Source organism: Amycolatopsis acidicola (assembly GCF_007713735.2).
Classification (GTDB): domain Bacteria; phylum Actinomycetota; class Actinomycetes; order Mycobacteriales; family Pseudonocardiaceae; genus Amycolatopsis_E; species Amycolatopsis_E acidicola.
This window is the reverse complement of record NZ_VMNW02000002.1, coordinates 1-55,659: the sequence shown is the minus strand read 5'-3', so window position 1 is coordinate 55,659 and position 55,659 is coordinate 1. Positions and strand designations below refer to the sequence as shown.

Below are 55,659 nucleotides of genomic sequence, written 5' to 3'. Positions count from 1 at the left end.
ACGCTCGCGGCGGCGATCGGCGAACGCACGTCGAGCCTGCGGATCGGGACGAACCTGATCGTCGCCCCCCTGCACAACCCCGTCCGCCTCGCCGAAGACGCCGCGACGGTGTCGCTGCTGACCGGCGGCCGCTTCGACCTCGGCGTCGGACAGGGCTACTGGGCCCCCGAGTTCGCCGCCTTCGACCGGGATCTGCGGCACCGGCCGAGCCTGCTCGAAGAGAGCGTCGGGCTGATCCGCCGCGCGTGGTCCGGGTCCGCGGAACCCTTCGAGGGCAAGAGGTTCCGGCTGCCCGCCCTGCAGATCACGCCTCAGCCCGAGCGGCCGCCGAAACTGCTCGTCGGCGCGATGGCGGACAAGGCGATCGAGCGCGCCGCCCGCATCGGCGACGGGTTCCTCAGCACCCAGAACGCCCACCACCAGTCCTATGTGGACGCTCTGGAGCGAGCCGGGAAGTCCGCCGCGGACGGGGAGATCTACGCCGGCCAGTGGGCCGTGATCGCCGAGGACCCCGAACGCGAATGGGCCCGCATCGGCGAACACGCCCTCTACCAGCTCAACAACTACATCTCCTGGGGCGCCTTCGGCCCGCCCGATGACGTGCCGCGGTTCACCGACCCCGGCCAGATCCTGGAGGCCGGCGCCTTCCAGCTGTGGGACCCGGCCACCGCCGTCGACGAGCTGACCGCGCTGCTGCGGAACCGGCCGCAGATCAAGGACGTGCACTTCTGGGCACAGCTGCCCGGCGAACCCGTGGACAGCGGGTCCGCGCGCGTGGAACTGCTCGCGACCAAGGTGGTGCCCCAGGTACGGCAGCGGCTGGACGTGACAGGGTGAACACCCCGCTGCTGCTCACCGACCTGCTCGCCCGCGCGCGGGAAACGTTCCCCGGCAAGGAGATCGTGCAGTACGAGCACGGCGGGCGGACGTCACGCCGGACCTACCGCGAGTACTACGAGCGCGTCACGCGGCTCGCGGGCGCGCTGCGCGAGCTGGGTGTCCGGCCCGGTGATCGGGTCGCCACCCTCGCCTGGAACCACCATCGCCACCTGGAGCTGTACTACGCCGTGCCGTTGGCGGGGGCGGTGCTGCACACGGTCAACCTGCGGCTGGAACCCGCCGAGATCGCCTACATCCTCGACCACGCCGACGACCGCGTCGTCTTCGCCGACACGTCCCTGCTGCCCGCGCTCGAGAAGGCGCGCCCGACCGTGATCGCCACGGACGGGCCCGGTTACGAAGACCTGATCGCCTCCGCCACACCGCTGTCCGGTCCCCCGCCCGTCGGCGAGAACGATCTCGCCGCGCTCTGCTACACCTCCGGCACCACCGGCCCACCCAAAGGCGTCGGCTACTCCCACCGTTCCCTGTATCTCCACACGCTCGCCGCGTGCCTCGCCGACGGGCACGCGATCAGCGAGCGCGACACCGTGCTGCACGTGGTGCCGATGTTCCACGCCAACGCCTGGGGTATCCCGTTCGCGGCGCTGATGACGGGCGCGAACCAGGTGCTGCCCGGTCCCCACCCGGCACCGGCCGAGATCGCCGCGATCATCGAGGCCGAACGGGTCACCTACACCGGCATGGTGCCGACCGTCGCCGTCGACCTCGTCCGCCACGCCCAGTCCGCGGGCACCGACCTCAGCAGCCTCCGCGCCCTCGTCCTCGGCGGCTCCCCGCCCGGCGACGACCTCGTGCGCACCCTCGAAGAAGACCTCGGCGTCCCGGTGTTCCAGGGCTGGGGCATGACCGAGATCAGCCCGATGGGCACGTTCTCCCGCCCCCTGCCCTCGGCCGAAGGCGACCCGCCGGCCCGCAGGCGGTACATCCGCAAACAGGGCAGGCTGCTGCCCGGGCTGCGCTGGCGCCTCGTCGACGACGAGGGCCGCGACCAGCCGCACGACGGCAAGACCCCCGGCGAGCTCCTGATCCGCGGGCCGTGGGTCGCGACCGCGTACTTCCGCGACGAGCACCCCGAAAGCTTCCCCGGCGGCTGGCTGCGCACCGGGGACATCGCCACCATCGACCCCGACGGCTACCTCGAAATCGTCGACCGCGCCAAGGACCTCATCAAGAGCGGCGGCGAATGGATCAGCTCCGTCGCGCTGGAACAAGCGCTGCTGGCGCACCCCGCCGTGGCCGAGGCCGCCGTGATCGCGGTCCCGCACGAACGCTGGCAGGAACGCCCGCTCGCGGTCGTCGTACTGGATCGCCCCCTCGGCGAGGACGAGCTGCTCGCCGATCTCCACGAACGGGTGCCCCGCTGGTGGCTGCCCGAGCAGATCCTCGTCACCGACGCCCTGCCCCGCACGAGCGTCGGCAAGATCGACAAGCGCGCGCTGCGGGAGAAGACCCGGGGGCCGTCATGAGGTTCGGGATCTTCTACGTGCTGGAGTGCCCCGACCACGACTTCCGGCGCGCCTACCGCGAAATGCTCGCGCAGGTCAGCTACGCCGAGCACCTCGGGTTCGACGAAGTGTGGCTGGCCGAGCACCACGGCAGCGACTACGGCTCGATGCCCTCCCCGCAGGTCGCCGCCGCGGCCATCGCCGAACGCACCGAGCGGATGCGGATCGGCATCGCGGTCAGCAACCTGACCTTCGACTGGCCGGTGCGCGTGGCCGAGGACTACGCCATGGTCGACGTCCTCTCCGGCGGGCGGCTCGACTTCGGGGCCGGGCGCGGGTACCAGCCCGGCGAGTTCCACAACATGGGCGTCGGCGATCGCCAGGACGTCAGCCGCGAGGTGTTCGGCGAAGCGCTGGAGATCATCCGCGGGCTCTGGAGCCGTCCCGCCGGTGAGCCGTTCTCCTTCCACGGCAAGCATTTCCAGCTCGACGGCGTCCAATGCAGACCCACCCCGCTGCAACGCCCGACCCCGCCGATGTACGTCGCGTCGATCAGCCCGGAGACCTTCGGCCTCGTCGCCTCGCAGGGCTACGACATGCTCGTCACCCCGACCCTGATGACGCTGCCCGAGCTGAACCGTCTCGTCGTGGACATCAAGCGCGGGCTCATCGCGAGCGGCCGCGACCCGCTCTCCCTCGACTTCCCGATGAACTGGCAGATCCACCTCGCCACGACCACCGAACAGGCCGTCGAGAACGCCGCCGGCCCGCTTTCCTGGTACTACCGCAACGTTCTCGACCTCGTGCCCAGCGGCCCCGGCGTGCCCCGCACCTACGAACGCTACGCGGAGCTGGTCGCCGCGTCGGACGAAGCGGGCGGGCTGACGCTCGACGGGCTTCGCGAAAGCGGCGTCGTCTACGTCGGCGACCCGGACGGGCTCGTCGCCGAAATCGAGACGCTGTACGAGGAAACCGGCCTGCAGCACCTGATCTGCTGGATGCGCTTCGGTGGCCTGGCGCACGAGAAGGTGCTCAGCTCACTGGAACTGTTCGCCGAACACGTCATCCCGCGCTTCCGCGACCGGCCGCCGGTCGTGCCGCGAGCGCTGCGGGACGAGGTCGCCGCGATTCGCTGAACCCGAGGAAGAAAGGCGGAAACCATGGCATATCTCGAGGTCGAGGGAAGCAGGCGGATCTACTTCGAGCACCATTCGGGCGCCGGCCGCCCGGTGGTGCTGGTGCACGGCTGGGGCGCCACCGGGCGCTGCTGGGACACCGTGGCACCGGCGCTGATCGCGCGGGGCCACGAAGTCGTCCTGCTGGACCAGCGCACGTGCGGGCGCTCGGACAACGACTTCGACGACGTCTCGATCGAAGCACTCGGCGCCGACGTGGCGTTGCTGTGCGAACGGCTCAACCTGCGCCGGCCGGTGATCAACGGCTGGTCGCTCGGCGGCACGGTCGCCGTGGATGCCGTGGCGCGCCTGGGTTCCCAGGCCGGAGGGCTGGTGCTGACCGGCGGCGCGACGCCGCGCTACACCTCCGCGCCGGGCTGGCCGCACGGCGGCACGCTCGACGACGTCCAGGGCGTACTCGACGGCCTCGCCACCGACCGCGCCACCACCTTGAAGGGCGTCGCCGACGCGGTCTGCGTGGCACCCGTCAGCGAGCAGGTCGTCGCCTGGATGTGGGGCATGTTCCTCGAAATGGGGCCCCGCGGCGACGACTCGCTGCGGTCACTGGCCGAGATCGACCAGCGGAAAACGCTGGGCGCGCTGGAAATCCCGGTGCTGTCTCTGCACGGCACCGACGACGGGTTCGTGCCCTTCTCCGGCGCCAAGGCCGCGCGCGAACTGTGCTCGGACGCGACGCTCGTGGAGTTCCCCGGCTGCGGGCACGCGCCGTTCCTCGAATTCCGCGAGCGCTACCTCGCCGAGCTCACCGGGTTTCTCGCCCGATGACCACGTGGCTGGTCACCGGCGGTTCCCGCGGCATCGGCCGCGCGGTCGTCGAACAGGTCGCGGCCGAGGGCGGGCAGGTGGCCACCTTCGCCAGATCCCCGGCGGCCGCGGAATCCGGGCTGCCGCCGCGGGTGCTCGAGGTGAAGACCGACGTCACCGACCCGGACTCGATCCGCCGCGGACTCGACACCGTCCACGAACAACTCGGCGAGATCGACGTCGTCGTCAACGGCGCCGGCGTGCACCGGGGCGGGCGGATCGACACCATCGACCGGTCCGCCTGGGACGACGTCCTGGCCACCAACCTCACCGGCGCGTTCGAGGTGTGCCGCGCGCTGACACCCCGGCTGCGGCCGGGCGCGGCCATCGTCAACGTCGGCGCGGTCGTCGGGTTCCGCGGCTTCCCCGGCGACGTCGCCTACGGCTCGGCCAAAGCGGGACTGTCCGGGCTGACCCAGGTGCTGGCCGTCGAGCTCGCGCCGCGCGGGATCAGGGTGAACCTCGTCGTGCCCGGCTTTGTGGACACCGACATGACCGCCGGGCTCAGCGACCGCGCGCGCGAGCGCATCGTCGGCACCATCCCCTTCGGGCGCACCGGGACCGCGCCCGAAATCGCCGAGGTGATCGTCGCGGTGGCCAGGTCCACCTACATGACCGGGGCGACCGTGCCCGTGGACGGCGGCCTGCTCGCCACCTTCGGGGGACACCGGTGACCGCGGGTGTTTGTGCCTGCCTCCAACGGCGGCCGCGAGAACCCGTTCGCACGGCCGGAAACCCTGGCTAACGTCCGAACCCGGCATCCACCGTTCAACGAGGAGCGATCCGCTGATGACTGCCGGCACCGAACCCAAGACCGCCGAGGAACTCAACAAGGACACCGTCGCCGCCTTCATGGAGGTCTTCTCCACCGGAGACGTCCCGGCCATCCTGTCCTACCTCGACGACAGCGCCACCTGGTGGGTGGCCGGGAACCTGGAGGGCATCTCCGGGACCAAGAACAAGCAGGAGTTCGGGGAGATGCTCTCCGGGCTCTCCGCGCTGACCGTCTCCGGCGCCATCCGGCTGACCCCGAAGGCCTGGACCGCGGAAGGCGCGCGCGTCGCCGTGGAAACCGAGTCCTATTCGGAACTGCGCAACGGCCGTGTCTACAACAACCTCTACCACTTCGTGTTCGAGGTCCGCGACGGGAAGATCCTGAGCATCAAGGAGTTCCTGGACACCGAGCACACCCGCGCGATCTTCCTGGCGCCCTGAACCACCTACTACCGAAGGGAAATCCGATGGACGTCGGCATGCTGCTGGTCTTCCAGAACTGGTTCGAGAACATCACCGACGAGGAGGTGTTCACCCGCGAGCTGAACATGGGCGTGCTCGCCGAGAAGTACGGCTTCGACTCGGTCTGGTCCGCCGAACACCATTTCGACGACTACTCGATGTGCCCGGACAACCTCCAGATCATGGCCTACCTCGCCGGGCAGACCTCGCGGATCAAACTCGGCACCGGCGCGGTGATCCTGCCCTGGAACGACCCGCTGCGCGTGGTCGAGAAGGTCACCATGCTCGACCACATGTCCGGCGGCCGCGTGCTGTTCGGTATGGGCCGCGGCCTGGCCAAAATGGAGTACGAGGGTTTCCGGGTCGACATGAACGAGTCCCGCGGCCGGTTCGACGAAGCCGCCGCCATGATCATCCGCGGGCTCGAGAACGGCTACGTGGAGAACGACGGCCCCTTCTACCCGCAGCCGCGCGTCAACGTACGCCCGCGCGGCGATCGGTCCTGGGACGGCAGGCTGTTCGGCGTCGCGATGTCGCCCGACTCCATCCCGGCCGTCGCCGATCTCGGCGCCCAGATGATGACCTTCATGCAGTACGACTTCCCCACGCACGTCGAGGCTTTGGAACGCTGGCGCGGCCTGCACCGCGAGAAGCACGGCACCGAGCCGGGGCCGGCGCTGATCCAGGACTTCGTGTACTGCCACGAAGATCCCGAGGAGGCGAAGCGGCTCGCGCACGAGCACATCTCGCAGTACTTCCTCTCGGTCATCAAGCACTACGACTTCGCCGGTTCCCACTGGCGCGAGACCAAGGGCTACGAGGCGTACCAGGTCGGCGCGGACATGATCCGCGAGGCCGGCATGGAGAACGCGGCCAGCGCCTACGTCGAGGCCAACGTGTACGGCACCCCCGAGCAGATCGTGGAGAAGTACGCCGAGCGCGCCGAAATCGGCGGGAACTTCATGGCCAACGCGGCGTTCTGCTTCGGCGGCCTGCCGCTGGACAAGGCCGAGGCGAGCATGAAGCTCTTCGGCGAGAAGGTCGTTCCCGAACTGCACAAGATGAAGGCCAAGGCCCCGGCCGGGGTCTGAGGCGGACGAGCGCGTCGTGGCCCCGGACCGCCGGGGCCACGACGAGGCTGGAGCGTGGCGATGGAAACGACGAGCCCACCCGCGGCGGAGTTCCGCGACGTGATGGCCGGGGTCTGCACCCCGGTGTCCGTGGTGACCACAATGGACGGACGACGGCCGCACGGCACGACGGTGAGCGCCTTCACCTCGCTGTCCATGGAGCCACCGATGATCCTGGTCGCGCTCGACCGCGGCTCCGAACTGCTGGCGCTGGTCCGCGCGCACGGCCGGTTCGGGCTGAACGTGCTCGCGAGCGGGCAGGAAGCGCTGGCCACCCGGTTCGCGCGCAAGGGAGCCGACAAGTTCGACGGCGTCCCGTGGCTGGATTCCCATGGCCTGCCCCGGATGCCCGGTGCCGCGGGCTGGCTCGCCTGTGAAGTCCACGAACTGGTGGAGGGCGGCGATCACGTCGTCGCGCTCGGTCTGGTGACGGCCGCGGAACGGCTCGCGGTCCCGCCGCTGACCTACCACTCGCGGGAGTTCGGCACCCACGTGGCGGGCGCGCGATGAGCGCCGAGGAGCGGGTGCGCGCCGCCGTCGCGGCGCTCGCCGAGGGCGGCATGGCCGTCGTGCTCGACGACGCCGACCGTGAGGACGAGGGCGACCTCATCGCGGCCGCGGGCACGATGACCGTGGAGAGCATGGCGTTCCTCGTCCGGCACAGCACCGGGATCGTGTGCGCGCCGATGACCGGCGCCCGGGCGGACGCCTTGCACCTGCCACCGATGGTCGCCGACAACACCGACCCGCACGCCACGGCGTTCACCGTCAGCGTCGACCACGCGAGCACCGGCACCGGCGTGTCCGCGCACGACAGGGCCGCCACGGTCCGCGCGCTCGCGTCACACGACACCGATCCCGGCGACCTTCGCAGGCCAGGACACATCTTCCCGCTGCGAGCACGCGAAGGCGGAGTCCTCGTCCGCGCCGGGCACACCGAAGCCGCCGTCGACCTCGTCCGCATGGCGGGCGCGGGCGACACCGGCGTGATCTCCGAACTCGTCGCCGACGACGGCTCGATGTTGCGCGGCCCGGCGCTCACCGAATTCGCGCGGCGCCACGGCCTGCCGATGCTGCGGATCGCCGACCTCGTCCGCCACCGCAGGGCCACCGAACCCCTCGTCGACGCCGTCGCCGAAGCCGCCATGCCCACCGTGTTCGGCGACTTCCGTTCGGTGGCCTATCGCTCGGTGGACGGCACCGAACACCTCGCACTCGTCCTCGGCGACGTGGCCGCCGCCGGCCGCACCGAAGCCGGGGCCCTCGTCCGCGTGCACAGCGAATGCCTCACCGGCGACATCCTCGGCTCCCTGCGCTGCGACTGCGGAGCCCAGCTCGAACAAGCCCTGCGGGCGATCGCCGACGAAGGCCGCGGCGTCGTGGTCTACCTGCGCGGACACGAAGGACGCGGCATCGGTCTCGCGCACAAGATCCGCGCCTACGCGCTGCAGGAACAGGGCCTCGACACCGTCGACGCCAACCTCGCCCAGGGCCTGCCCGTGGACTCCCGCAGCTACGGCATCGGCGCCCAGATCCTCAGCCACCTCGGCGTACGCAGGCTGCGACTGATCACCAACAACCCCGCCAAGTACGGCGGCCTCGACGGCTACCCGCTCGAGATCGTCGGCCGCGTCCGGCTCCCGGTCACCCCGACCCCACACAACGTGCGCTACCTGCGCACGAAGCGTGACCGGATGGAGCACGAGCTGGAGCACACCGCCCTCTGGGGTAATGGTGCGCAGCCGCACGGTAAGGCACAGTGACGACTGGCCCGCACTCAACGGTGAAGGCGGTTTCGATGCGCGAGTCGACGATGTCAGCCCTCGCCCGGCCCGTGGCGTCCCACCGCGAACGCGAGGTGATCGCCGCCTTCAGCGAGATCACCACCGAAGCCATCACCACCACCCGGCTGGAAGATCTGCTGTCCCTGCTCGGCAAACAGCTGTGCCACCTGCTCGGCGTCACCCGCTGTTCGGTCTACCTGCGCGGCGACGGCGACAGGTTCCGCGGCGCGGCGGGCTACTGCGAACACGAGGGCGACATCTCCCCGGCCGTGCAGACCCAGGAAGCCGGGATCCGCGGCGACCGGTTCAGCCGCGAGGTCATCGAGTCCGCGGCCCCGGTCCTGATCGCCGACGTGCCCCACGACCCGCGCCCGCACCGCCCCACCATGGAGCACTGGCACGTGCGGGCCATGCTCGGCGTGCCGCTCGTGTTCGACGGCAAGGTCATCGGGCTGATCTTCGTGGACAACGTCGAACAGGACCACGTCTACACCGACGAGGACGTCGCGCTCGCCGAGCTGTTCGCCCGCCTCGGCGCGCTGTTCCTGCGCCAGGCCATGCTCAACGCGCACCTCAAGCGCAAGGCCGCCGAAGTGGTGCGGCAGAAGAACACCCTCGCCTACCTCGCCGACGTGCACCAGAAGCTCACCAACGCCGTGCTCGACGGCGCGAGCATCCAGGCCGTGGTGACCCTGCTCGCCGAGCTGTCGGCGAAACCTGTGGTCCTCTACAACGAGGACTTCCAGGTGCTCGCCTGGTCGGCGCCCCCGGCGTTGAAAATGACGGAACCACCGGTGCTCGCGCCCCGCGTGCGGGAGCTGCCCTCGGTGCGCCGCACGATCGCGAGCCTCAACGCGAGCTGCCCGTCCGCGGTCGTCCCGCAGACACTCGCCGTCGGGCTGGGCCGCCGCCACCTGGTGTGCCGGCTGGTCATCGAAGGCCAGCCCAGCGGGTACGTCGGCATCGTCGAAGTCGGGCGCAGCCTCGAACACCGCGACAGCAAACTCGCCGAACACGGCGCGACCGTGCTGTCACTGCAGATCCTGTCCGAACGCAGGCAGGCCGAAGCCGAGGGACAGGCCCGCGAGGACTACCTGTCCGACCTGCTGCACAACACGCGCGACGCCGAGCAGCTCGTGCGGCGCAGCCCCCAGTTCGGCATCGACCTGACCCGCCCGCACGTGCTGGTGCGGTTCTCCCGCGGCGACGCCCGCCAGAACGTCAGCGTGTCCGAAGGCCGGAAACTCGTGATCCGCCAGCTCGCCGCGGCACTCGGCGAAGCAGGCCCCGCCGCGGTGAGCCTGCCGGGCGCGGTGATCGCGCTCGTGCCGCTCCCCCGCGACGGCGGCGTGCCCGAATCGCTGCGCGCGACCATCGACGACGTGCGGACCGCGGTGGCGCCGCATCTGGACATCCGCACCGCCGTGATCTCCGCCGTCTGCCGCACCCCGGACGATTTCTCCATGGCGCACAAGGAACTTCGCGAGATCGACGAGCTCGCGAAATCGTTCGGCTGGGCCGGGGGCGTACTCACCGCGGACGAGCTGGGACTGTTCCGCATCGTGGCGGCGAGCGGGCGCGTCAAGGAGGCCGTCCACTTCGCGCACACCTTCGTCGGCCCCCTGCGGGGCGACGACGACAACACGCTGCTGGAGACGTGGCGCGCGTTCGTCCGCGCCGAGGGCCGGACACAGGCCACGGCCGCGGAACTCGGCGTGCACGAGAACACCATCCGCTACCGGCTGGGCAAGATCCGCAAGCTCGTGCACCGCGACCCCGCGACGCTCGACTGCCTCCTGCAAGCCCGCGTGGCCTTCCAGATCCTGGACCTCGCCGGCTGGTGAAACCGTTGTGGCGCACCACAATCCGCGCCCCGGGAGAGTCTGTACCTCCGCCGCGCCCTCGCTGACGCTGGGGACATCACCCCAACGCCCAACCGGAGGCCACAGATGTCCTTGGAGAACACGACCGCACTCGTCACCGGAGCCACGCAGGGAATCGGCCGCGCCACCGCGGAACGGCTCGCCGCGGACGGCGCGCACGTCGCCTGCGCCGACATCCAGGACACCGCGGACACCGTCAAAGCCATCGAAGAAGCCGGTGGTTCCGCCGAGGTGATCGCGCTGGACATCCGCTCCGCCGGCGACTGGTCCGCCGCCGTCGAACACCTCGGCCGCGTCGACTACCTCGCCAACGTCGCGGGCGTGGTGAACATGATCAGCGAGGATTCCGTTGTGGGACTCACCGAAGAGGCGTGGGACCACGTACTCGGCACAGACCTGAAGGGCCCGTGGCTGGGCATGCGCGCGGTGATCCCCGGCATGATCACCCGCGGCGGCGGCCGCATCGTGAACATCTCCTCGCTCGCCGCGCTGCGCGGACTGCCCAACCTCGCCTCCTACAGCGCGGCCAAGGGCGGCGTCGCCGCGCTGACCCGCCAGGCGGCTTTCGAGTACGCCGAACACAACATCCTCATCAACGCGATCGCGCCCGGCACCATCGACACCCCGATCCTCGGCGACATCACCCCGGAAATGAAGCAGGCCAACGCGAACTCGCACCTGATCCGCAGGCTCGGCCGGGCCGCGGAGATCGCGTCCATGGTGGCCTACTTCTTCCGCGAGGGCTCCTTCCTGACCGGCCTGACCTACCCGGTCGACGGCGGCTGGTCCGCGAAGGGCAACTTCTGAGCCCGCCTGCGGTCGGCGGTCTTGCGCGGCGGGCCGAACCACCGTCGCAGCTCCGCGTCCAGGCCCGGCCCGCCTGCCCACACCACGTAGCCATCGGGGCGGACGAGCTGAGGCTCCGCGCCGTCACGGGTCTCGACGCGATCGGCCCAGCCTGCGGGCGGTGACGCGCCGACGAGCACGGCACGGCCGTCCGGCGCGACCGGGACATCGGTGGCGCGACCGAGGATGCCGGGGTAGGTGATCCCGATGCCCGACAGTTCCCACGCGATGGAGCGGCGGGCTTCGGGGACGGCCAGCAGTCCGGCGACGACCTCCCGGGCAGCCGCGGCGTACGGGTCGGGCATGCCGAGCCCTCCCTGCGCACGGGTGCTGAGCAGCGCGCGGGCGGCGACCGGGTGCCGCTCGTCGTGGTAGCTGTCGAGCAGTCCGTCCGGGGCGTGCCCGCGGACCTGCGCGGCCAGCTTCCAGCCGAGGTTCACCGAGTCCTGCAGGCCCAGGTTGAGCCCTTGGCCGCCGACCGGGAGGTGGATGTGCGCGGCGTCGCCCGCGAACACCACGCGGCCATGGCGGTAGCGCTCCAGCTGCCGTGCCGCGTCGCCGAACCGCGAGGCCCAGAGCACCTCGCCCACCTCGATCCCCGGCCCATGCGCGTCGGTCAGCGCCCGCTGCAGCTCGCCGGCCGTGACCGGCGCGTCGCGGGCAAGCCGTTGCTGCTCCTCGCCGCCGACAATCGCGCGGTAGCGCCCGCCGGAGAGCGGCAGCAAAAAACCCGATGTGCCCGCTGGGAGCTGCCAGCCGTCGGCGAGCCCGGCGGGCTTCCTGGCGAGCGTGACATCGGCGACGACCAGCGAGATCCGCGTCGGGGTGCCCGGAAACGCGGCCCCCAACAGCTTGCGGATCGTGCTGTGCCCGCCATCGGCCGCGACGAGCCACCCCGCGCGGTGGTCACGCCCACCCGCGGTGACGGTGACGCCTTCGCCGTCCTGCTTCACGGCGGTGACGGCCGCGCCGCGCAGTACCGGTGTGCGCAGCCGCGCCTCGATCGCCGCGGCCACGTGCGCCTGCTCGACACCGAGCTGGTACGGGAAACGCGTTGGCAGGTCGGCATAGTCGATCGGGATGCCCGAGAAATGCCCGGCGGGCAGCCGGGCTTCGATGTGCGGCTCGACCGCGGCGAGCAGGCCGCGGTCCTGAAGCACCTCGATCGACCGGGGCTGCAGGGCGAGAGCTTTCGACTGGGTGGTCGGCCGGACATCGCGTTCCAGGACGAGTACGTCGAGCCCGGCCCGCTCCAACTCGAACGCGGCCAGCAGGCCCGTCGGGCCGCCGCCCGCCACCAGGACGTCAGGCATCGAGTTGCTCCTTGCGGATGTACCAGACGTGCCAGGCGATCAGGCAGCCCAGCGCTGCCAACCACACCACGGTGGTGACCAGGGAAATGAGGTCGATCGGCAGCGTGTAGACGAGCACGACATGCGCTATCGCGTTGGCCAGCAGCACTGCACCCCAGGCGGCCGTGTTGATACGCAGTCCGCGCCGGAACCGGGAGTCGGTGTCCCAGCGGGCCGCCCACGCGGCCGCGCCCTCGGCGCCGCGCTTGACCTCGGCGATGGTGCGGCCCAATGTCAGTTGCGCCGGCCTGCCGACGACAACCGTGACCAGCATCCACGCGCCGAACAGACCACCCAGCGCGGCGGTCCACCCCTCCCGGATCACGAGGGTGCGCGGGTCGTCCGACAGCAGGCCGAGCACGACCGACAGCACCAGGACGCTCAACGTGACCAGCGCGACGAGGTCGACCCGGCGATGGCGGACGATGGTCCAGACCATATACGGCGCGGCCACCAGGACGCCGGCCATCAGGGACCACCACTGGCTCACGCCCGCGGCACGCAGGCCGTAGAACAGCGCCATCGGCACGACCACCTCGAACACGACGGTGAGCACGTTGGCGCGAACCACCCGGCGCAGGCCCGCGTCGGGCACGGGCTTCTCGTCGATCATCATGCGGGGTCCCCCTCGGGATCGGGTGCGGTCGCCCGCACGTACAGGCCGGCCAGCTCGCGGCCGAGGCGGGCGAGCTCGGTGGGGTCAGGCGGAGCGGCGGCAGCGGTGGCGACAACGGCGTCAAGGCCGGTCATCAGGGCGAGCGCCGCGGTCCGCGCGTCGAAGGGGCCGAAGACGCCCGCCGCCTGCCCTGCGCGGAAGTGTTCTTCGACCAGGGCGAGACGCCCATTGACGGCGGCGCTCTGGGCGGCGCCGTTCTTTACGATGTCGATCAGCGCCCGGACGGCGGCGGGGTGCTCGCCGACGAGCGCGACGTTCGACTCGACGTAGGCGCGCAGCTGGGCGACGTGCCCCTCGGCGGCGTCGATGCGCGGCCCCATGAACGCCCCGGTGACCTCCTCGATTTCGGCGACACATGCCGCGAGCAGGTCATCCTTCCCGGCGAAGTGGTAGCTGATCATGCCGGTACTCGACAGGCCCGCGTGCTTCGCGATCCGGGTGAAGGACGCCTTGGCGAAGCCGACCTCGGCGATCACCTCGATCGCCGCCTTCACGATCTGGGCGCGCCTGCCCGACTCCGTGAACGTTTTTGCTCGCATGAGCAAACTTTAGCTTGCTCAAGCAAGGTCGGGCAAGCCGCACGGCCTGAGGACGTGAATGGTGAGGACTGGAAGTCGCTCGCCCGAAGGGATGGACGAGAGAGGAGGCCCGCGAGCGCAATCGCACGGCCCGCCTCGGCAGGCTTACCGCTCTCGCGCGGCATCCTCCCCAGGCGGCGGTGCCGTGGCGGCCAGATGTTCGCGGAGCCGCTCGCCCCATCGTGGTGTCGATGGGCTTACCGCTCCGGCCCGACATGCTCCCCAAGCGGCGGCGCCGTGGCGGCCAGATGTTCGCGGCTCTGGTCGCCACGGCGTGGTGTCGATGGGCTTACCGCTCCGGCCCGACATGCTCCCCAAGCGGCGGCGCTGTGGCCGCCGGAAGACCGCGGCTCGCGTGGCCCGTCGTGGCGCCCGCGGGCTTACCGCTCTGGCCCGGCATCCACCTGAGGCACCGGCGCCGTGGCGGCCAGAAGATCGCGGAGCTGCTCGTGCGTCTCGTCGTTCGCTGGGGTGGCGAGCACCGTCAGCACGCCCTCCCGCAGAGCCGCGAGGTGCCTCGCGGTGGCGTCGGCCGCTAGGGCGGCGGCGCGGGCCGCTTCGGCGGAGGCTTCGGCTCGTGCTCGGGCTGTGGCTTCCTCCGCGGCGCGGGCACGCCCGGCCTCGATGTCCTGCCGGAGCGCGGAAACGGTGGCCTCATGCTCGTCGCGTAGGGCTGCCACTCGTCGTTCGTGGTCGGCCTGCAGATCGCGGTGCAACCGGTCGCGCTCCTGACGGTCCTGATCGCGCAACTCGGCCAGTTCGCGCCGGTGCGTCTCGGCGAGCTGGCGCAGATCGGTTTCGAGCGCGCGGGCTCGGGCGTGAGCGGCCTCCGCTTCGGTGCCGCGGGCGGTGACGTCGCGCGCGAGTTCTTCGATGCGCTCGGCGGCCTGACGTTGTTCCGTACCGAGTTGCTCGACCTGCGCCTGCAGGGCCTCGGCTTTTCCTTGTGCGGCAATACGATCCGCCGTCGCCTGCTGAGCCGACGCCCGGTCGCGCGCAGCTTGCTGCACCGCTTCGGACGCCGTCGCCTCCGCCTTGCGGGCTGACTCTTCGGCGGACACGGCGCGCTCGTCAGCGTCGGCGGCGTGTGCTTCCGCCGCGGCGGTGCGCTTCTCCGCGGCCTCGCGGGCGGATTCGGCCTCGGCGACCGCCTCCCGTGCCGCGGCCACCTCTTCGTCGAGCCGGGTGTCGAGGGTGGCCAGACCGTGTTGCAGGGGCGTGATCGCGGCGAGCGCGGCCGACACGTCACGCCCGAACCCGGCGAGATCGAGCCCCGGGAACGCCGCGCCGTAGGTGGCGTGGATGACCTGATCAGCTTCGTCGAGCCGGGCGCAGGTGACCTCCCGCCCCTTCTCGTCGACGGCCCACACGTGATCACACGTGTCCGCCGTCCGGCCGCGCCCGCCGAGACCCTTGCGCGGGTACCTCCGGCAGAACCGGCACACGTCCGGATCCCCCGGCGCCTCCCGCTGCCCGTCCGCGTCCCGGCGCGGTGGCGCGGGCGGCTTCTCGCCCGATTCGGGGCTCTGACCGGCGGTTTCTTCGTCCACTTCCAGCACTCCGCCAGCCTAGCACTATCTCATTCCTGATTAAGATTGACTCTTTCACAATCACTAATAGATAAGAGACAAACCCTCGATAATCACGGTTATCGCGGCCAGCCTGCGCTAGGATCGACCGAACGACCCCCGAGACGCGATCCGCGAACGAGGGGGCCGAGAGTGGATCCGTACAGCCGTGATCGTCACGGTGACGAATAGGCGCCGAGGGGTTGGTCGGGATCGAAGAGTCCACGGGAGTCGAACTGGCGCCCTACGAACCACGCGCCCTCCCCGCCCGGGCGCCCGACGCCGCCGCCCTCGCGAGCCTGCTCGCCGAACTCGTCGACGAACTGCCCGCGCTCCCGCCCGAAACCCCGGGTGATCGCTACGGCGTCCGCCCCATCACGCGGGCCTGGCTGCGCCACATGAAAAGCCACCAGACCCGCCGCTCGTACTGGCGCGGGCTGTCGCTGTGGCTGTCCTACTGCGGCTGGCACCGCGTCGACCCGCTCGGCGCGCGCCTCGCCGACGTCAAGGACTGGATCGCCGACCTCGAACCGGGCAGTCCCGCCACCTACAACGCGCGGCTGGCCGCCGTGTCCGCCTGGTACGGCGAGCTGATCGACAACCGCGTGCACGACGACAACCCCGCCCGCCTTGTCGCCCGCAACAAACGCGATCCCACCGAATCACTGACGCGCGCCCTCACCCGGGACGAACTCGTCGCGCTCCTCGGCTACGTCCGCGCCCGCGCCGCCCGCCTGAACAGCGAAGCCGCGCTCCGCGATCGCGCGATCCTGGAGATCATGGCGACCACCGGGGTGCGCTCGGGCGCGATCCTGCACGCCCGGCTCGGTCACGACGGCGACCTCGGCATCGACCAGGGCCACCGGATTCTCCGCTACGTCAACAAAGGCGGACGGCGCAAGAAAGCCGACATCCTCGGCGAAGCCCAGACCGCTCTCGACAACTACCTGCGCGCGCGATCCGACCGCGAACGACTCCCGGCCGGGGAACTCGACGGCTGGCTGTTCGCCACCGGCACCGGAAAGCCGCTGACACAACGGGATCTGGCCAACCTCCTGCACAATGCGGCCCGCGGCGCCGGCCTCGACGCGCCCGAAGACGTCGTGCCGCACTCCCTGCGCCACAGCGTCGGGTTCCTCGGCTACGAAAACGGGGTGGCGCTGGAGGATCTGTCCGACCTGCTCGGTCACGAAAGCGTTGCCACCACGCTCATCTACGTGCGCCGCACGAGGCGCCGCCAGACCACCCAGCTCCTCGCGGACCTCACCAGCGGCGAAACCCCACAAACGCCCGCACCCCAGGAAACCGGCCGGCACCTCCGGATCGTGCAGGAAGGCTAAGCAAGCTCCCTGGAGACGTCCCAGCCGAGGTCCGTCAGGCGGGCGAACGCGGCCTCCACCCCGGCGCGTCCGGGCCCGTCCGCGTCGGCCCAGGTCGACCAGTTCAGCGAAAGGTCCAGCGACAGGAACCCGCCCTCGTTGCCGATCTCGACCTCCATCGGCGCGGTCTCGGAGTTCGTGGCGAGCGGACCCGCCACCCACAGAGCCTCAGCGGCGTCCTCGACCGGATACCGGATCGTGCCGTTCCCATAGGACACAACGAGTTCCCCGTCGTGCACGCTGTCGGCGACGCCGGCAGGCAGGCGGACGCGCGTGGCTTGGACGAAGAGCTGAGACCAGCCCGGCAACAAGTCCTCACCCGCGCACCGCTGCGCGGCCAGAAGCCCGCCGATCCACCCGAGGACCGATTCGCGGTCGAAGCGTTCGCACCGCTCCTCCCTGGTCCCGGTCCAGAGCTCCCGCGTCGCCACCAGCGGCGGCAGGTCGGCGACCCGCAACTGGTGATACCCGGCGGGTTCCAGGGGATAGCCCGTCGCGGCATCACAACACGCGAGAACCACATCGGCCGACAACGGCGCGAAAACGCCGTCCGCCAAGGTAAACAGCGCGCCAATGGCCGTCGCCGCGGCGCCCAGCTGATCAGTGCCGGACCGGTCGAGTTCAGCGTGCAGCACCGGCCGTCCCCCGGTCCTGATCCGCACCTCGCTCATCGCCGCCCTCACTGCCTCGTCCACGTCGTCCCCTGCCGGTTGTACACAACCAGCCGCCCGGTCGCCTCGTCGACCAGCGTCACGCGATCGAGCAGCAGGTGAGTCGCCACGGACGGCAGGCGCGCGGCGAACTCGTCGTAGAAGTTCGAAGACCTGATCGGTGTCCCGTCCGGGCGCAGGAGCCGGGTCGTGCCGTCCGGATCGATCTCGAGCACCGTTCCCTTGGTCTGCCTCGTCCCGACGTCGAGGGTGAAGTGGATGACGACCTGCGGGCTTCCCGGCACCGGCAGGCCGTCCCGCTGACGCGAGGCCACCTTTTCGGACGCGTGCCGCACCTTCCCGCTCAGATCACTGGGCTGGGTCGCCTTCTTCAGCAGCGCCCCGACCTCCACCTGCGCAACGACCGTGCCGTCCGGCGCTTTCACGGCGAAGTCGAACTCCTGCGCCGGTTGGTCCGTGCCCGGGCGCTTCGGCGCGGTGGCTTCGAGTCCGATTTGGACGGTCTTCCCCGGGTTCTCGTCCACGGTCCGCCGCGCGTCACCCAGCTCGTTGCCCGCGTCCGCCAGTTCCGCGTCCGATTTCGTCCCGTTGAACTCGAGCCAGTCCTTCACGCCGGTGAGGCGCCCGGTTTCCTGCAGAGCCAGGGCCTTCTCGAGCTCGTCCAGCAAAGCGGGAGTGGCGAACCGCGCGAGCTGCGCCGCCGTGAGCCCGCCGGCCTGGGTCGCCTCGGGCCACCCCGCCCGGGAGAACACGTCCGCGAGGCGTTCGAGCGCGACCCCATCAGCGACGCTTCCCTTGCCCAGCAACGCGTTCAACTCGGCACCGGACTGGTACCGCGACAGCAGCCTCCCCAGCTGCGCCGCGTCGGTGATCTTGATGTTGTTGAGCAGGGAGGACAGCTCCCCGACGTTCCCGATCTTCGGGTTCGTCCGGAGCGCGTCCAGCGAAGCGAGGTCTTCGGTCTTGCCCTGGCTCGCGGCCGGCGCGGAGTCGGCCAACCGTTGTTGCAGGGCCGGGGCATCCGGGACCTGACTCGCGGGCTGGGTCAGCGCGCTGCCGGTGCCGGGCTGGTCCGGCAGCGCGTCCACCTGGTCGATGACGATCTTTTCGCCACCCCGCGCGGCGATCGCCTGGCCACCGCGGTTGATGGCCGAGGTGAACGGATTGCTGACGTCTCCCGAGGTCAACGCCGTGTAGCCACCGTCCGGCCTGGCCGCCAGCGCCGGAAATTCCTGGCGCAGCGGCAAGCTGGTCAGCTCGTCGTCGGAGAGGCCGGCGATCGAGTCCGGCGCCAGCACCGCCGTCACCGGCGTCGTGTCCACCTGGACCCCGTGGGCTTGCGCGTAGGCCTCGGCGGCGGAGTCGTGGGTGGCGGGCGACGCCTGGTCGCCGGCATTCGCCTGCGCAGCCGCGTCCTGCATGCTCTGGCCCGCGGGGCGTGTGTCGGCGGGCAGCTGCTGGACGGACGGCTGCGCGGTGGATGACTGGATGAGTGCTTCGATCTGCTCTTGCAGCGCCGTGATCGCCTGCGTGAGCAGTTCCCGGTACTGGGCCAGCGCCGACGTCCGCTCGGAGTCCAGTTCGCTCTTTCGCGCGTCGAGAGCGTCCTGGTCCGCTTTGATGGAATCGCCCTCGTCGGCGATCTCGTTGGCTTCCTGCTGCAGCTGTTGTTTCCGCCCGTTGAGCTCCGCGGCTTCGGCGTTGAGGGCGTCCGCGATCGCCGGCGGCGCGCCGCCGGGATAGGCGGCCACCCGCGCGTTGTGCGCGTTGATCTGCTGTTCGTTGGCGTCCAGCTCGGCGAGCACGGCCTGCGACCGCTGGTTGTAGGCGGCGGTCCGCTGGTCCACTGTGGACTGTTGCGCGTCGAGTTCCGCCTTGCGCTGCGGCAGCGCGTCCAGCGTTGTCTTCACCGCGGCGATCTGCTGGTTGAGCTCCGCCGAATAGTCACCACTGGGTTGCAGGGGCACGCCGTCCGCCGACGCGACGCCGGTTCCGGCGCTCAACGCGAGCAGCACGGCGATCACGAGCGGAACGAGACGCCGCCACGAACGCACGGAATCCATCGCTCAGCCCGCCACTCGCGCCAACGCGCCGTCGGCGATCTGTTTCGCCGGTGTCCGCCCGTTGCCCGCCTCGCACACGGCCACTTGAAACAGAACCCGGCCCTTGAGCCGCGCCTGCCGGTAGCAGGCCCAGCCGTCCGCGGCGTCCTGTGCCGCTGTCCAAACGAGGGCGTCCGCGGACGACGATTCCACGGAATAGACCCACGACGAACTCCGGCCGGGGTCCTTCCGCACGGCGGACGGGCATTTCCCGATCCCGTCCTCGAGCCTGCCGAACGCGGCCGCGGCGGTGTCGTGCCCCGGGTACAGGCCGACGACCTGCGTCACCGTGTGCGCGGAATCCTGGTAGGTCGTCGAGAGAAACGCTGTCCATTCCCGCGCGTACACGGACTCGCTCGCCGGACCGACCGCGATCACGCAGGTATCCGGTTCGGCGGACAACGCGGCCGAAGGCGCGCTCGCGGTGGCGCCCTGGGCGAGCGAACTGCCGACGACGACACTGGCTTCGTCCCGCGACAACACCGTCGCCTGGACCGTGCCCTGCACCACGAACGACGGCGGGTCGGCGCGCCGCGCCACCACCCACCACACGACGCCCGCCACCACCACCGCGGCGGCGACCACGATCGCGATCACCTTCCACGGCCGACGCCGCGGAGCACCGGGCGTCTCACCGGGTTCTTCGTCCTCTGACAGGGAAACCTGGGTCGTCGCCACGCGCTACCCCCTGATCGCGCCGAAACCGTCGGATGTCAGGTTCCTCCCGGTACGGCCGGAAAGCCAGCACTTGACCTCTTGCTGTCACGAACCGCTCACTCCAGGGTTTCCCGCTCCGTGGCGCCAGGATCGTGGCGCAGAGCCTGCGCCGGCACGGTCGTGTCATCCGGGCAGGGGCGCAGGGCGGTGAGGATGTCCTGCGGCGAGGTGAGCAGATTCGGCTGATGGTCGAGCAGGAGCTGCTGTGCCGCGGTGAGCTGGTGCACGGCCACGGCCCACTCGACCTTCACGATCAGGAGCGCGCCGACCCGGATCACCGCGTCCTTCGTCGAGTGCAGGGATCCCAGCACCGGGCCGAGGTTCTGCATCATCGTCGCGGTCACGGTCGCGTCCTGGGCGAGGGTGACGCGGGAGTCGAGGGCGTGCGCCGCCGCCGTCGCGGCTTCCTTGGCCAGCGCGGAATCGGCGGCACGGGCGCGCATTCGCCGGAACCACGAGCCCAGCACGGGATCCTCGCGTTCGACGATGTCGCCGCCCGCTCCCTCGATCAGCTCCTCCACCGCCGCCTGGACCTCCCGGTGGGCGGTTTCGTCACCGAGGTAGATCGTCACCGGGAACGTCGCGACCGCGGTGAGGACGCCGATTCCGCTGTCCCGCACCGATTCTTCCGGCGACCGCAGCCGGTAGCCGAGCCCCCGCACGCTTTCCAGCCGCGCGGCCGAGCCCAGCTTCCGGCGCAACCGGCCGACCACCGCGTGCACGACGTTGTCGGCAGGAGCGTCCGCCGAGCCCCATGCCTCTTCGAGCAGAGCCCGCGGCGACACGACTTGATCCGGCCTGGCCGCTAGCGCCTCGAGTACCGCGTATTCCTTCCGCGTCAACGTGAGCAGGGCGCCCCGCACGCGCACTTCGCGGTCTTGCAGGTCGATTTCGAGATCCCCGAGGACGCGCCTCGACGGGGCCGCGAGCGTGCCCGAGCGGCGGGCGAGAATCTGCACCCGCGTCAGCAGTTCGAGGGTGGAGAACGGTTTGCCCAGGTAATCGTCCACCTGCCGGAGCAGGGAAAGGGCCACGCGGTCGGTCAGCGTGTCCCTCCCGGTGAGCAACAGCACCGGTATCGACCCGGCCCGCACGGGCAGCAGCTCGTCGACGACGACCAGGTCGTAGCCGGTGATCTCCCCGTCCGGTAAGGCGCCGACGGCGTCGACGTCCATCCCCGCTCCCCGCAGGGAATCCTCGACGGCGGACCGAAGCGCGCCCTCGTCCGCGATGACCAGCACACGCATGTGGCCTCCTGACTCCAGCGCCGTCACGGTACCGGTCCAGCCGGTCACTCGTCGCCGTAAAACACGCCGGTGCGGCGCAGGACGACCCACTGCTCCCCCGGCCGGTTCGCGACCACCGGGTACCAGCGGGGCGCGAGCGCGGACGTCAGCTCGGCGCCGCGCGCGATCAGCGTGCTCACCGCGGGCTCCCCGACGACGATCATCGCCGAGAAGTCCAGGTGCGCCATCAGGAAGTCCTCGGTGACGCCGAACTGCGACTCCAGCACGGTCGCCACGTCGTGGCCGGTGTCGGGCGTGGACCGGACATCGCCGACCTCGGGCACGTCCGCGGGATCGACCACCACGTCGTCCTCGTCCTCGTAGTCCTCGTCTTCGTCCTCGTCACGCTGTTCGGACCACACGTGCTTGTCCAGCCGCCAGATCGCGGAGGTCAGGTCGTCGGCCTGCTCGTCGGACATGATCAGGGTGACCGAACGGCCGTCGGTCAGCGTGAACGTCAGCTCCGCCTCGGGAGTCCCATTGGTCCCCGGCTCGGCCTCGACGTGCCCGGCGACCTCCCCGCACAACACCGACTCCGCCGGGCTTTCGTGGCCTGCCCCCAGCGACGGCAGGTTCGCGGCCATGTCCAGCACGCACCGCGCGGCGGTCCAGAACGCGTCCTTGTCCGTGAACTCCGTGCGGCTGCGGGTCAGTTCGCGGCCGAGTGCGAATGTCTCGACGTGCGCGCTCACCGTCCCGCGGCCGTTCTCCCATCGCGCGGTGACCGTGACCTGGTTCGCCAGCCGCCTGCGGTAGTTTTCGATGGGGCCGCTCCTGAACAGCTCCCATCCGTTGACGGTCTCCGGCCACGCGTCGTCGTCCACGAAATGCACCCTTTCCCCGCTATTGTCCGGTACTTCCGTTACCGACGCGGGTGCGGGGAAGATCGTTCCACGGCGGTGGAATTCGCCGCCCCCGCTGGTCAAGGAGGGGGCATGGCTCCGGAGCCCTGCCGCCGGTGTGTGATTTCCCGTACACTGAACGGCACGGTTCAACCGGAAGCCGTCGCCGACGTACATCCCGCGCCGCCGTCCAGGCGGGCTCCGCGACCGCTCTTGATCGGCTGTCCCGTACCCGCTGCCGCGGCGGCCCCAGGAGGCGCCACCCGTGACAGCCGCACGATTCTCGCATCCGCTGACCATGTTCCCGGGCCAACGCGGCGGTGAACCCCTGTGCCCGCACCGGCTCCGGCTTTCGGTGCGCAGGCCGCGTCCGGACACGGCCGTGGTCACCGCGGCCGGCGAGCTGAGCCGCGACACCGCGCCGCGCCTGACCGAGCTGCTCACCAGCAGGCTGCGCAGCGCCCTGTGCCGCGTCGTCCTCGATCTGTCCGAAGTGGACATCCTGGACGCCGACGGGGCTTCGGCGATCTCGCTGGCCAGGCTGCTGGCCCGCCACCGGGGCATCGTGCTGGACGTCGTGCCGCCCGTCCCCGTCGCCGCGGCGCCTCCTCAACGGAAGCAGGACCGATGAACGAATACGTACCGGTACGGCGGGCGGGCGAACCGCCCGAACCCTGCACCTCCCTCCCGCCAGAGCCGCTGTCCCTGCTGACCGAGTTCGCCGAACGGATGCGCCCGGTGCTCTCGCCGGGCTGGGCCACGCCGGGCACCTGGAAACCGGCGGTCTGGATCCAGGAGACCGACCTGACCTTCGTCTTCGAGGTCGACCTTCCCGGCGCGCGCTGCGCCGACGTGGTGGTCGAGCTGAGGGAACGGGACCTGTGCGTCAGCGGCGAAGTACCCGAGCAGGGCTGCGCGCGGCGATGCGGGCGGTTCTGCTACCGCAGCACCCTGCCCCTGAGCGCCGACCCGCGGACCATTCAGGCGAACCTCGACCACGGGGTGCTCACCATCGCCGTGGACAAGATCGCCGGCGACTGAGTCAGCGCCAGAACACGGCCAGCAGCACAGCCAACGCCTGCCCCTGAGCGAAACCCGCCTTCGCGGCCGGGCCGCGCACCGCGGGGTCGAGCGGGTTGATCCCGAGCGCTTCCAGCGACGCCTCGTCCGGCTCGACCACCGTGACCGTGCTGCCTTCCGCCCGCAAGGCGGCCACCTGGTCGTCGAGCTCGTGCACGTCCGGCACCGTCATCGCCTTCAGCACCAGCACCCGCTCGCAGCCGGAGGCGAGGTCCGCGTTCTCCATCGACCGCACCCCGCCGTCGATGTAGCGGGCGCCGCCGATGGTCACCGGCGGCCACGTGCCCGGGACGGCGCAGCTCGCGGCGACCGCGTCCACCAGGCCGACCCCGGATTCGCGGTCGAAGACCCGCGGTTCGCCCGTGGCCGCGTCCACCGCCACGATCCGCAGGTCGGTCTCCGGCCAGGCGTGCACGGGAAGCCGGGCTTCGATCACCTCACGGCGTTCGGCCTCGGACACCGTCGGCGCGGCGAGCGCGAGAGCCCCGATCCGCCTGCGGAGCGCGGCCGGGTCCGTGTCCTCCTGGAGCGCCGCGCCGAACATCTGCTCGGCCACGGCCGGATCCAGATCCGCGACCAGTTCTCGCGTCTGCAGCGCGGGATCCGCCTGCCTGTCGTACAGCTCCTGCAGCGGCACGCCGCTGGTCAGCTGCGCCGCGACGGTGGAACCGGCGGACGTCCCGATCACCCGGTCCGCGTCGGCGGCCTGCACGCCGCTCTCACTCAGCCCGGCCAGAAGCCCTGTCTCCCAAGCGATCCCGGCCACGCCGCCGCCACCGAGCACCAACCCACGCCGGGTCATGACCCTCCGCTTCCGGCCGAGGCCACGAGGGTTCCGTTCACCTCGATCAGCCAGCGGCCACAGACGCAGCGATGGTACCGAACGGCGCCGTCCGACGAACTGTGGCCGGAACGGGCGATCAGCTCGGCGACGGGGCAGCCACAGGAGGGGCACTGGATCGGCATGCGTCCAGCGTGCTGTAATGACCAAGTGCATTTCAACCCTTACGGCGGCGCGGCCGCGCAAGTGGCCGCCGGACTGGTCAACCTCGGCGACGCGCCGCCGGCCGAACTGCTCGCGATGATGCGCGAGGCCGGGATGTCGATCAGCGCGCTCTCGGCGGCCGAAGCCGCCGACGCCGTCGCCTGGAGCGCACGCCTGCGGCCGGTCTTCGAAGCGTCCGATGTGGACACCCGGGTCGCGCTGGTCAACCAGCTGCTGGCCGATTCCGCTTGCCGTCCTTACGTTTCCCGGCACGACGGGCTGCCGGCGCATCTGCACTACGCGAGCGAGCAAGCCGGGCGGGCACAGCGCACCCGCGCCTACACCGCGGGCGGCCTCGCCCACCTGGTCTGCGAGGACCCGGACCGCATCGGGGTCTGCGCGCGCGAGGGCTGCGGACAGGTGTTCGTCGACACCTCCCGCAACGGCCGCCGCCGGTTCTGCTCCACGCGCTGCGCGACCAGGGTGCACGTGGCGGGACACCGGGCCCGGATAGAGTCGGGGACATGAGCAAGCGCTTAGTGGCGATCGGGGACTCCTTCACCGAGGGCGTGGGCGACGACGACCCGGCCCGGCCGAACGGGGTGCGCGGCTGGGCCGACCGGGTCGCCGAGCAGCTGGCGGCCGGAGAGCCGGACTTCCGCTACGCCAACCTCGCCATCCGCGGCAGGCTGCTCGGCCAGGTGCTCGACGAGCAGCTCGAACCCGCGCTGGCGCTGGAGCCCGACCTGGTCACCCTCTACGCTGGCGGCAACGACCTGATGCGCCCCAAGGTCGACATCGACGCGCTCACCGCGTCCTACGAAGACGCGGTCGCCCGGCTCGCGGCGACGGGCTCGACGGTGGTGCTGTTCACCGGTGTCGACGGCGTCGAGGACCCGCTGTTCCGGAAGATGCGCGGCCGCACGGCCATCTACAACGAGCACATCCGCGTGCTCGCCGCCCGCCACGGCGCGCTGGTCGTGGACATGTGGGCCATGCGCCGGCTGCGCGACCGGCGGATGTGGTCGGCCGACCGGCTGCACCTCAACGCCCTCGGCCACACCGAGGTCGCGATCGCCGTACTCGACGTGCTCGGGGCGCCGCACAAGCTCGCGCCCGCCGAACTCGGCCCCAAACCGTGGGTGGATCCCAAGCGCCGGCGCGCGGAAAACCTGAACTGGGCGCGGGAACACGCGCTGCCGTGGATCGGCAGGCGCCTCCGCGGCGAGTCCTCCGGCGACACGGTCAGGCCGAAGCGCCCGGCCCTCGCGCCGATCGCCCCGGCCTGACCCCGGCCGGGCGCAGCCCGTCGAACACGATCTCCAGCGTCCGCTGCCGCAACGCGGGGTCGTCGCCGAGGTGCTCGGCCGCACGGGAAGTGCCGACCATCAACGCGATCAGCTCGGTGACGCCGACGTCTTCACGGACAGCGCCCGCTTCCTGCGCGCGGCTCAGCAGAGCGTGCAACGCCTCCCGCACGGCGGCGCCGACTTCCGCCCCGAGGCGCGGCAGGCGCGCCCCGGCCGCAGCGAGCGCGTCGGCGTAAGCGTTCTTGGTCGCGGCCATATCGGCCCATTGGCTCAGGAACGCGAAGAACGCCGCGCCCGGCTCGTCGGCCTCCGCCCACGCGGCGGCGTCGGCGGCGAAGCGGCGCATCCGCTCCAGCAGCACGGCCTCGAGCAAGGCCTCCTTCGTGGGGAAATGGCGGAACACCGTGCCCACGCCGACCCCGGCCTCCTTCGCCACCTCCTCGGTGGGCGCGCTCGTCCCGTCGCGCGCGAACACGGTCTCCGCGGCCTCGAGCACCCGCGCGCGGTTACGCCGGGCGTCGGCACGAAGAGGTTTCGGTTCAGGCACGCCCGGAATCGTATGTCCTGGTGAACGGGCCCCGGCGGGCGAGCGCGGAAAGTGATTGTCCCTCCCGCCTGGACATCACCCGATCCGTGAGTCATCTTGACCCCCAGAGTGATCCCAGTCACAAAGGAGTGACCATGGCTCTCGACCCCCACGAAGCCGACAAGGTGGTCAAGGCACAGGAGACCGAGAAGCGGACCCAGGTCCGCCGCGCGGCGTTCGCCAGTGCCATCGGCACCACCATCGAGTGGTACGACTTCTTCCTCTACAACACGGCCGCGGCGTTGATCTTCCCGCACCTGTTCTTCCCCGCGTCGAGCAGTTACGCGGGCGCGATGCAGTCCTTCGCCACGTATGCGGTCGGGTTCGCCGCGCGCCCGGTCGGCGCGGCGATCTTCGGATACTGGGGCGACCGGATCGGCCGCAAGGTCACGCTCGTGGTGACCCTGCTGCTGATGGGCATCGCGTCCGGCCTGGTCGGCGTGCTGCCGGGCGCGGCGACGCTCGGAATCGCCGCGCCGATCCTGCTGGTGGTGCTGCGGCTCGTCCAGGGCATCGCGATCGGCGGTGAGTGGAGCGGCTCGGTGCTGCTCGCGATGGAATGGGGCAACCAGCGCAAACGCGGGCTGCTCGGCAGTTTCGCGCAGATCGGCGTGCCGGTCGGGCTCGTGCTGGGCACCGGCGGGATGACACTGCTGTCGGCGGTGCTGTCGGACTCCGCGTTCAGCTCCTGGGGCTGGCGGATCCCGTTCCTGCTCAGCTTCGTGCTGGTCGCCGTCGGGCTGGTGATCCGGTTGCGGATCCTGGAAACCCCGATGTTCGCCGCCGTCGTCGCGGCGAAGCGGGTCTCGCGCAGCCCGGTGGTCGACGCCGTCAAGCACCACTGGCGCGAGATCCTGTTGTCCGCGGGCGTGCGCTTCAGCGAGCAGATGCCGTTCTACCTGTTCACCAGCTACGTGCTCGTGTACGTGGTGGCGCAGCACCACTACTCGAAGACGTTCGTGCTCAACGCCGTGCTCGTCGCGGCGGCGCTCGAGCTGTTCACGATCCCGTACTTCTCGCAGCTGTCGGACAAGTTCGGCCGGAAACGGGTCTACCTCACCGGCGCGGTGCTGACCGGCTTGATCGCGTTCCCGTACTTCGCGCTGCTCAAGACCGGCGGGCACGTCGTGATCTTCGTGGCGGTGATCGTGTCGCTGCTCGCGCACGCGCTGCAGTACGGTCCGCAGGCCGCGCTCATCGGCGAAAGCTTCCCGACGCACCTGCGCTACGGCGGCGCCGGGCTCGGGTACCAGCTCGCGTCGGTGTTCGCCGGCGGGCCCGCTCCCCTGCTCGCGACCTGGCTGCTGCAGGTCACCGGCACGCCGTACTCGATCTCGGCGTACATCGTGCTTTCGGCCGTGGTGACGGTGTTGTGCGTGGCGGCGCTGAAGGACCGCTCCCGCGCGGACATCACCGACGACGCCACCTACGCCCGCACGTGACTGCCGGTTTCCCTTACGGCACAAACGAAAGCGCCCCCTCGCCCGGTATGGGAGAGGGGGCGCTCGCGCTGTCGGCTACTGCTGCGGCGGCTGCGGGAACGGGCCACTGCCCGGGCCCTGCTGACCCGGCTGTCCCGGGTTCTGCGGCGGCTGCTGCGTCGGGTACGGGCTGATCGGCGGCGTGTAGTGCTGGCCAGGGTTGCGCAGCGGCAGGTTCGGGTTCTGCTGCTGCGCCTGCGGCGGTGCCGGCGGCGCGGGCGGCGTCTGGGGCGGCTGCTGCTTGACCGTCTGCGGGTCTTCCGGCTCCGGCGCGGCGGGCGGCTCGTCGATCGGCGCCGGGGGCGTGGAAGGCTTGCCGCGCAGGATGTTCGACGCCGGGGGCGCCGGGCTGGTCGCCGAACCCAGCGGACCCGGAACCTCCTGGCGCGCCACCTTTTCCGCCTCCCGCACCGCCTCGGCGATCCGCGGGTCGGTGGAGGTGTCGAACCAGGACGAGACCTCGTCGTCGTCGAAGGTCGGGGGCTTGACGCCCTCGTCGGAGGGCTGCTCGTAGCGGAACACGCCGTCGTCGTCCTGCTTGGCGAACGCGCGGGCGAACTGCTGCAGCGCGTTGCCGTAGTCGCTGGGCACCAGCCACACCTTGTTCGCGTCGCCCTGCGCCATCTGCGGCAGCGTCTGCAGGTACTGGTAGGCCAGCACCTCCGGCGTCGGGCGGCCCGCCTTCACCGCGGCGAACACCTTCTCGATCGCCTTCGCCTGGCCCTGCGCCTGCAGGTAGCGGGCGGCGCGTTCACCCTGGGCACGCAGGATACGGGACTGCCTGTCCGCCTCCGCGGCCATGATCGTGGCCTGCTTCTGGCCTTCCGCGGCGAGGATCTGGGACTGCTTCTGGCCCTCCGCCGTCTTGATCGCGGCTTCCCGCTGACCTTCGGCGTTGAGGATCATCGCGCGCTTCTCCCGGTCCGCGCGCATCTGCTTCTCCATCGAGTCCTGGATCGACGGCGGCGGGTCGATCGCCTTGAGCTCGACGCGCGCGACGCGGATGCCCCAGCGGCCGGTGGCCTCGTCGAGCACCCCGCGCAGCTGGCTGTTGATCTGGTCGCGGGAGGTCAGCGCCTGCTCCAGCGTCATGCCGCCGACCACGTTCCGCAGCGTGGTGGTGGTCAGCTGCTCGACACCGACGATGTAGTTGGAGATCTCGTACACCGCGGCGCGCGAGTCGGTGACCTGGAAGTAGACGACGGTGTCGATGGAGACCGTCAGGTTGTCCTCGGTGATCACCGGCTGCGGCGGGAACGAGACCACCTGCTCGCGCAGATCGATCCGGGCGCGCACCTTGTCCAGGAACGGAACCAGGAAGTTCAGGCCCGGCGAGGCGACGGTGCGGAATCTGCCGAGCCGCTCGATCACCGCCGACTGGGCCTGCGGGACCACCATGATCGCCTTGGCGATGGTGATGATCACGAACAAGGCGATGACCACAACGACTATGACGGCTGCGGTACCCAACTTCTCTCCCAGTCTGCAGGTTGCTTGCTCATAGGTCCGGGGACACCACGGCCGTGGCGCCCGCTATCTGTACCACGGTCACCTTGGTGCCGGGTTCGATGCGCTGTCCTTCGGCGAGGCTGCGCGCGCTCCACACGTCGCCGCCCAGCTTCACCTGGCCACTGTCACCGTCCACGGCGGACACCACGACGCCCTTGGAGCCGACCAGCGCCTCGGTTCCCGTCTTGATGTCGGGGCCGTGCAGGAACCGGCGTTTCAGCGCGGGGCGCGCCAGCCACAGCAGCGCCGCCGACGCCACCCCGAAGACGATCACGTCGATGATCACGTTCCCGGTGATCAGCGCCGCGCCGGCGCCGAAGAGCGCGCCGCCGCCGAGCATGAGGAGGACCAGGTCACCGGACACGACCTCGGCCGCCATGAGTGCGACGGCCACGACGAGCCAGATCAGCGCCGGTGTCATGGCGCCTATCGTGGCAGAAAGTGACCATTGGCAGCCAGTGGAGCACTCGAAGTGACCATTGCGTGACCTTCGGCCGGTCAGTCCCGGGGCACGGTGACGAAGTCGATCAGCCGCTCCACGGCCCCGATCAGCGGGGTCTCCAGGTCGCGGAAACTGGACACCGCGCCGAGCACGCGCTGCCACCCTTCGTAGGTCTCGCCCCAGCCAAGGGCCTCGCAGATCCCTTCCTTCCACGGCAGGCCGCGCGGGACCTCCGGCCAGGCCGTGATGCCGACCGCTTCGGGTTTCACCGCCTGCCAGATGTCGACGTACGGGTGCCCGGTGACGAGCACGTGCTCGTCCCGGATCGCGTCCACCAGGCGGGATTCCTTGCTGCCCTTGACCAAATGGTCGACCAGCACGCCGAGGCGCCGCTCCGGGCCGGTGCCGAACTCGTCGATCCGGTCGGCGAGCACGTCCACCCCGTCGAGCGGTTCGACGACGACGCCTTCCACGCGCAGATCGTGCCCCCACACGCGCTCGACGAGCTCGGCGTCGTGCTTGCCCTCCACCCAGATCCGCGAGTCCTGGGCGGTGCGCGCCTTGAGGCCCTGCACTCGCACCGAGCCGGAAGCCGACATCGTGCGCGCCGGTTTCGCCCGCGCCTTGGGCGGGACGAGCGTGACGGGCTTGCCCTCCACCAGGAATCCGGCCGGGCTGAGCGGGAACACGCGGTGCTTGCCGCGGCGGTCTTCGAGGACGACGTTGCCGTATTCGAGGCGGACGACCGCGCCGCAGAAACCGCTTCCCGGCTCCTCCACCACGAGCCCGGCCTCCGCGGCCACCTCGGGGATCTTCCGCTTCCGCTTCCGCGGCCCGGACAGGACGTCGTCATAGGAGTGGGATCGCACGATCGGGCACGGTAGCGCCGCCGCGGCAGGCAGGTCTCGGCGACGCGCCGGGGGCGTCACCATCGTTCGCTGGCGGCCAGGCAGGACCTCAGCCACCGCGCCTCGGCTTCGTTGAGGATCACGTCACCCATCACCGGCACGTCAGCCATCATCCGGCGGACACCAGGCGAAAGCGAGCGGTCCGCCGTCCCCTTCCGCGGCGGCCCTTCGACCAGCTGGGGTTCCCAGCCCAGGTCGGCGTGCAACAGGATCGCCGGTTTCAAACCCGTTTCGCGCACGAACACCATCGGCTCGCCGTGTTCGTTGACGAAGTACGACACGTAGTCACCGGCGCCGATGTCGTATCCGCTGATTTCGGACAATACTTTTCGCAGCCGTGATCCGGCATCCGAGGTCACTTGCCGAACGCTAGCTGGCATCCTTGGCCCGGTGGGATATCGGTCAGGTTTCACGCTCGTCTGTTTACTCGAAGACACACTGAAGCTCACGCGGTCCGGCGTTGTGCGTGGGCACATCGACGAAGCACTTGCCTTCACGAATTCCGGCCCGGACACCGGAGGTCATCGGTATCCCAGGGGCAGACGGCTCGTCACTCATCTGGAGAACGCCGCGAACGCAGCGACCGAAGCCGGGGAAGAAAACGTAGCCCGGCGACTCGATGACTTCGCCGAGTACGCCTCCGGAGACATCCCGCTGAGCCTGTTGGAAAGGTGGTACATCCCTGAACAGCAGGAAATGGACGACGAGCTGGCGCGGCGGTTGCTCGAAGTCGGGTTGCGCCGTTCCGCCGACATAGTGGGCCAGTTCGTACACTTCCGGCCGGAAGCCGGCGCTGGTGAGGTCCACGACTGGCTCGCGCGCGTGGCGACGGAAATGCACCGGTGGACAACTGGTGAAGACCGGCGGGGCGGTGTCAAGCTGCCGCGCTACGCGAAAGACCCGCTTGTCTGGCTCGAACGCATCCAGCTCGTCCTCGACTCGTCCTCGGCGTCGTCGGAGGTCCCACCTGAGATCGCCGATGAACTCGCCGGGTTGGCAGGCTCCGAAGTGCTGGCACGAGCTGTGCAGTGGAAACGCCGGCGATCCGCGCTGGAACGACTTCGCGCGGTTGTGGAGGATCCCGCGAGCTCCGAACAGCAGATCCAGGCGGAGCTGCGGCAACAGACCTGGATCTTCGGCGGCCGTTACGTGCGGACACTCGACCGATCGAGCTTGACGACCACCGACAGCCTGGACATCCCCCTGCTGCGCGGTGACGGGTCCCTCCATGTAGTGGAGTTGAAGAAGGCATCCGTGCCCAACCTGGTCGAGCAGCGACTGTCGCATCCGACGGTCGGCCCTGACGTCCATCGGGCCGTGCTTCAGGCGACGAACTACCTTCGCTCGCTCGACGAGCAGCGTGCCACCATCCTGGCCGAGCACAACATCGAGGCACGGCGCGCGTCCGCGACCGTGCTGATCGGGCACGCGGGCTTCCTGCGAGGGAAGTACGAACCGGCCGAAATATCGGCTGCCTTCCGGACCTACAACGCGGCCTTGAGCCGGATCGAAGTCATGACCTACGACGAGCTGCTCGAATCGGCCGGGCGCACCCTGGAGCTTGACGACGCTGAACTCTGAGCCCGCGTCCATGGCAGGAAAAGTGGGAAACCCGTCATTGCCGTCACCCTCGGCGGCCGCGACGATCGAGGTATGCGGACGCGGTCGGTGCTCATCGTTCTCTTCGACGGGGTGCAGAGCCTCGACGTCACGGGTCCGCTGGAGGTGCTGGCCGGGGCGAATTCCTGGCAGGCGAGGCACGGGGGTGCGCCCGCGTTCGAGATCGCCACGGCGAGCCTCGGCGGGGGAACCGTGCGCAGTTCCAGCGGGCTCGGCCTGATGCCGGACCGGGATCTGCGCACGGCCACCGCGCTGGACATGGTGCTCGTGCCCGGCGGTGAGGGCACGCGGCCGCCCGATCCGGCGCTCGTGGCGTGGCTGGGCGAGCACGGGCGCCAGGCGCGGCAGCTGGTGTCGGTGTGCACGGGCGCGTTCCTGCTCGCCGAAGCGGGGCTGTTGAGCGGAAAACGGGTCACCACGCACTGGGCGCACTGCGACTCGCTAGCCCGCCGCTACCCGGACCTCGACGTGGCGGGCGAGCCGATCTTCGTGCGGGACGGGGACGTGCTGACCTCCGCGGGCGTCACGGCGGGGATCGACCTCGCGCTCGCGTTGGTCGAGGACCAGCTCGGGCGCGACGCGGCGCTGCAGATCGCCCGGCATCTGGTGGTCTTCCTGCGCCGCCCGGGCAACCAGGCCCAGTTCAGCGCCCAGCTCTCCACCCAGGTCGCGCACCGCGAACCGGTGCGCGAGGTGCAGCGGTGGATCGCCGAGCACCCCGAAGCCGACCTGTCCGTGGAAGCGCTTTCCCGCCGCGCCCGGCTCTCGGCCCGCCAGTTCGCGCGGGTGTTCGCGGCCGAGATCGGGATGAACCCCGGCCGCTACGTCGACCGCGTCCGCCTGGAGGCCGCGCGCCGCCGCCTGGAGGACACCCGCGACAGCATCGAGGAGGTCGCCCGCGCCTGCGGCTACGGCACGCCCGAGGCCATGCGACGGGCCTTCCTGCGGGCCCTCGACGTCGGCCCCGCCGAGTACCGCCGCCGTTTCCACCCCGGTTTTTCCTTACGAGACAAGGAGAGTCATGCGGATCGCCATCCTGCTGTTCGACCGGTTCACCGCGCTTGACGCGGTCGGCCCCTACGAAGTCCTCAGCCGCCTGCACGAGCGTGAAGTCGTCTTCGTCGGCGAGCGGAAGGGCACCGTCGCCACCGAGGTCGGCAGCCTCCGGATGGAGGTCACGGCGACGCTGGACGAGGTGACCGACCCGGAGGTGGTCGTCGTCCCCGGCGGGCCGGGGCAGACGGCCCACATGGCCGACGGGCCGGTGCACGAATGGCTCCGCGCCGTCGACCGGACCAGCACGTGGACGACGTCGGTGTGCACCGGCTCGCTGATCCTCGGCGCCGCCGGACTGCTGAAGGGACGCCGGGCCACGACGCACTGGCTCGCGATGGAACGACTGCCCGCGCTGGGCGCGCGGCCCACCACGGAACGCGTGGTGACCGATGGCAAGTACGTCACCGCCGCCGGGGTTTCCGCCGGCATCGACATGGCCCTCTCCCTCGCCGCCCGGATCGCCGGGGAGACCGTCGCCCAGGGCATCCAGCTCGGGATCGAGTACGCCCCGCGGCCCCCGTTCGACGCCGGCTCCCCGGAGAAGGCGCCCGCCGAGGTGACCGCCGCGCTGCGCTCGATGAGCCGTTTCGTGCTCACCGGCGAGCCCGCGGCCTGAGTAGCACCGCCGCGAAGACGCCGGCCGCGGCGACCAGTGCGGCCGCGATCCAGAACGCCAGCCGGTAGCCCGAAGTCAGCGCCGAAGACAGGGGTTCGGTCGCGGCCAGCCGGTCGCCGCGCGTGGCCGCCAGCACCGCGAGCACGGACAACCCGATCGCGCCCATGACCTGCTGGGTGGTGTTGAACAGCCCGGACGCCAGCCCGGCATCTTCCGGGCGCGCGTCGCTCATGCCCAGCGCCATCAGCGCGGGCATCGCGAGCCCGAAGCCGATCCCCATCGCGAGCATCGCCGGCAGCAGGTCGACCGGATAGTGCCCGTCAACGGGAACGCGCCCGAGGACCACGAGCCCGGCCGTGATGAGCACGAGACCGCTCAGCAGCACCGGCCGTTCCCCGAACCGGGCCGTCACCCGTGCCGAGACGCCGAGCGAGATCACCGCGATCGCCGCCGCCACCGGCAGCATCGCGAACCCGGTCTGCTCGGCCGAGTAGCCCAGCACCTGCCGCAGGTAGAGCACGATCAGGAACTGGAACCCGAACATCGCGGCGACCAGCAGTCCCAGCACCACGTTCGCGCCGGAGAGAATCCGCGAGGCGAAGATCCGCAGTGGCAGCAGCGGGTTCGGCGTTTTCGCCTGGCGCACCACGAAAAGCGCCAGCAGCACGAGCGCCGGCCCGCCGAAACCCAGCGTGCGGGGCGAGGCCCAGCCGTGCCCGTCGACCTCGACGATCGTGTACACGGCGAGCATCAGCGCCGCCGTCACGAGGATCGCGCCGAGCACGTCGGCCCCGGCCCGCAGGCCGATGCCCCGGTCGTCTTCCAGTACCCGCAAGGAAAGCAGCGCGGCGGCGATCCCGATCGGCAGGTTGATCAGGAAGATCCAGTGCCAGCTGACCGCCTCGGTCAGCAGGCCGCCGGCGACGCTGCCGATGGACCCGCCCGCGGCCTGCACGAAGCTGAACGCGCCGATGGCCTTCGCGCGGGCGCCGGATTCCGGGAACAACCGGACGATCATCCCGAGCACGACCGCGGACGAGGTGGCGCCGCCGACGCCCTGGACGAATCGGGCCGCCACAAGCACTTCCGAATTCCACGCCAGCCCGCACAGCAGCGAAGCCGCGGTGAACAGGAGCAGCCCGGCGAGGAACACCTTGCGCCGGCCGACGAGGTCGCCGAGCCTGCCGGTGAGCAGAAGCAGCCCGCCGAACGCGATCCCGTAGGCGTTGATCACCCACGCCAGCCCGGGCTGGGTGAAGCCGAGGTCGTCGCGGATGGAGGGCAGCGCGACGTTCACGATCGTCTGGTCGAGCACGATCATCAGCGTCTGCGCGCACAACACGGTCAGGGCGAGCAGACGCGATCTGTCGGTGTGGAGCATGGTCGAGGACACCTGACCTCCAAGGGAGCACGATCTGTAACAGTGCCCATGATGTGTTCCCCTGGAGGTGCCCGAAAGAAGGCAGTTTCGTGTTCCCCTGGCACATCGATGTGACCATCCAGGTCAGCGGTCCCCACCTGCGAGGGCTGTCCTGGAGGTCACAGCCCGCCCAGAGGAAACGATGTGTAACAGGGTCCATCCGCGGTAACCTGGAGCGGCCGGAAGGAGGCCGCCATGACCGATCCGATCGCCGAGGCCTGCCCGATCGTCGAGGTGCTCGACCACGTCGCGGGCAAGTGGAGCATCGGCATCATCGTCGCCGCGGCCGACGGGCCGGTGCGGTTCACGGAGCTGGAGCGCCAGGTCGAGGGCATCAGCCGCCGGATGCTGACGCTGAACCTGCGCAAACTGGAGCGCGACGGGCTCTTGATCCGCACGGTCTATCCGACGGTCCCGCCGAGGGTCGAGTATTCGCTCACCGACATGGCGCGCGAGCTGTACACGTCGTTGACCGGGCTGCTGGGCTGGGCCGAACGCCACCGCGGCTCGATCGCCCAGGCCCGCGCCGCCTACGACGCGGGAAAGACACCCGCCGCCGTCTGACCGCGACCCCTGCCGGTCAGCGCACCCTGGCTCCGGTATCGGCAAAGGCGAACTCCACGACCGTCGGCAGCTCGTCCAGATCCAGTGCCTGCTTGAGCCGGGGCACGCCGTCGGTGACGATGCGCTCGCGCACCGCCGTGAGGTCGGCCTCGGGTTCGGCGGTCACCTTCACCAGCAGCGTCGGCCTGTCCTGGCTACCCGAGAGCACCGCGTCAGCCGACTGCACGCCGAGGTAGCCACCGACCTCGCCCTCGAAGGGTGCCACCGCCACCGAAGCCGCGAGATCCGTCCGCCCTTGTGACTCAACGCTTTCCCAGCGCCAGGTGCTGGTCTTCGGGCGGCGCAACGCCTGTGCCGAAAGCCAGGACAGGAACAGCAGACCCAGCACGACAGCCCCGGCGGCCACGACGTAGAGCACCCACGTCGGCGGCAGTTCGGTGCCCGGCACCAGCGGCCGCTCCCGGTCGATCAGCCGCAGCCAGCCGTAGTACGTGGTCACCAGGAACGCACCCGCCGCGAGCAGCACCAGGCCGATCAACGCCAGCAGTGTCCGGTTCAGCCGGGCCGGGCGGTTGAGGCTCGCCATCGTCAGGGCCTCCCGATCTTGACCTTGGTCCGCGGCCGTTTCGCCGGGCCGATCCGGTCGAGCTGTTCTTCCAGCGCGGTGGTGACCTGCCCGCCGAGTTCCGGGGTGGCCAGCCTGTCCGGTTTGATCCGCGCCTTGAGCTTGCGCCGCCGCAGCCCGACCTTCGCCGAGCCCACGCCGTCGAGGGATTCCGCCGACGCGCGCAGCGTCCTGGTCATCCCGTGACGGCGCGCGCCGGACGTCAGCGGGGCGCTCGTGCTGCCGTCCTCCTGCAGCGGCAGCACGAGCGCCCGGCCGGGCAGCAGCGCCGCGAGCAGCAGCGCCAGGCCGAGCACGGCCAGCACGATGCCGGCGATCCGGACCGGCGTCGAAGTCCAGTGCAGGTCGTGCAGCCGGGCGGCGGCCGCGTGGTAGTCCAGCACCGGCTTTTCGTGCACCAGCAGCTGAATCGCACTGGTGGCGACGAGGGCGCACAACGCGAGCCCGACGAGCGCGGTCAGGCTCGCCGCCAGGGCGCGGCGTGGGCGCCTGATCATTCGATCCTCCGTTCCCCGCGACCGCCGTCGAGCGAGACGACCGTGATGTCCACGCGGTCGACCGTCAGCCCCGTCAGCTCGGCGACGTCACGGGCCAGGTCGGCGCGCACCCGGTCGGTGGCGGCGGCGACGGAGTTCGGGTACGTGACGGAAAGTTCGGCGTCCAGGGTCACGTGCTCCCCGGTGACCTTGGCGCCGACCTTCCCGCCCAGCAGCTGTCCCGCGATCCGCCGCACCGCCCGGTCGGTGACCACCGTGGTGCCGCGCGTATCGGTCAGTGTCATCGCCTGTCCCGCCCGAGCAGCTGGGACAGGTCGAGCTTGCCTTCGATCGCCCGGCCCGCCAGCAGCCCGAGCGCGCCGAGCACCGCGACCACGATGAAGGCGGTGAACCCGCCGAACGCGGCCGCGACGCCCAGCACGAGCCCGGTCAGCAGGCCCAGCACGGTCGGGGTCATCGCTTACTCCACCCGCCCGGTGGCCGCGGGCTCGTCGGGGTTGTCGCCGGGCAGGTTCACGTCGTTGACGACGATGTTGACCTCGACGACCTCCAGCCCGGTCATCTGCTCGATGGCGCTGATCGTGTTCGAGCGCACCGCGCGGGCCAGGTCGGCGATCGACACCCCGTACTCGACGACGAGTTGCAGGTCGACCGCGGCCTGCTTCTCCCCCACCTCAACGGAAACGCCCTGCCCGGCGCTGGCGTTGGCGCCCGGGATGCGGTCGCGGATCGCGCCGAACGCGCGGGTCATGCCGCCGCCGAGGTCGTAGACGCCGTTGATCTCACGGGCGGCGAGCCCGGCGATCTTCTGCACGACGGTGGAGGCGATCGTGGTGGTGCCCTGGCTGGTCACCAGCGGCGCGCCGCTCTCGGCGCGGGCTGGCGACTTTTCCTCTGTACTCGTGGCCATTGCTCGTCATCTCCTTCTCGTTGGTTCCACTACCTACGACACCGCCGGGGACCAGAAGTCACGGCCTGGCCGCCCGATCGAACGCGGCACTGTCCACATCGGTGACGACAAGCTCGACGCGGGCGGCCGCGAACGGCGTCCCGGCAAGGGTTTTCGCCACCACTTCGCCCGCTTCGGTGAGCGACGGCGGCAGCGGCAGCGTGGTGGCGACCAGCCGCACCCGGACCACTTCGGCGTCGACGTCGAAGGCCAGCGCGTCGGTGTTCCACACGACGGTCGAGCGCGGCACCGGTGGCGCGGGCCGCAGACCCTCCACTGTGGACAACGCGGCCAGCAGCTTCGCCACCGTCTCCGAACGCGCGGTCACGGCACCTCCGCCGGTTCGATGTCGAGGACGACGACCGACACCTCGGCCACGTCCAGCCCGGTCTGCTTGGTCACCGCCGCCCGCACCTCGCGCTGCACCTGGCGGGCGACCGCCGCCGCGGGCACGGCCCCGGAGGTCGCGATGCCCACCCGCACGCGCAGGTCACCGTCGCCGAACTCGGCGAGGGCGCCGGTGGCCGGCGCCGGGGTGATTCCCTTGACCTGCTGCCATTTCCCCCGTCCCCAGGAGCGCACGAGCCCGCCGACCCCGGTTTCGAGGCGCACGACTCCGGGGGTGGCCAGCGCGGCGTCGGCGGCGACCGCGGCCACCACCGGCTCCTCGATGATCCACTGGGCGCTCATCGTCACCTCCTCATGCTTCGTAAAGATCCGCGACTACGAGGTCCAGGGTTCCCAGCCGCAGCCCGACCGACGCCGCGCACGCGGCCGCGCACCGCTGCCGCACGGTGTCGAGCACGTCGGCGAGATCGCCGCGGTACTCGACGACGACGGTGAGCTCGGCCTGCAGGACCGCCTCGCCGTCCTCGTCGTGGCTGCTCACCCGGACCCGGCAACGGCGGGCGCGCACGCCTTCGACCTCGTCCGCGGCGAAGCGCAGCACCACGGCCACCGCCTGCTCGCTGACTTCCAGCCCGCCCGGTTCGTCCGCGCGGACCGGCAGCATGTCCCCGCGCCGCCGGACGTCGGCGCGCACGGCGGCCATGATCCGGTCGGTCAGGTCCCGCCGCGGCTCGATCCGCTCCGCCGCCAGCTCGCGGGTCGCCGACCGCAGCGCCAGCAGGCTGCCGCGGGCGGTCGAGCAGTGCGGGCAGGTGCGTTCGTGTTCGTCGAGGGCGTCAAGATCCGCCCAGACCTGTTCGAGCGAGCGGCCACAGGGCAGGTCGTAACCGGTTTCTACCGCCACGGCTGCATCACCTCCGCGAGTTGGGCGCGGGCACGGAAGATGCGGCCCCGAACCGCGGTGGGTGTCGAATCGAGCGCTTCGGCGATCTCCTCGTAGGACCGGCCGTGGATCTCGCGCAGCAGCCAGCAGGCGCGCTGCGCCGGTGTGAGACCGCCGAGGGCGCTCTCGAGCGCCGCCAGCTGCGCGCTGACTTCGGCGGCCCGCTCGGGTTTCGCGTCACCGCGCGGGGTTTCGGTGGTGTCGAGGTCGACGTCGGCCACCGGGCGCCGGGCCCGCAGCACGTTGAGGCAGCGGTTCGTGGTGGTGCGGTAGAGCCAGCCGACGAACGCCCCGTCCTCGCGCAGCTGCTCCAGCCGCCGCCACACGGTGAGGAACACGTCCTGCACCACGTCCTCGGCGTCCCCGGTGCTGCCGAGCATGCGCACGGCGAGCCGGTAGATCGGCGTCTGGTAACGGCGCACCAGTTCCTCGTAGGCCCGGGTGTCGCCGTCACGAGCACGGGACACGAGCGTGGCATCATCCAGCGCCGCCCCCGTCCCGGCTTCGGCCGCCGCGGTCATCCGCACCCCCCGCTCGTCACCCTCGTTCTTCGATGCTTTCGGTATTCCAGACACCGCCCGCCCCGCAACGTCACGCGCCAGTTTTCCGGCGGTTCGGGTGAACACCATCACCGTATTCGGGTGAACGTGCCCGCCGGATAGGTCCCGGCCGCACGTCCCGGGGCGCTGGTTCGCCTCGTTCGACGGGTTCGTCCTCGTCACCGGGGACTTCACGCACTTCGCATCCAGCTCGGCCGCGCTGGATGCGTTGCTGGATCAGGTGATCGCGTGGAGCGCCGCACCCGCGCCCCTCGCGCGCTTCGCGAGCCGCGGGCTGAGTGGCGGGATAGTTGCGCAGCGACCGCGGAGCACGAGCCGTGCGCCCGGCCGGGCTCGGGTGACGGCAGGGCCGGGCGGCGCGAGAGGGCGCGAGCCGCCCGGCGGAGATGATGCGGTTCTTCCGGCGGGCGGCGCGAGCCGCCCGGCGACGATGGCGCCGTTGTCGGGCCGGGCGACGAGGTCGAACAGGAACCCGGCGCGCTCGGTCGGCGGTGGCAGTACCCGCGGCGGCAGCGTCGGCGGCCCCCACGGTCAGCGGAAGCGGGCCCTCGGTCGGCCGCGCGCTCGATCAGCGGCGGTGCGGCCTCCGCGAGTCCCGCCAGGAGCTGCGCGCCACGGCGTGAAAGCGCTTCCCGGATCAGCTCAGAACAGGGGCCACGGGATGGCGCGCCAGTCGTCCCCCGGCTCCGGGAAGACGCCTGCCGCCAGGAGCGCCTCGGCGCGGTCGGCGATCGCGCTGATTTCCAGGCCCGTCAGGTGCTCCGAGAGCTCGTCCCCGAGCGGGCCGTAGATCTTTTCCGGCAGGGCGGCCAGTTTCTCGACGGCCTCCTCCGGCAGCGGCTCCCCGATCCAGCCCCACAGCACGGTCCGCAGCTTCGGCTCGGCGTGCAGGCAGATGCCGTGGTCCACGCCGTACACGCGGCCGTCGGTGCCGGCGAGGATGTGCCCGCCCTTGCGGTCGGTGTTGTTCGCGACGATGTCCAGCAACGCCAGATCCCGCACCCCGGGCTTGTCGGCGTGCGCGAGCACCGCGGGCTCGCCGAGGCGGTCGTGCGCGTGCAGCACGACCTTCCAGTCCGGCGGCACCTCCTCGGGAGCGCGGACGTCGATCAGCTCCTCGTCCGCGGTCTCGATCCACAGCTGCACCATGCCGACGCCGAACGGACCCTGCCGCAGCACGGTGGGCGGGATGGCGCCTAGCCCGAGCGACTCGGCGAGCAGGTACGTGGCGACCTCGCGGCCGGCCAGCGTGCCGTCGGGGAAGTCCCACAGCGGGCGCTCCCCGGACACCGGTTTGTACACCGCGTTCGCGCGCAGCCCGTCGAGCTCGACGTTGCAGAACAGGGTGACGTTGGATGCGTCGACGAGACGGCCCTCGACATCCAGTTTCCCGTGCGCGACGACCTGTTTCGCCCTCGGATCGGTCGCGCTGACGGACTCGGCCACGGACGCTATTCCTCGGTCAGGTCGGTCTCGCGGCGGTAGCCGTTCTGCCTCGGGCAGATGTGCCCGGCGGGATCCAGCGGCTCCCCGCACAGCGGGCACGGCTTGCGCCCGGCGTTGACGACCCTGTCGGCCCTGTCGGCGAAGGCGCGCGCGGCCGCCGGGCTCAGGAACACCCGCACCGCGTCCGGACCTTCCTCGGTGTCGTCGAGCACCACCGTCTCGTCGACCTCGCCCTCGGTGATGGCGAGCAGCTCGACGACGACGGCCTTGCTCTCGGCGTCCCAGCCCAGCCCCATCGTGCCGACGCGGAACTCCTCCTCGACGGGCACCTCGAGCGGGTCGACGTCGACCAGCTCGTCGGGCACCGTCTCGGGCACGTCGGCGCCGAAGCGGTTGGCGACCTCTTCCAGCAGCGAACCGAGGCGCTCGGCGAGCACCGCGACCTGCTGCTTTTCGATGGTCACGCTGATGGTGCGGACGTCCTCGGACGCCTGCAGATAGAAAGTGCGGTCCCCAGGCTCCCCGACGGTCCCGGCGACGAACCGGTCGGGCTGGCGGAAGACGTGGATAACACGAGCCATGACACCTCGACCCTAAGCCACCGTTCCATGATCGGCATCCGCCGCCCCTGCTTGAGTCTAGTGGAGCCGGTCACGTGCGGCCCCGGCCCGACTACAGTGCAGCGGTGCCCGTAAGCAGCCCGTGTGGATCCTGGCCCTCCCCGATCACCGCGGCCCTCGTCGCCGGAGCCGGCGGCGGCCCGCAGTGGCTCGACGTCGCCGGTGGTGAACCGTGGTGGGCGGAGGCCCGCCCGGCCGAAGGCGGCCGCCTCGCGCTGGTGCGCGCGGGCGAGGAAATGCTTCCCGCACCGTGGAACGCGCGGAACAGGGTGCACGAGTACGGCGGCCGTCCGTGGCTGGTCGCCGGGCGTTCGCTCTACTTCACGCACTGGGACGACCAGCGCGTGCGCGTCCGCGATCTGGACACCGGCTCGGTCACCGCGCTCACCCCGGAACCCGCCACACCGCAAGGGGTTCGCTTCGGCGATCTGCGCCCCGGGCCCGGTGGCGAGGTGTGGGCGGTCCGCGAGACGAGCACCGGGCCGCGGCGTACCGACATCCGCCGCGATCTCGTCGCGTTCGCGGAGGGCGAAATCCGTTCGCTCTCCGCGAGCCATCACTTCCTGACCGCGCCGCAGCTCTCGCCGGACGGCGCGCACGCCGCGTGGCTGGGGTGGAACCACCCGTCGATGCCGTGGGACGAAACGGAACTGTGCGTGGCACAGGTGCGCGCCGACGGGAGTTTCACGCCGCAGCGGGTGCTCGCGGGCGGCGCCGGGGTCTCGGTGTGCCAGCTGGAATGGGAGTCCCCGGGGTCGCTGCTGGCGCTGGCGGATCCGGACGGCTGGTGGAACCTGCACCGCATCGGCCTCGACGGCGCGAGCAAGGCGCTGGCCCCCGCGGAGGCCGAACTCGGTGGCCCGCTGTGGAAGATCGGCTCGCGCTGGTTCGCCCCGCTCGGCGGCGGCCGGTACGCGGTGCTCGACTCGGGCCGGCTCGCGGTGCTGGACGAGCACGAGGGCACGATCCGCCCGCTGGCGCCGGAGTTGACCGAGTGGGCGGCCGGTATCGCGGTGCACGACGGGGCGGTGTTCGGCATCGCGTCGGGGCCGGGCCGGGAAAGCGCTGTCCTGCGGGTGGACGCCACCACCGGCGCGATCACCGAACTGGCGGCCGAGGCCGCGCCGGTCTCTCACGCGTACCTGCGAGCTCCCGAGGAGCGGGTGTTCACCGGGGAGCACGGCGAGCGCATTCCCGCGTACGTCTACCCGCCGGCCAACCCGGAGTACACGGTGCCCGAGGGTGAGCTGCCGCCGTACCTGGTGCACGTCCACGGCGGGCCGACCGGGCGCAATTTCCCGGTGCCGGATCTGGACTTCGCGTACTTCACCAGCCGCGGCATCGGCGTCGTGGCGGTCAACTACGGCGGTTCCGTCGGGTACGGCCGCGCCTACCGCGAGCGGCTGCGCGAGCAGTGGGGCGTCGTGGACGTGGGCGACTGCGTGACCGTCGCGAAGGCGCTCGTGGCCGAGGGCATCGCCGACCCGCGCCGGCTGGCGATCCGCGGTGGCAGCGCGGGCGGGTTCACGTCGGCGGCGGCGATGACCACGTCCTCGGTGTTCGGCGCGGGCACCATCAAGTTCCCGATCCTCGACCTGGCGGGCTGGACCGGCGAGGGCGGCGAGACCCACGACTTCGAATCGCGGTACCTCGACGGGCTCATCGGCCCGCTGCCCGAGACGCTGGCGCGGTACGAGGAGCGTTCGCCGCTCCTGCACGCGGACCAGCTGACCGGTCCGGTGCTGCTCCTGCAGGGGCTCGACGACCAGATCTGCCCGCCCGAGCAGGCCGACCGCTTCGTGGAGTCGCTGGGCGGCAAGGGAATCCCGCACGCGTACCTCACCTTCGACGGCGAGCAGCACGGCTTCCGCAAGGCGGAGACCATGATCACCGCCCTGGAGGCCGAATTATCCTTCTACGGCCAGGTCTTCGGGTTCGACACCCCCGGCGTGCCGAGGCTGGACCTGCGGCGATGATCCGGCCCGGGGACACCGTCGCGCTGGCCACCCCGGCCGGGCCCGTCGCGCCCGAGCGGCTCGATGCCGCGGCGGCGGAGCTGGAAAGCTGGGGCCTGACGGTGAAGGCGTTCACCGGTGGCGCACACCCGCGGCTGGGCTACCTCGCCGGGACGGACGAGGCGCGGGCGGCGGATTTCCAGGCGGCGTGGGTGGATCCGGCCGTGCGAGCGGTGATCGCGGCCCGCGGCGGCTACGGCACCCAGCGGATGCTGGACCTGCTGGACTGGGACGAGCTCCGGGCGGCGGGGCCGAAGGTGTTCGCGGGCTCCAGTGACGTGACGGCGTTGCACCAGGCGCTGGCGGCCGAACTCGGTGTGGTGACGTTGTTTTCCGGGATGCCCGCGGGCACTTACTGGGACGCCGAAGCGGCCGACAGGCTGCGTTCGGTCCTTTTCGGACAGTCCACGGTGGAGCTGGCCGCCGAAGAGGCGCTGGTGCCCGGAGACGCTTCGGGCGTCTTGACGGGCGGGAACCTGAGCCTGCTCGCCTCGGGCGTCGGCGCGCCCGAGCAGCGGTCGGCGGACGGGGCGATCGTGCTGCTCGAAGACGTGAGCGAAGCCGTGTACCGGATCGACCGGATGCTCACCCAGCTGCTGCGTTCGGGCTGGTTCGCGGGCGTGCGCGGGATCGCGCTGGGCTCGTGGACCGGTTGTGGCGCCCCGGAATCGGTGCGCGGGCTCGTGCTGGACAGGCTCGGCCCGCTCGGGGTGCCGATGCTGTGGGGGCTGCCGTTCGGGCACCGGCCGGGCGCGGCGACGATCCCGCTGGGTGTCACGGGAACGATCTCGGCGGGGCGGCTGCGCTGCGGTTAGCGTGCGGGGCATGCGACTGTCCGAGGACGAAGCACGCGCACGGTTCACCGCGGCCCGGGTGGCGCGGCTGGCGACGGTGGACGCGGCCGGGGTACCGCATCTGGTGCCCGTGACGTTCGCGCTCGACCGGGGCGCGATCGTGTTCGCCGTCGACCACAAACCCAAGCGCACCACCGATCTGCGCCGGCTGCGCAACATCGCCGCGAACCCCTCGGTCGCCTTCCTCGCCGACGCCTACGACGAGGACTGGACCCGGTTGTGGTGGGTGCGCGCGGACGGCTACGCCGCCGTGGTGCCGGGCCATTCCGTGGACGCGCTGGTGGCCAAGTACCCGCAGTACCGCGAGCGCCCGCCCGAGGGACCGGTGGTGCGCACGGAGGTCACGAAGCTCAGCGGGTGGGCCGCTTCCTGACCGTGCCGTGACACCGGGGTGGGGCCGGCGCTCAGGCCGCCGGGACCTGCCCGCCCTCTTCGACCGGAGCGGCCCCCGTCTGGCGGCGCCACGCGCCGATCAGGCCGAGCGGGTCCGGCCGCAGCAGCGACGCGGCCGCGTAGACGCCGAGCGCGATCGCGATGGCGACGAACCACCAGTCGTAGAGCGCCTGCTCGCCCGTCGGGTAGTAGGCCATGACCAGGAAGATCGACACCCCGACGACGATCGCCAGATGGCGGCGCCGCCACGGGAACGCCGCGGCCACGACGAAGCCCCACGTGAGGTACCAGGGCAGCGTGGGCGGGGCGAGGATCGCGGTGGCCAGCAAGGTCAGCGCGGCGCGGAAGATCGCCTCGTTGCCGCCGAAGCGGGACTTCCACCACTGCCGCACCCCGAACACCGCCAGCGCCAGCATCGCCAGCGCGCGGGCGGCGGTGATGAACGGCGACTCCGGCACGTTGATCACCAGATGCACCAGGGTGTACACGGCCTGGCCGATCCCGGTCGGGAAGTTCAGCCAGTTCGTCACCAGCGTCGGCGCCTGCAGGCCGGTGACCCAGCCGAGGTTGAACGAACCCAGCGACACCCACGTGCCGAGCACGAACACCACGGCGAAGATCCCCACCGACAGCGCGCCGGCCTTGAAGAAGTTCTTCACCCGGGACTCGCCGGGCAGGTGGTTCGCCCACACCCAGACCAGGAACGGCAGCGCGACCGCCGCCGTGGGCTTGATCAGCATGCCGAGCGTGACGAGCACGATCGCGACCGCGTGTTTGCGTTCCAGGGCGGCGACCAGTCCGACGCTGAGGAAGCCGAGCATCATCAGGTCGTTGTGCGGGCCGCCGACGAGGTGGATCACCGTCATCGGGCTGGCCACGGCGAGCCACATCGCGACCGGCAGCTTCCCGCCGAGGCGGTGCACCAGCCGCGGCATCGACCAGATCACCGCGCCGAGCCCGATCAGCAGCACCAGCCGCGTGACGATCACGCCGGCGATCACGTTGTCCCCGGTCAGCGCGACGACGCCCTTGGCGACCAGCAGGAACAGCGGCCCGTACGGCGCGGGGGTGGTCTGCCACACCGGGTGCACGTTCTGCACGATGTTCGGCAGGATCTCCAGCTCCGCGGGCCCGTGCGCGTACGGGTCGAGCCCGTGCAGCAGCTGGGCGCCCTGGCCGAGGTAGGAGAACACGTCGCGGGTGAACAGCGGCGGCGAGACGAGCAGCGGGCCCATCCAGCACGCGGCGGCGACGAGGATCGGGCGGGTGCCGATCCGCCCGGCGAGCATGTAGCGGCCCAGCCGCACCCACGCCCACATCAGCAGCCCGAACCCGGCGTAGAGCACCGCGTTCGCGAGCATCCGCCCGTGCCCGTAGCGGACCCACGACAGCGGCCCGGTGCCGATGACCGGGTCGCGGATCAGGACGCCGCCGGCACCGAGGGCGCCGAGCAGGAGCAGGACACTGCCGATGGTTCCCATCGAGATGGTGCGGTAGGGGAACCGGGAAGGTTCGCGCACGCGGGCTTCCGGGTGCCCATCGGCAGGCACCCCGGTGTCTTCGCCCAGTGAGGGGGCGCCCGGTACGGGATCAGTAGTGGTCGCCATTTCGTTCTGGGAGATTACACACCGCGCCGAGACGGATTCGCGGCGGCGGCGCGTTGCACGCCTCCGGGCAGGGCCGCCAGCAGCGAGCGGGTGTACTCGTGCTGGGGATCGAGCAGGACTTCCTCGACCGTACCGACTTCGACGAGCTCGCCGCGGTACATCACGGCGACCCGGTCGGCGATGTTCCACGCCAGCCCGAGGTCGTGCGTGATCACCAGCCCGGCCAGGCCGAGTTCGCGGCGCAGGCGCAGCAGCAGCGCGAGGATCTCGCCGCGCACGGACGCGTCGAGGGAGGCCACGGGCTCGTCGGCCACCACCACTCCGGGACGCAGCGCCAGCGCGCCCGCGATGACGACCCGCTGGCGCTGCCCGCCGGAGAGCTCGTGCGGCAGCCGGGTCAGGAAGTGTTCGGCGGGACGGAGTTCCGCGGCTTCGAGTGCCTCGATGACGAGCTGTCGTTCGTCGCCGGGCAGGCCGTGGATGCGGGGCCCTTCGGCGACGGCCTCGTACACCGTGTGCCGCGGGTTGAGCGCGCTCGTGGGGTCCTGGAGCACCAACTGGACCTGACGCCGGTACGCCTTCAGCCCGGCGCCGGACGACGGCACCGGCTCGCCCGCGTAGCGCACCGCGCCCGAGGTGGGTTTCTGCAAGCCGAGCAGGGTGCGGGCGAGGGTGGTCTTGCCGGAGCCGGACTGGCCGACCAGCGCGACGATCTCGTCCCGGCGCACCTCGAGGTCCACGCCCGCGACGGCGTAGATCTTCGCGCCGGTGCGGTCTCGGAAGGTGACGCGCAGGTCCTGCGCCGAGAGCAGGACCTCTTCGCCCGGCGCGCGTTCCGGTTCCGGTGGCAGCGGGGTGGCCGTCGCCGGGGAGTAGCGGGACACCGGGTCCCCGACCGTGGGGAACGCGGCCGCGAGCGCCCGCGTGTGCTCGTGTTCCGGGTGGGCCATCAGCTTCGCGGACGGGCCGTGTTCGACGAGTTCACCTTGGTACATAACGCCGATCCGCGCGCAGGTCGCCGCGAGCACGGACAGGTCGTGGCTGATCATGACCAGGCCCAGCTCCTGCTCCGCGACGAGCCGCGACATCAGGTCCAGCACCTGCGCCTGCACGATGACGTCGAGCGCGGTGGTCGGTTCGTCGGCGATGATCAGCCGCGGCCGGCAGGCCAGCGCCATCGCGATCATCACGCGCTGCTTCTGCCCGCCGGAAAGCTCGTGCGGATACGCCGAAGCGCGGGACACCGGCAGGTCGACCTGCTCGAGCAGTTCGCCGACGCGGGCCTGGACTTCCGCTTCACCCGGCGGTTTTTCCGCGTGCAGCCGGATCGGCTCGGCGATCTGCGCGCCGATCTTCCGCACCGGGTTGAGGGCGTGCATGGCGCCCTGGAACACCACCGACGCCTCGGCCCAGCGGACCGCGCGCAGCCGTCCCCACTTCATTTCCTGCACGTCTTCGCCCTCGAGCAGGATCTCGCCCGAGACGCGCGCGGATTTGGGCAGCAGGCGCAGAACACTCATCGCGACGGTGGACTTGCCCGAGCCGGACTCCCCCGCCAGGCCCAGCGTCTCCCCCGGCGCCAGCGCGAGGTTCACGTCGCGTACCGCCTCGATGTCACCGCTGCCCGTGCGGTAGGTGACGCCGAGGTTCTTCAGCTCCAGCAACGGACTCAAGCCCGCTCCCCCTTGAGTCGTGGGTTCAGCACGGTTTCCAGCGCCCGCCCGACGAGGGTGAAGCACAGCACGATCACCACGATCGCCAGCCCCGGCGGCAGCAGGTACCACCAGGCTCCCCCTGTGACGGCGCCGGACTGCAGCGCGCGTTCCAGCATCGAGCCCCACGACACCGCGCTCGGGTCGCCGAGGCCGAGGAACGACAGCGTGGACTCGGCGATGATCGACATCCCCACCACGAGTGTCGTGTTCGCGAGCACGAGCGGCAGCACCCCGGGCAGCACGTGCTTGCCGACGATGTGCGCGTGCCCGCCGCCGAGCGCCTTGGCGCGTTCGATGTACGGGCGGCTCTCGATCGTCAGCGTCTGCGCGCGCACCAGCCGCGCCGTGGTGGGCCACGAGGTGACGCCCACGGCGATGATGATCGTCGCGATGCCCTGGGGCAGCACCGTGGACAGCGCGATCGCCAGCACCAGCGACGGCAGCACCAGGAAGAAGTCGGTGAACCGCAGCAGCACAGCCGCGACCCAGCCGCCGAAGTGCCCGGCGGCGAGCCCGACGAGGGTCCCGATGAGCACCGACAGGATCGTCGCGCAGAACCCGACGAGCAGCGAAACCCTGGCGCCCCACAGGGTCAGCAGCAGCACCGAGCGCCCGTCGATATCGGTGCCCAGGAGGAACTGCCCGCTCGGCGCCTGCAGCGGCCTGCCCGGCGCGTTCGTCACGTCGAGCCCGGCCGAATCGGTGATCACCGGCGCCAGCAGTGCCAGCACCACGATCACGATGAGCACGGCGAGCCCCGCGAGTCCACCGCGGTTGGCCGCGAACTCCCGCCACACCCCGGCCACGGCCGCGCGCCTCCGCTGCCACACGATCGCCGCGGTCACCGCGCACGCACCCGCGGGTCGAGCACCCGGTAGAGCACCTCGGCGATCAGGTTCATCACGATGACCGAACCGGCCAGCACCACGAAAACTCCTTGCAGCAGCGGGAGATCCGGCACCCGCAGCGCCTCGTAGGTGAGCAGCCCCAGCCCCGGCCACGAGAACACGGTCTCCACCGTGACGGTGCCGGACACGACGAGGCCGAACTGCAGGAACACCAGGGTCACGGTGGGCAGGAGCGCGTTCGGCACCGCGTGCCTGCGGCGCACGAGGTCCTCCCGCAGCCCCTTGGCGCGCGCGGTGGTGAGGTACTCCGCGTCCATCTCGCCCAGCAGCGAGGAGCGCATCACCAGCATGTACTGCGCGTAGATCACCGCCAGCAGCGTCACGCACGGCAGCACCAGGTGGTAGGCGACATCGCCGGCCTGGGAAAGGAAATCGGGCGGCGTGTCCGGGGATCGCATACCGCCGCTGGGGAACAGTCCGTGCGTCGCGATCAGCAGCAGCAGGCCCAGCCAGAACTGCGGGACCGACCACAGGGTCAGCGCGATCCCGGTCTGGGTGCGGTCGAACCCGCTGCCCCGTTTCCACGCCGCCCGCACCCCGAGCCACAGGCCGAGCGCGACGGCGAGCACGGTCGCCGTGCCCACGAGCAGGAGGGTGGGCCAGAACCGTTCCGCGATCAGGTCGGCCACCGGCCGGTTGTAGCCATAGGACACGCCGAGGTCGCCGCGGAAGATGCCGAAGAGGTAGTCCAGGAACTGCTGGATCATCGGCTTGTCCAGGCCGAGCCGTTCGCGCAGCTGCGCCATCTGCTGCGCGCTGTTGGCCTTGTCCTTGGTGAGCGTCGCGACCGGGTCGCCGGGGATCATCCGGAACAGCAGGAACCCGAGCGCGACGACGAGCAGGAGGCTGGCGGCCGCCCCGCCGAGCTTGCCCGCGAGGAACCGGCCCCAGCCGGTTCCGCCGCGCCGCTCGTCGGGGTCGGCCAGTTCGGCCTCGGTGAGCGCCTGTGACACCGCTACTCCCGGTCCTCGGCGGGTTTCCGCCGGCGGGCCGCCACGGTGCCGCCGATCGCGATCACGACCACCACGCCGGCGACGATCCCGATCCACGCGCCGGCCGAGAGGCCGCCGCCGCTGCCCGAACCCGACGCCGGAGTGGCGCCGTAGAAGCCCCAGTAGCCGCTCTGTTCCATGATCTGCCCGGTGCCCGCCGGCTGCTTCGGGAAGTCGGAGAACTGGTCGGAACGGTAGGCCTCGAGCGCGTTGTCGTAGTCGAGCACGACGCTGGGCACCTGCTCGTAGTAGCGGGCCTGGGCCTGCTTGACGAGGTCGGCGCGCTTGGCCTGGTCGGTCTCCGCGCTTTCCTGCGCGTAGAGGGCATCGAACTGCGGGTCGCAGAAGAACGCGGTGCTACTGCTGCTGCCGGCGGTGGCGGGCAGTGCGTCGCAGGTCTGCTTGGCCAGGATGTAGTCCGGGTCCGGGGTGGTGCCCCAGCCGGAGAACGCGAGGTCGTAGGTGCCGGCGTTGGTGCGCTCGTCGACCTCGTTGTCGGAGACCAGCTCCTTGTCCGCCTTGATGCCGATCGCGGCGAGCCAGCTGACCACGTAGTCCGAGGCGCGCTGGGCGTAGTCCTCGCTGGCGCGGCCGAGCAGCCGCAGCTCCAGGGGTTTCCCGTCCGGGCCGATCCGGATCCCGTCGGCGCCCTTGCGGTAGCCGGCGGCGTCGAGCTGGGCGTTGGCGGCGGCGGGGTCGAACTTGTAGCGCTGCCCGTCGGCCGGTTCCCAGTGGTAGACGGGGAACGAGGCCGGGATGATGCTCGCGCCGAGCTGGCCGTAGCCGCCGAGGACCTTGTCGATCAGGGTCTGCGGGTCGAGCGCCTTGGCGATGGCCTGGCGCACCCGGACGTCCTTGAGCGCGGCGTTGCCGTCGCCGATCGGCTGGCGCGCGGCGTTCTGCGCGCCAGGGTTGATGATCAGCTCGCGGTAACGGCGGCCGTTGGCCTTGTTGGTGGCGATGCCGGATTTGCCCTGCAGCGCGTCGAACTGGGTCGAGGTGAGCCGGTTGACGAAGTCGACCTCGTTGTTCTGCAGCGCGTTCACCGCGGCGTCGGCGTTCTTGTAGGTGATGAACTGCAGCTCGTCCACTGGCGACTTCCCGCGCCAGTAGTCCGGATTGGCCTTCAGCCGCACCAGCTCGTTCGGGCGGTACTCGGTGATGAGGAACGGGCCGTCGCCGACGCCCACCACGGGCACGGTGTCGGTCTTGGCGTCCTCCATGTCGCTGATACCGGACCAGACGTGCTCGGGCACGATGGGCACGTCGAGCGCGTTCATGCTGGCCTGCGGCGCCTTGGTCCTGATGACCAGGGTCCGGTCGTCGGGCGCGGTGACGCTCTCGAAGTTCTCGACGTAGGTGCCGTTGGCCTCCTGCGCCTTCGGGTCGGTCATGATCCGGTTGAAGGTGAAGGCGGCGTCCTTGGCGGTGACCGGCTGCCCGTCGGACCATTTGACGCCCTGGCGGATCTGGTAGGTCCAGGTGAGCTTGTCGGGTGACGCGCTCCAAGAGGTGGCCAGGCCCGGGCTCGGCGTGTTGTCCTCGGCCGAAGGCAGCGTGAGGAACTCCCACGTCATCCGGCCGATCATGGTGCTGGAGGCGAAGGACGCCAGGAACGGGTTGAGGTGGTCCACCTCCTGCACCAGCGCGACCCGGAGCACCTTGCCGCCCTGCTGCTGTGCCTGCGCCTGCGGCGCGAACGGCCCGGCCAGCAGGATCGCCGCCAGCACCGCGGCTCCCGCGCGCCATCGTCTGGAGATACCTAGCCCCACGTGTCCCCGCCTCTCTGGAGGTGTTCGAAGCGGAAAAGTAACCACATGGCCGCGCAGTCGCGCAATCAGCACCCGCCGGGCGTGGCCGTGATCGTTGTCCTTTCGTGCCCTGGTCCAGACCACGTGCGGGAAAGGGGTTGCGTGCCGGTGGTTCAGTGGTGGGGGCGCCGCGGCGCGAACAGCTGATCCACGTGATAGCGCAGGATTTCCCGCGCTTCGGCGACTGTGCGCTGTCCGACGAGGACGGCGGTGCCGATTCCGTGGTTGAGCGCGATCAGCCGGCCCGCTTCCCGCGCGGGGTCGACGCCGGGCCGCAGCTCTCCGTCCGCCTGAGCCGCGCGCAACGCTCCGGCGAGTTCCACCTCCAGGTGGTTCAGACCGGCGACGACGGGCTTTCCGGTCAGCCCCGGGTCTGTCATCGCGAGCGCCGCGTACGAGGCGCCGACGAGATGGAAGGTGCGGCTGGCTTCGCCGGTGGGCAGCGCTTCGGCGAGGAACGCCTCGACGACCGCGCGGCCCGAGCGCGGGCTCGGCAGGTTCTCCACCCGCGCCGCCCAGCGCTGGCTGCTCTGGTGCTGCAGCTGACGCAGGCCCGCCTGCACCAACTCGGCTTTCGTCTCGAAGTAGTACTGCACGAGGCGCAGCGACACCCCGGCTTCGGCGGCGACCGCGCGCATCGTGACCGCGTGCAGGCCGTCTCGCGCGGCGAGGCGGACCAGCGCCGCGGCGAGCTGCGAGCGGCGCAGCTCGTGATCGACCGTTTTGGGCAATGCACTGCTCCCAACTGCGGTTTTCGTTGTGGTACAAGCGTATATGATACCGGTGTACCACGAATTCTGTGCTATACCGGCAGGCGCGCGGCGCCCCGATGAGGTGGCGCCACCGAGCCTTTGGGGTGTTCGGTGAGACTTCGCAGTGGGCGTTCCTTGATCCTCCTGGCCGCGCTCGCGGCCCCCGTCCTGGTTCCGGTGAGCGCGGCGGCGTCGCCACCGGCGCGGCTCGCGATCACGTCGGTGTCCAATCCGCATCCGGAGTTCGTCAGTGGCGGGCAGGTGCTGGTGTCGGTCAGCGGCCCGGCGCGGGTTTCGGCGAACGGGCGTGACGTGACGGCGGAGTTCCGCCGTCAGCCGGACGGCAGCCTGCTCGGCCTGGTGAGCGGGCTGCGCGACGGGGCCAACGAGATCACCGCGTCGTCGGGCGGGCACCGGGACGCGACGCTGCGGGTGACGAACCATCCGGTCTCGGGCCCGGTGTTCTCCGGTGCGCAGCAGGAGCCTTTCTATTGCGAGACAACGGCTTACGGCCTGCCGCCGGCGCAGCAGCCGTCGTGCGCCGTGGGCACGCAAGTCAGTTATCGGTACCGCAGCACGGCCGGCGCCTTCGTGCCGCTGGCCGATCCGTCCGCACGGCCCGCGGATCTGGCGACGGCGACGGTGAACGGGCGGCAGGTGCCCTACATCGTGCGTGTGGAGCGGGGCACCATCGACCGCGCGGTGTACGAGATCGCGGCGCTCTACGACGGCGCGCCTTCGCCGTTCGCGCCGGACAGGTCGTGGAACTCGCGGCTGGTCTACACCTTCGGCGGCGGCTGCAACTCGGGCTACCACCAGGGCGCGGCGACCGGCGGCGTGCTGGAGGATCTGTTCCTCGGGCAGGGGTACGCGGTGGCGTCGTCGAGCCTGAACGTGCTCGACACCAACTGCAGCCCGATCATCTCGGCCGAGGCGGCGATGATGGTCAAGGAGCATTTCGTCGAGACCTACGGGCCGGTGCTGCACACCATCGGCTGGGGCGGTTCCGGTGGCGCGATCCAGCAGTACGACATCGCCGAGGCGTATCCGGGGATCGTGGACGGGATCGTGCCGGGCATCTCGTTCCCGGACCCGCTCGCGACGGCCGGGCCGGTGACGGACTGCCGTCTGCTGAACCAGTACTTCGCCAAGGACGCCTCGTTCACTCCGGCGCAGAAACTGGCGGTGTCGGGCTATCGCGACTACACCACCTGCACGTCGTGGGAGCTGACCTTCGCCAATCGCGCGACCGCGACCGGCAGTTGCAACGCCGCGATCCCGGTGGCGGCGCGGTGGGATCCGGTGACCAACCCGGACGGCGTGAAGTGCAACGCGAACGAGCAGCTGGTCAACCAGTTCGGGCGTGATCCGGCGACCGGGTTCGTGCCGAGCACGCTCGACAGCGTCGGCGTGCAATATGGCCTGGCGGCGTTGGAAGCCGGGCAGATCAGCGCGCGGCAGTTCGTGGATCTCAACGCCGGGATCGGCGGGATCGACTACACCGGCGCCGCCGTGGCGCAGCGGACGGCGGGCGACCGGAAAGCGCTCTCCGCGGCCTATGCCGATGACCTGCTCAACTCGGCGTCGCGCGGGTTGCGGGAGACGCCGATCATCGACCAGCGCACGGACCTGGATCTGGCCGGGTTCGGGAACGACATCCACACCACGGAGTGGTCGTTCGCGATGCGGCAGCGCCTGGCCGCGGCGAACGGGACGACGGGCAACCAGGTGATCATCGAAAGCCAGCCGGCCGATGCGGCGGCGGCGAGCAGGTACGAGCTGGACGCGATGGACCGCTGGCTCACCGCGATCGGCGTGGATCACTCGGGGCGAAGCCTTGAGGCCCGGGTGCTGGCGAACCGGCCGCGGGACGTGTCGGACGGGTGTTATGTGGGCGGGCAACGGATCCAGGCTCCGCTGGACAGCGGACAGTGCGGCGCGGCGTACCCGGTCGCGGGGAACCCGCGGACGGTGGCGGGCGAAGGGCAGGCGATGGATGTGCTCAAGTGCCGGTTGCGGCCACTGGACTTCCGGACCTACCCGGTGCGGTTCACGGTCGCGCAGCAAGCCACTCTGCGGACGGCATTCCCGGATGGTGTGTGCGATTACGGGAAGCCGGGTGTCGGAGCGCAGGCGGCGCGCGGGACTTGGCGGAGTTATTGAGCGGTCGGGTTTGTGGGGTGGGGGGCGGGCCGGTGAGCGTTTGTGCGGAATTGTCGGAGGTGTCCGCTAGCGTCCTGGTCATGCTGGATCACCTTGGTGTACAGGCGAAAGACGTGGATGCGGCGGCGGCCTTCTACGTGCGGGTGTTCGCGCCGATCGGGATGCGGGAGGCGCGGCGGTTCCCGGCCGGGGGCGGGTCCGTGGTCGCGCTCGCGGCCGGGAACAGTCCGCCGCGGTTCTGGCTCTCCCCTGCCCTGCGCGAGGAGACGCGGGAGCTGCACGTCGCCTTCGTGGCGCCGAGCCGGGAATCGGTCGACGCTGTCCACGAGGCGGCCGTCGCCGCGGGCGCGGAGGTGCTGCACGCCCCGCGCGAGTGGCCGGAATACCACCCCGGCTACTACGCGGTCTTCCTCCGCGATCCCGACGGGCACAACGTGGAGGCCGTTTGTCACGTGCCACCCGCGTAACCGGGGCGCTCTCGCAGGC

At 70.9% G+C, this 55,659-nt stretch carries 59 protein-coding genes (1 of these 59 only partly in view); 26 read left to right on the top strand and 33 right to left on the bottom strand.

Annotation, left to right across the window (positions count from 1 at the left end; all coding sequences use genetic code 11):
* The 11 genes from FPZ12_RS01875 to FPZ12_RS01830 all read left to right on the top strand — a co-directional run.
* Positions 1-837: the 3' portion of an LLM class flavin-dependent oxidoreductase gene (locus FPZ12_RS01875; RefSeq protein WP_144750664.1), read on the top strand. 189 nt of this gene lie to the left of the window's left edge; 837 of the gene's 1,026 nt are visible here — the last part of the coding sequence; its start codon lies off the left edge, out of view; the stop codon is at positions 835-837.
* Positions 834-2,369 (top strand): long-chain-fatty-acid--CoA ligase, encoded by a 1,536-nt coding sequence (locus FPZ12_RS01870; protein ID WP_144750666.1) that lies wholly within the window; start codon positions 834-836, stop codon positions 2,367-2,369. Before FPZ12_RS01875 ends, FPZ12_RS01870 begins: the two co-directional genes overlap by 4 nt.
* A complete protein-coding gene (locus FPZ12_RS45975; RefSeq protein WP_208025703.1) occupies positions 2,366-3,484 on the top strand; it encodes an LLM class flavin-dependent oxidoreductase in 1,119 nt (372 codons plus the stop codon). The genes FPZ12_RS01870 and FPZ12_RS45975 overlap by 4 nt, the downstream gene beginning before the upstream one ends.
* Before the next feature lie 24 nt (positions 3,485-3,508).
* Positions 3,509-4,309 (top strand): alpha/beta fold hydrolase, encoded by an 801-nt coding sequence (locus FPZ12_RS45970; RefSeq protein WP_208025702.1) that lies wholly within the window; start codon positions 3,509-3,511, stop codon positions 4,307-4,309.
* Positions 4,306-5,022, top strand: a complete 717-nt coding sequence (locus FPZ12_RS01860; protein ID WP_144753555.1) for an SDR family NAD(P)-dependent oxidoreductase — start codon at positions 4,306-4,308, stop codon at positions 5,020-5,022. The genes FPZ12_RS45970 and FPZ12_RS01860 overlap by 4 nt, the downstream gene beginning before the upstream one ends.
* A 115-nt stretch (positions 5,023-5,137) precedes the next feature.
* The gene (locus FPZ12_RS01855; protein ID WP_144753552.1) at positions 5,138-5,563 is read left to right on the top strand and encodes a nuclear transport factor 2 family protein; all 426 of its coding nucleotides are present in this window, start codon (positions 5,138-5,140) and stop codon (positions 5,561-5,563) included.
* A gap of 26 nt (positions 5,564-5,589) precedes the next feature.
* Positions 5,590-6,675, top strand: coding sequence for an LLM class flavin-dependent oxidoreductase (locus FPZ12_RS01850; RefSeq protein WP_144753549.1), 1,086 nt, complete (start codon positions 5,590-5,592; stop codon positions 6,673-6,675).
* A 60-nt stretch (positions 6,676-6,735) separates the two neighbouring features.
* Positions 6,736-7,224, top strand: coding sequence for a flavin reductase family protein (locus FPZ12_RS01845; RefSeq protein WP_144753546.1), 489 nt, complete (start codon positions 6,736-6,738; stop codon positions 7,222-7,224).
* Complete coding sequence (locus tag FPZ12_RS01840) at positions 7,221-8,477, top strand: bifunctional 3,4-dihydroxy-2-butanone-4-phosphate synthase/GTP cyclohydrolase II (RefSeq protein WP_144753543.1); 1,257 nt, start codon at positions 7,221-7,223, stop codon at positions 8,475-8,477. Before FPZ12_RS01845 ends, FPZ12_RS01840 begins: the two co-directional genes overlap by 4 nt.
* A gap of 35 nt (positions 8,478-8,512) precedes the next feature.
* Positions 8,513-10,342, top strand: coding sequence for a helix-turn-helix domain-containing protein (locus FPZ12_RS01835; protein ID WP_144753540.1), 1,830 nt, complete (start codon positions 8,513-8,515; stop codon positions 10,340-10,342).
* Between the two features lie 105 nt (positions 10,343-10,447).
* Positions 10,448-11,188 (top strand): SDR family NAD(P)-dependent oxidoreductase, encoded by a 741-nt coding sequence (locus tag FPZ12_RS01830; RefSeq protein ID WP_144753537.1) that lies wholly within the window; start codon positions 10,448-10,450, stop codon positions 11,186-11,188.
* On the opposite strand, the gene FPZ12_RS01825 is transcribed toward FPZ12_RS01830, so the two are convergent.
* The 4 genes from FPZ12_RS01825 to FPZ12_RS01810 form a co-directional block, all read right to left on the bottom strand.
* Positions 11,146-12,540: an FAD-dependent monooxygenase gene (locus tag FPZ12_RS01825; RefSeq protein WP_144753534.1), complete on the bottom strand. Its 1,395-nt coding sequence runs from the start codon at positions 12,538-12,540 to the stop codon at positions 11,146-11,148. The two genes, FPZ12_RS01830 and FPZ12_RS01825, sit on opposite strands and share 43 nt — an antisense overlap.
* Positions 12,533-13,195, bottom strand: a complete 663-nt coding sequence (locus FPZ12_RS01820) for a VC0807 family protein (protein ID WP_144753531.1) — start codon at positions 13,193-13,195, stop codon at positions 12,533-12,535. The genes FPZ12_RS01825 and FPZ12_RS01820 overlap by 8 nt, the downstream gene beginning before the upstream one ends.
* The gene (locus FPZ12_RS01815) at positions 13,192-13,794 is read right to left on the bottom strand and encodes a TetR/AcrR family transcriptional regulator (RefSeq protein WP_208025701.1); all 603 of its coding nucleotides are present in this window, start codon (positions 13,792-13,794) and stop codon (positions 13,192-13,194) included. Before FPZ12_RS01815 ends, FPZ12_RS01820 begins: the two co-directional genes overlap by 4 nt.
* A gap of 419 nt (positions 13,795-14,213) precedes the next feature.
* Complete coding sequence (locus FPZ12_RS01810; RefSeq protein WP_243769625.1) at positions 14,214-15,392, bottom strand: coiled-coil domain-containing protein; 1,179 nt, start codon at positions 15,390-15,392, stop codon at positions 14,214-14,216.
* 212 nt (positions 15,393-15,604) lie between these two features.
* Here FPZ12_RS01810 and FPZ12_RS01805 point away from each other — a divergent pair, with 212 nt between their 5' ends.
* Positions 15,605-16,741: a tyrosine-type recombinase/integrase gene (locus tag FPZ12_RS01805; protein WP_243769624.1), complete on the top strand. Its 1,137-nt coding sequence runs from the start codon at positions 15,605-15,607 to the stop codon at positions 16,739-16,741.
* Here the strand turns inward: FPZ12_RS01805 and FPZ12_RS01800 are convergent.
* The 5 genes from FPZ12_RS01800 to FPZ12_RS01780 form a co-directional block, all read right to left on the bottom strand.
* Positions 16,738-17,475 (bottom strand): hypothetical protein, encoded by a 738-nt coding sequence (locus FPZ12_RS01800; protein WP_144753524.1) that lies wholly within the window; start codon positions 17,473-17,475, stop codon positions 16,738-16,740. The two genes, FPZ12_RS01805 and FPZ12_RS01800, sit on opposite strands and share 4 nt — an antisense overlap.
* Positions 17,460-19,514 carry a hypothetical protein gene (locus FPZ12_RS01795; RefSeq protein WP_144753521.1) on the bottom strand — a complete coding sequence of 685 codons (2,055 nt, stop codon included), beginning with the start codon at positions 19,512-19,514 and terminating at the stop codon, positions 17,460-17,462. The genes FPZ12_RS01800 and FPZ12_RS01795 overlap by 16 nt, the downstream gene beginning before the upstream one ends.
* Before the next feature lie 3 nt (positions 19,515-19,517).
* Positions 19,518-20,231 (bottom strand): sensor domain-containing protein, encoded by a 714-nt coding sequence (locus tag FPZ12_RS01790; protein ID WP_144753518.1) that lies wholly within the window; start codon positions 20,229-20,231, stop codon positions 19,518-19,520.
* 95 nt (positions 20,232-20,326) lie between these two features.
* The gene (locus FPZ12_RS01785) at positions 20,327-21,517 is read right to left on the bottom strand and encodes a response regulator transcription factor (protein ID WP_144753515.1); all 1,191 of its coding nucleotides are present in this window, start codon (positions 21,515-21,517) and stop codon (positions 20,327-20,329) included.
* 44 nt (positions 21,518-21,561) lie between these two features.
* A complete protein-coding gene (locus FPZ12_RS01780) occupies positions 21,562-22,380 on the bottom strand; it encodes a hypothetical protein (RefSeq protein ID WP_243769623.1) in 819 nt (272 codons plus the stop codon).
* A gap of 283 nt (positions 22,381-22,663) precedes the next feature.
* On the opposite strand from FPZ12_RS01780, the gene FPZ12_RS01775 reads away from it, so the two are divergent.
* Together FPZ12_RS01775 and FPZ12_RS01770 are read left to right on the top strand one after the other, a co-directional pair.
* Positions 22,664-23,029: an STAS domain-containing protein gene (locus tag FPZ12_RS01775; RefSeq protein ID WP_144753509.1), complete on the top strand. Its 366-nt coding sequence runs from the start codon at positions 22,664-22,666 to the stop codon at positions 23,027-23,029.
* A complete protein-coding gene (locus FPZ12_RS01770) occupies positions 23,026-23,439 on the top strand; it encodes an Hsp20/alpha crystallin family protein (RefSeq protein WP_144753506.1) in 414 nt (137 codons plus the stop codon). The genes FPZ12_RS01775 and FPZ12_RS01770 overlap by 4 nt, the downstream gene beginning before the upstream one ends.
* A 1-nt stretch (position 23,440) precedes the next feature.
* Here the strand turns inward: FPZ12_RS01770 and FPZ12_RS01765 are convergent, their stop codons facing one another.
* Entirely contained in the window at positions 23,441-24,280 is an 840-nt protein-coding gene (locus FPZ12_RS01765; RefSeq protein ID WP_144753503.1) for a patatin-like phospholipase family protein, read from the bottom strand.
* A 189-nt stretch (positions 24,281-24,469) separates the two neighbouring features.
* Here FPZ12_RS01765 and FPZ12_RS01760 point away from each other — a divergent pair, with 189 nt between their 5' ends.
* Both FPZ12_RS01760 and FPZ12_RS01755 read left to right on the top strand, forming a co-directional pair.
* Positions 24,470-24,991: a CGNR zinc finger domain-containing protein gene (locus FPZ12_RS01760; protein WP_144753500.1), complete on the top strand. Its 522-nt coding sequence runs from the start codon at positions 24,470-24,472 to the stop codon at positions 24,989-24,991.
* Entirely contained in the window at positions 24,988-25,752 is a 765-nt protein-coding gene (locus FPZ12_RS01755) for an SGNH/GDSL hydrolase family protein (protein WP_208025700.1), read from the top strand. Before FPZ12_RS01760 ends, FPZ12_RS01755 begins: the two co-directional genes overlap by 4 nt.
* On the opposite strand, the gene FPZ12_RS01750 is transcribed toward FPZ12_RS01755, so the two are convergent.
* A complete protein-coding gene (locus FPZ12_RS01750; RefSeq protein ID WP_144753498.1) occupies positions 25,709-26,320 on the bottom strand; it encodes a TetR/AcrR family transcriptional regulator in 612 nt (203 codons plus the stop codon). The genes FPZ12_RS01755 and FPZ12_RS01750 overlap by 44 nt on opposite strands.
* A 134-nt stretch (positions 26,321-26,454) precedes the next feature.
* Between FPZ12_RS01750 and FPZ12_RS01745 the strand changes: the two genes are divergently transcribed.
* The gene (locus tag FPZ12_RS01745; RefSeq protein ID WP_144753495.1) at positions 26,455-27,801 is read left to right on the top strand and encodes an MFS transporter; all 1,347 of its coding nucleotides are present in this window, start codon (positions 26,455-26,457) and stop codon (positions 27,799-27,801) included.
* A gap of 75 nt (positions 27,802-27,876) precedes the next feature.
* Here FPZ12_RS01745 and FPZ12_RS01740 read toward each other — a convergent pair whose 3' ends face one another.
* From FPZ12_RS01740 to FPZ12_RS01725, 4 genes are all read right to left on the bottom strand, one after another.
* Positions 27,877-29,310: an SPFH domain-containing protein gene (locus FPZ12_RS01740; RefSeq protein ID WP_424923565.1), complete on the bottom strand. Its 1,434-nt coding sequence runs from the start codon at positions 29,308-29,310 to the stop codon at positions 27,877-27,879.
* A gap of 28 nt (positions 29,311-29,338) precedes the next feature.
* Positions 29,339-29,770 (bottom strand): NfeD family protein, encoded by a 432-nt coding sequence (locus FPZ12_RS01735; protein WP_144753492.1) that lies wholly within the window; start codon positions 29,768-29,770, stop codon positions 29,339-29,341.
* 77 nt (positions 29,771-29,847) lie between these two features.
* The gene (locus FPZ12_RS01730) at positions 29,848-30,660 is read right to left on the bottom strand and encodes a DUF3097 domain-containing protein (protein ID WP_144753490.1); all 813 of its coding nucleotides are present in this window, start codon (positions 30,658-30,660) and stop codon (positions 29,848-29,850) included.
* Between the two features lie 56 nt (positions 30,661-30,716).
* Positions 30,717-31,022: a hypothetical protein gene (locus FPZ12_RS01725; protein ID WP_144753487.1), complete on the bottom strand. Its 306-nt coding sequence runs from the start codon at positions 31,020-31,022 to the stop codon at positions 30,717-30,719.
* Between FPZ12_RS01725 and FPZ12_RS01720 the strand changes: the two genes are divergently transcribed.
* The 3 genes from FPZ12_RS01720 to FPZ12_RS01710 all read left to right on the top strand — a co-directional run bounded on the left by FPZ12_RS01720 (position 30,997) and on the right by FPZ12_RS01710 (position 33,991).
* A complete protein-coding gene (locus tag FPZ12_RS01720) occupies positions 30,997-32,280 on the top strand; it encodes a Shedu anti-phage system protein SduA domain-containing protein (protein WP_144753484.1) in 1,284 nt (427 codons plus the stop codon). The two genes, FPZ12_RS01725 and FPZ12_RS01720, sit on opposite strands and share 26 nt — an antisense overlap.
* Before the next feature lie 72 nt (positions 32,281-32,352).
* Positions 32,353-33,384, top strand: a complete 1,032-nt coding sequence (locus FPZ12_RS01715) for a GlxA family transcriptional regulator (RefSeq protein ID WP_144753481.1) — start codon at positions 32,353-32,355, stop codon at positions 33,382-33,384.
* Positions 33,341-33,991 (top strand): DJ-1/PfpI family protein, encoded by a 651-nt coding sequence (locus FPZ12_RS01710; protein ID WP_144753478.1) that lies wholly within the window; start codon positions 33,341-33,343, stop codon positions 33,989-33,991. The genes FPZ12_RS01715 and FPZ12_RS01710 overlap by 44 nt, the downstream gene beginning before the upstream one ends.
* Here FPZ12_RS01710 and FPZ12_RS01705 read toward each other — a convergent pair.
* A complete protein-coding gene (locus tag FPZ12_RS01705; RefSeq protein ID WP_144753475.1) occupies positions 33,969-35,372 on the bottom strand; it encodes a DHA2 family efflux MFS transporter permease subunit in 1,404 nt (467 codons plus the stop codon). The genes FPZ12_RS01710 and FPZ12_RS01705 overlap by 23 nt on opposite strands.
* Positions 35,373-35,606: 234 nt before the next feature.
* Here FPZ12_RS01705 and FPZ12_RS01700 point away from each other — a divergent pair, with 234 nt between their 5' ends.
* A complete protein-coding gene (locus tag FPZ12_RS01700) occupies positions 35,607-35,975 on the top strand; it encodes a winged helix-turn-helix transcriptional regulator (RefSeq protein ID WP_144753472.1) in 369 nt (122 codons plus the stop codon).
* Between the two features lie 16 nt (positions 35,976-35,991).
* Here the strand turns inward: FPZ12_RS01700 and FPZ12_RS01695 are convergent, their stop codons facing one another.
* From FPZ12_RS01695 to FPZ12_RS01650, 11 genes are all read right to left on the bottom strand, one after another.
* Positions 35,992-36,561 (bottom strand): alkaline shock response membrane anchor protein AmaP, encoded by a 570-nt coding sequence (locus FPZ12_RS01695; protein ID WP_144753470.1) that lies wholly within the window; start codon positions 36,559-36,561, stop codon positions 35,992-35,994.
* 2 nt (positions 36,562-36,563) lie between these two features.
* A complete protein-coding gene (locus FPZ12_RS01690) occupies positions 36,564-37,097 on the bottom strand; it encodes a DUF6286 domain-containing protein (protein WP_150980167.1) in 534 nt (177 codons plus the stop codon).
* Entirely contained in the window at positions 37,094-37,381 is a 288-nt protein-coding gene (locus FPZ12_RS01685) for an Asp23/Gls24 family envelope stress response protein (protein WP_144758051.1), read from the bottom strand. Before FPZ12_RS01685 ends, FPZ12_RS01690 begins: the two co-directional genes overlap by 4 nt.
* Entirely contained in the window at positions 37,378-37,554 is a 177-nt protein-coding gene (locus FPZ12_RS45435) for a hypothetical protein (RefSeq protein WP_166462529.1), read from the bottom strand. Before FPZ12_RS45435 ends, FPZ12_RS01685 begins: the two co-directional genes overlap by 4 nt.
* A 3-nt stretch (positions 37,555-37,557) precedes the next feature.
* On the bottom strand, positions 37,558-38,007 hold the full coding sequence (locus FPZ12_RS01680; RefSeq protein WP_144758052.1) for an Asp23/Gls24 family envelope stress response protein: 450 nt from the start codon (positions 38,005-38,007) through the stop codon (positions 37,558-37,560).
* A 58-nt stretch (positions 38,008-38,065) separates the two neighbouring features.
* A complete protein-coding gene (locus FPZ12_RS01675; RefSeq protein WP_144758053.1) occupies positions 38,066-38,374 on the bottom strand; it encodes a hypothetical protein in 309 nt (102 codons plus the stop codon).
* Positions 38,371-38,736 (bottom strand): Asp23/Gls24 family envelope stress response protein, encoded by a 366-nt coding sequence (locus FPZ12_RS01670; protein WP_144758054.1) that lies wholly within the window; start codon positions 38,734-38,736, stop codon positions 38,371-38,373. Before FPZ12_RS01670 ends, FPZ12_RS01675 begins: the two co-directional genes overlap by 4 nt.
* A 10-nt stretch (positions 38,737-38,746) precedes the next feature.
* Complete coding sequence (locus FPZ12_RS01665; protein WP_144758055.1) at positions 38,747-39,298, bottom strand: anti-sigma factor; 552 nt, start codon at positions 39,296-39,298, stop codon at positions 38,747-38,749.
* The gene (locus tag FPZ12_RS01660; protein WP_144758056.1) at positions 39,289-39,858 is read right to left on the bottom strand and encodes an RNA polymerase sigma factor; all 570 of its coding nucleotides are present in this window, start codon (positions 39,856-39,858) and stop codon (positions 39,289-39,291) included. The genes FPZ12_RS01665 and FPZ12_RS01660 overlap by 10 nt, the downstream gene beginning before the upstream one ends.
* A 681-nt stretch (positions 39,859-40,539) precedes the next feature.
* Entirely contained in the window at positions 40,540-41,343 is an 804-nt protein-coding gene (locus FPZ12_RS01655) for an SCO1664 family protein (RefSeq protein WP_144758057.1), read from the bottom strand.
* A gap of 5 nt (positions 41,344-41,348) precedes the next feature.
* Positions 41,349-41,924, bottom strand: a complete 576-nt coding sequence (locus tag FPZ12_RS01650) for a DUF3090 domain-containing protein (protein WP_144758058.1) — start codon at positions 41,922-41,924, stop codon at positions 41,349-41,351.
* Positions 41,925-42,028: 104 nt separating this feature from the next.
* Here FPZ12_RS01650 and FPZ12_RS01645 point away from each other — a divergent pair, with 104 nt between their 5' ends.
* Genes FPZ12_RS01645 through FPZ12_RS01635 form a run of 3 tightly spaced genes read left to right on the top strand, consistent with a single transcriptional unit; the run spans position 42,029 to position 45,205 of the window.
* A complete protein-coding gene (locus FPZ12_RS01645) occupies positions 42,029-43,939 on the top strand; it encodes a prolyl oligopeptidase family serine peptidase (RefSeq protein WP_144758059.1) in 1,911 nt (636 codons plus the stop codon).
* Positions 43,936-44,793 carry a S66 peptidase family protein gene (locus FPZ12_RS01640; protein ID WP_144758060.1) on the top strand — a complete coding sequence of 286 codons (858 nt, stop codon included), beginning with the start codon at positions 43,936-43,938 and terminating at the stop codon, positions 44,791-44,793. The genes FPZ12_RS01645 and FPZ12_RS01640 overlap by 4 nt, the downstream gene beginning before the upstream one ends.
* A gap of 10 nt (positions 44,794-44,803) precedes the next feature.
* Complete coding sequence (locus FPZ12_RS01635; RefSeq protein ID WP_144758061.1) at positions 44,804-45,205, top strand: TIGR03668 family PPOX class F420-dependent oxidoreductase; 402 nt, start codon at positions 44,804-44,806, stop codon at positions 45,203-45,205.
* 31 nt (positions 45,206-45,236) lie between these two features.
* On the opposite strand, the gene mptB is transcribed toward FPZ12_RS01635, so the two are convergent.
* The 6 genes from mptB to FPZ12_RS01605 all read right to left on the bottom strand — a co-directional run bounded on the left by mptB (position 45,237) and on the right by FPZ12_RS01605 (position 52,989).
* Entirely contained in the window at positions 45,237-46,832 is a 1,596-nt protein-coding gene (gene mptB, locus FPZ12_RS01630) for a polyprenol phosphomannose-dependent alpha 1,6 mannosyltransferase MptB (RefSeq protein ID WP_144758062.1), read from the bottom strand.
* Between the two features lie 14 nt (positions 46,833-46,846).
* Positions 46,847-48,505 carry a nickel ABC transporter ATP-binding protein NikE gene (nikE, locus tag FPZ12_RS01625; protein ID WP_144758063.1) on the bottom strand — a complete coding sequence of 553 codons (1,659 nt, stop codon included), beginning with the start codon at positions 48,503-48,505 and terminating at the stop codon, positions 46,847-46,849.
* Positions 48,502-49,392 carry an ABC transporter permease gene (locus FPZ12_RS01620; protein WP_144758064.1) on the bottom strand — a complete coding sequence of 297 codons (891 nt, stop codon included), beginning with the start codon at positions 49,390-49,392 and terminating at the stop codon, positions 48,502-48,504. The genes nikE and FPZ12_RS01620 overlap by 4 nt, the downstream gene beginning before the upstream one ends.
* Complete coding sequence (locus FPZ12_RS01615; RefSeq protein WP_144758065.1) at positions 49,389-50,408, bottom strand: ABC transporter permease; 1,020 nt, start codon at positions 50,406-50,408, stop codon at positions 49,389-49,391. Before FPZ12_RS01615 ends, FPZ12_RS01620 begins: the two co-directional genes overlap by 4 nt.
* Positions 50,409-50,410: 2 nt before the next feature.
* The gene (locus FPZ12_RS01610; protein ID WP_243769622.1) at positions 50,411-52,177 is read right to left on the bottom strand and encodes an ABC transporter substrate-binding protein; all 1,767 of its coding nucleotides are present in this window, start codon (positions 52,175-52,177) and stop codon (positions 50,411-50,413) included.
* Positions 52,178-52,371: 194 nt separating this feature from the next.
* A complete protein-coding gene (locus tag FPZ12_RS01605; RefSeq protein WP_144758066.1) occupies positions 52,372-52,989 on the bottom strand; it encodes a TetR/AcrR family transcriptional regulator in 618 nt (205 codons plus the stop codon).
* A 132-nt stretch (positions 52,990-53,121) separates the two neighbouring features.
* On the opposite strand from FPZ12_RS01605, the gene FPZ12_RS01600 reads away from it, so the two are divergent.
* Positions 53,122-55,173 carry a DUF6351 family protein gene (locus FPZ12_RS01600; RefSeq protein WP_144758067.1) on the top strand — a complete coding sequence of 684 codons (2,052 nt, stop codon included), beginning with the start codon at positions 53,122-53,124 and terminating at the stop codon, positions 55,171-55,173.
* 80 nt (positions 55,174-55,253) lie between these two features.
* Entirely contained in the window at positions 55,254-55,640 is a 387-nt protein-coding gene (locus tag FPZ12_RS01595) for a VOC family protein (protein WP_150980166.1), read from the top strand.
* Positions 55,641-55,659 lie beyond the last annotated feature (19 nt).

Coding starts and splice junctions, on each gene's coding strand:
- FPZ12_RS01840 (WP_144753543.1), top strand. CDS start 7,221: ATGAGCGCCGAGGAGCGGGTGCGCGCCGCCGTCGCGGCGCTCGCCGAG.
- FPZ12_RS01685 (WP_144758051.1), bottom strand. CDS start 37,381: ATGACACTGACCGATACGCGCGGCACCACGGTGGTCACCGACCGGGCG.
- FPZ12_RS01690 (WP_150980167.1), bottom strand. CDS start 37,097: ATGATCAGGCGCCCACGCCGCGCCCTGGCGGCGAGCCTGACCGCGCTC.
- FPZ12_RS01660 (WP_144758056.1), bottom strand. CDS start 39,858: ATGACCGCGGCGGCCGAAGCCGGGACGGGGGCGGCGCTGGATGATGCC.
- FPZ12_RS01815 (WP_208025701.1), bottom strand. CDS start 13,794: ATGCGAGCAAAAACGTTCACGGAGTCGGGCAGGCGCGCCCAGATCGTG.
- mptB (WP_144758062.1), bottom strand. CDS start 46,832: ATGGCGACCACTACTGATCCCGTACCGGGCGCCCCCTCACTGGGCGAA.
- FPZ12_RS01765 (WP_144753503.1), bottom strand. CDS start 24,280: ATGACCCGGCGTGGGTTGGTGCTCGGTGGCGGCGGCGTGGCCGGGATC.
- FPZ12_RS45970 (WP_208025702.1), top strand. CDS start 3,509: ATGGCATATCTCGAGGTCGAGGGAAGCAGGCGGATCTACTTCGAGCAC.
- FPZ12_RS01710 (WP_144753478.1), top strand. CDS start 33,341: ATGCGGATCGCCATCCTGCTGTTCGACCGGTTCACCGCGCTTGACGCG.
- FPZ12_RS01855 (WP_144753552.1), top strand. CDS start 5,138: ATGACTGCCGGCACCGAACCCAAGACCGCCGAGGAACTCAACAAGGAC.
- FPZ12_RS01695 (WP_144753470.1), bottom strand. CDS start 36,561: ATGGCGAGCCTCAACCGCCCGGCCCGGCTGAACCGGACACTGCTGGCG.
- FPZ12_RS01670 (WP_144758054.1), bottom strand. CDS start 38,736: ATGAGCGCCCAGTGGATCATCGAGGAGCCGGTGGTGGCCGCGGTCGCC.
- FPZ12_RS01635 (WP_144758061.1), top strand. CDS start 44,804: ATGCGACTGTCCGAGGACGAAGCACGCGCACGGTTCACCGCGGCCCGG.
- FPZ12_RS01715 (WP_144753481.1), top strand. CDS start 32,353: ATGCGGACGCGGTCGGTGCTCATCGTTCTCTTCGACGGGGTGCAGAGC.
- FPZ12_RS01835 (WP_144753540.1), top strand. CDS start 8,513: ATGCGCGAGTCGACGATGTCAGCCCTCGCCCGGCCCGTGGCGTCCCAC.
- FPZ12_RS01755 (WP_208025700.1), top strand. CDS start 24,988: ATGAGCAAGCGCTTAGTGGCGATCGGGGACTCCTTCACCGAGGGCGTG.
- FPZ12_RS01770 (WP_144753506.1), top strand. CDS start 23,026: ATGAACGAATACGTACCGGTACGGCGGGCGGGCGAACCGCCCGAACCC.
- FPZ12_RS01825 (WP_144753534.1), bottom strand. CDS start 12,540: ATGCCTGACGTCCTGGTGGCGGGCGGCGGCCCGACGGGCCTGCTGGCC.
- FPZ12_RS01720 (WP_144753484.1), top strand. CDS start 30,997: ATGTCGTATCCGCTGATTTCGGACAATACTTTTCGCAGCCGTGATCCG.
- FPZ12_RS01595 (WP_150980166.1), top strand. CDS start 55,254: ATGCTGGATCACCTTGGTGTACAGGCGAAAGACGTGGATGCGGCGGCG.
- FPZ12_RS45975 (WP_208025703.1), top strand. CDS start 2,366: ATGAGGTTCGGGATCTTCTACGTGCTGGAGTGCCCCGACCACGACTTC.
- FPZ12_RS01785 (WP_144753515.1), bottom strand. CDS start 21,517: ATGCGTGTGCTGGTCATCGCGGACGAGGGCGCGCTTCGGTCCGCCGTC.
- FPZ12_RS01700 (WP_144753472.1), top strand. CDS start 35,607: ATGACCGATCCGATCGCCGAGGCCTGCCCGATCGTCGAGGTGCTCGAC.
- FPZ12_RS01650 (WP_144758058.1), bottom strand. CDS start 41,924: ATGGCTCGTGTTATCCACGTCTTCCGCCAGCCCGACCGGTTCGTCGCC.
- FPZ12_RS01795 (WP_144753521.1), bottom strand. CDS start 19,514: ATGGATTCCGTGCGTTCGTGGCGGCGTCTCGTTCCGCTCGTGATCGCC.
- FPZ12_RS01860 (WP_144753555.1), top strand. CDS start 4,306: ATGACCACGTGGCTGGTCACCGGCGGTTCCCGCGGCATCGGCCGCGCG.
- FPZ12_RS01735 (WP_144753492.1), bottom strand. CDS start 29,770: ATGACACCGGCGCTGATCTGGCTCGTCGTGGCCGTCGCACTCATGGCG.
- FPZ12_RS01705 (WP_144753475.1), bottom strand. CDS start 35,372: ATGCTCCACACCGACAGATCGCGTCTGCTCGCCCTGACCGTGTTGTGC.
- FPZ12_RS45435 (WP_166462529.1), bottom strand. CDS start 37,554: ATGACCCCGACCGTGCTGGGCCTGCTGACCGGGCTCGTGCTGGGCGTC.
- FPZ12_RS01845 (WP_144753546.1), top strand. CDS start 6,736: ATGGAAACGACGAGCCCACCCGCGGCGGAGTTCCGCGACGTGATGGCC.
- FPZ12_RS01850 (WP_144753549.1), top strand. CDS start 5,590: ATGGACGTCGGCATGCTGCTGGTCTTCCAGAACTGGTTCGAGAACATC.
- FPZ12_RS01830 (WP_144753537.1), top strand. CDS start 10,448: ATGTCCTTGGAGAACACGACCGCACTCGTCACCGGAGCCACGCAGGGA.
- FPZ12_RS01820 (WP_144753531.1), bottom strand. CDS start 13,195: ATGATGATCGACGAGAAGCCCGTGCCCGACGCGGGCCTGCGCCGGGTG.
- FPZ12_RS01745 (WP_144753495.1), top strand. CDS start 26,455: ATGGCTCTCGACCCCCACGAAGCCGACAAGGTGGTCAAGGCACAGGAG.
- FPZ12_RS01640 (WP_144758060.1), top strand. CDS start 43,936: ATGATCCGGCCCGGGGACACCGTCGCGCTGGCCACCCCGGCCGGGCCC.
- FPZ12_RS01680 (WP_144758052.1), bottom strand. CDS start 38,007: ATGGCCACGAGTACAGAGGAAAAGTCGCCAGCCCGCGCCGAGAGCGGC.